Origin of the sequence: Streptomyces sp. MspMP-M5, assembly GCF_000373585.1 — a bacterium.
In the GTDB taxonomy this organism is placed as follows: domain Bacteria; phylum Actinomycetota; class Actinomycetes; order Streptomycetales; family Streptomycetaceae; genus Streptomyces.
Map to the genome: position 1 here is coordinate 1 of NZ_KB891909.1, position 56,791 is coordinate 56,791.

The window sequence follows — 56,791 nt, forward strand, 5'->3', positions numbered from 1 at the left end:
GCGCATCGACGCGGCCCTGGCCCGGCTCACCGCCCGCCCCTTTCCCTCCCCCACCCGGCCCCCCGCCCGTTAGATTTCCCGGTATGGCCCTCCGCGCCGTCCTCTGGGACATCGACGACACCCTCTTCGACTACACCGGGTCCGACCGCACCGGCGTCCTGCGGCACCTGCGGGCCGAGGGACTGCTGGCCGCGTACGGCGGCGAGGCGGCGGCGCTGGCCCGCTGGCGGGCTGCGATGGAGACCGAGTTCGCCCGCTTCCTCGCCGGCGAGCTGGGGTTCCTGGAACACCGCAGGGCCCGCGCCCGCACCTTCCTGGGCACCCCGCTGAGCGACGCCGAGGCCGACGCCTGGTTCGCCCGCTACATCGCCCACTACGAGGCGTCCTGGCAGCTCTTCCCCGACTCCCTTCCGGCCCTGGAGGCGCTGGCCCCCCTCGTGCGCCAGGCGGTGCTCTCGAACTCCTCCACCGCCAACCAGGAGCGCAAGCTCACCGTCCTGGGCATCCGGAAGCGCTTCGAGGCGGTGCTCTGCGCCGACGGCCTGGGCCACGCCAAGCCCGCCCCCGAGGCGTTCCGGGAAGCCTGCGCGACGCTCGGCCTGCCGCCGGCCGAAGTCCTCTACGTCGGCGACCGGCTCGACGTCGACGGCCTGGGCGCCCGGGACGCCGGACTCGCGGCCGTGTGGCTGGACCGCACGGGCACCGGTGAGCAGCCCCCTGAGGGGGTGCACCGGATCGGCGGGCTGGCCGAGCTTCCCGAGCTGGTGCGCCGCGTTATCGGTTTTGGAGCACCCTCCACGATCAGGTAATGTTCTTCCTGCGCCGCCCGAGAGGGCCGAAAGGCCCGGACCGGAAAGCGCAGATCAAGGAGAAGCCCCCCACCGGGGGTTGCGCTTTGATGGCCTATGGTGTAATTGGCAGCACGACTGATTCTGGTTCAGTTAGTCTTGGTTCGAGTCCAGGTAGGCCAGCTCGCAGAGCTCATCTGCAAGGCCCCCGTTGTGTAGCGGCCTAGCACGCCGCCCTCTCAAGGCGGTAGCGCCGGTTCGAATCCGGTCGGGGGTACAGATCCTTCCCGGGGAGGCAGTCTGGGTCGCACCCACTGCCACTCACGCAGGATCGCTAGGGCCCCCGTTGTGTAGCGGCCTAGCACGCCGCCCTCTCAAGGCGGTAGCGCCGGTTCGAATCCGGTCGGGGGTACTGGTCTACACCACCATGGCCTATGGTGTAATTGGCAGCACGACTGATTCTGGTTCAGTTAGTCTTGGTTCGAGTCCAGGTAGGCCAGCTCGCAGACGCTAAGGAAACACAGCATCTGCAACGCCCCCGTTGTGTAGCGGCCTAGCACGCCGCCCTCTCAAGGCGGTAGCGCCGGTTCGAATCCGGTCGGGGGTACATCGAGGAAGGCCCTCCGCATCATGCGGGGGGCCTTTCTGCTGTCCCCGGATTCCGGTACCCCGGCTGCTCCGTAGCTTCGCACGGCATCCAACGGCCCCGTGCGGCAGGGGAGTTGGGTCTGCTGCCGGGACGGCGGCCCGTGCGGGGCGGGCAGTTGGGCGTGCGGATGCCGGCGTCGGCGAGGACTTCGTACGGGGCATCGGGAACGCGCGACGGCCGGCCGCCGCGGGGGAGCGGAGGCCGGCCGTCGGGGGCCAGGCGGGCGCCCTAGCCGCCGTTGCGGCGCAGGCCCTCGGAGAGGCGGGCGGCGGCGTCGATGACCGCCTGGGCGTGCATCCGGCCCGGGTGGCGGGTCAGGCGCTCGATCGGGCCGGAGACCGACACGGCGGCCACCACGCGGTTGGAGGGGCCGCGGACGGGCGCGGAGACGGAGGCCACGCCGGGCTCCCGCTCGCCGATCGACTGGGCCCAGCCGCGGCGCCGTACGCCGGAGAGCGCGGTGGCGGTGAAGCGGGCGCCCTGGAGGCCGCGGTGCAGCCGCTCCGGCTCTTCCCAGGCCATCAGGATCTGGGCGGACGAACCGGCCTTCATCGTCAGCGTGGAGCCCACCGGGACGGTGTCCCGCAGTCCGGACAGCCGCTCCGCCGCCGCCACGCAGATCCGCATGTCGCCCTGCCGGCGATAGAGCTGGGCGCTCTCGCCGGTCACGTCGCGCAGATGCGTGAGCACCGGCCCGGCCGTGGCCAGGAGGCGGTCCTCGCCGGCCGCCGCGGCCAGCTCGGAGAGCCGCGGGCCCAGGATGAACCGGCCCTGCATGTCCCTCGCCACCATCCGGTGGTGTTCCAGTGCCACGGCCAACCGGTGGGCCGTGGGTCGTGCGAGCCCGGTCGCCGCGACCAGCCCGGCGAGGGTGGCCGGACCGGACTCCAGAGCGCTCAGAACCAGAGCCGCCTTGTCGAGAACGCCGACGCCGCTAGAGTTGTCCATGCAACGATACTCGCGTCTCACAGTGTGAAACGCAAGTTCAATTTTCCAGGGAAGTCGTCACTCTGTAGATGCGGCCCTCGACCAGGGTCCGGCGTCAGGCCCGCCAGGGGACACGGGTGGGCATCGCGCACAGACGAGCAAGGCCGGCACTGCGGCCGGCCGGAGGGAAAGCGATGGGACGGACACTTGCGGAGAAGGTCTGGGAGGACCATGTCGTCCGGCGCGCGGACGGCGAGCCCGACCTCCTCTTCATCGATCTGCACCTGCTGCACGAGGTCACCAGCCCGCAGGCGTTCGACGGCCTCCGCAAGGCCGGCCGCCGGGTGCGCCGGACGGACCTGACCATCGCCACCGAGGACCACAACACCCCGACCCTCGACATCGACAAGCCCATCGCCGACCCGGTCTCGCGCACCCAGCTGGAGACCCTGCGCAAGAACTGCGCGGAGTTCGGCGTCCGGCTGCACCCGCTGGGCGACGTCGAGCAGGGTGTCGTCCACGTCGTGGGACCGCAGTTGGGACTGACCCAGCCCGGCACCACCGTGGTCTGCGGTGACAGCCACACCTCCACCCACGGCGCGTTCGGCGCGCTGGCGTTCGGCATCGGCACCAGCCAGGTCGAGCACGTCCTGGCGACCCAGACGCTGCCGATGGCGCCGTTCAAGACCATGGCGATCACGGTGGACGGCGAGCTGCCCGACGGCGTCACCGCCAAGGACCTGATCCTGGCGATCATCGCCAGGATCGGCACCGGCGGCGGCCAGGGCTATGTCATCGAGTACCGCGGCCCGGCCATCGAGAAGCTGTCGATGGAAGCCCGGATGACCATCTGCAACATGTCGATCGAGGCGGGTGCACGGGCCGGCATGATCGCCCCCGACCGCACCACCTTCGACTACCTCCAGGGCCGCGACCACGCGCCCCAGGGCGCCGACTGGGACGCCGCCGTCGCGTACTGGAAGACGCTGCGCACCGACGACGACGCGGTCTTCGACGCCGAGGTCGTCATCGACGCCGCGGAGCTGGCGCCGTTCGTCACCTGGGGCACCAACCCCGGCCAGGGCGCGCCGCTTTCGGCAAGCGTCCCCGACCCGGCTTCGTACGAGGACCCCTCGGAGCGGCTGGCCGCCGAAAAGGCCCTGGAATACATGGGGTTGACGGCGGGTCAGCCGCTGCGCGAGATCTCCGTGGACACCGTCTTCGTAGGTTCGTGCACCAACGGCCGCATCGAGGACCTGCGCTCGGCCGCCTCGATCCTTCAGGGCCGCAAGGTGGCCGACGGGGTGCGGATGCTCGTCGTCCCCGGTTCGGTGCGGGTCGCACTGCAGGCCGTCGAGGAGGGGCTGGACAAGGTCTTCACCGGCGCCGGCGCCGAATGGCGGCACGCGGGCTGCTCGATGTGCCTGGGCATGAACCCCGACCAGCTGGCGCCCGGCGAGCGCTCCGCGTCCACCTCCAACCGCAACTTCGAAGGCCGGCAGGGCAAAGGCGGCCGCACCCACCTGGTCTCGCCCCAGGTCGCCGCCGCAACGGCGGTTCTCGGCCATCTGGCCTCACCGGCCGACCTGGCCGACCAGTCCGACGTCGCCACGCCCGCGGGAGTCTGAACCATGGAAGCTTTCACCACGCACACCGGCCGGGCCGTTCCGCTGCGCCGCAGCAACGTCGACACCGACCAGATCATCCCCGCCCACTGGCTGAAGAAGGTCACCCGCGACGGCTTCGAGGACGGGCTCTTCGAGGCGTGGCGCAAGGACCCGGAGTTCGTCCTCAACCAGGAGGCGTACAAGGGCGCCACGGTGCTGGTCGCCGGCCCCGACTTCGGCACCGGCTCCTCGCGCGAGCACGCCGTCTGGGCGCTGCAGAACTACGGCTTCAAGGCGGTCGTCTCCTCGCGGTTCGCGGACATCTTCCGCGGCAACTCCCTCAAGAACGGCCTGCTGACGGTGGTCCTGCCGCAGGAGACCGTGGACCGGCTGCAGAAGCTGGTGGAGTCCGACCCGACCGCCGAGGTGACGGTCGACCTGGTCGCGCGCGAGGTCCGCGCCGAGGGCGTCACCGCCGCCTTCGAGCTGGACGAGAACGCCCGTTGGCGGCTGCTGGAGGGTCTGGACGACATCAGCCTCACCCTTCGGGAGGAGTCCGCCATCGCCGCGTACGAGGCGAACAGGCCGTCGTTCAAACCGCGTACCATCGAGGTCTGACCTCGGGTTTTATGGCTCAAAGCCTTATTGCGTACGATGCGCCCCCTGTGCAGTTGGCAGGGGGCGCATCGGCGTGTGGAGGCCGGTGTTGAGGCCCCGTGAAGCGACAACTCGCCGCAGATGGCACAATTAGCGCATGGAACGCGACGAGCAACTCGAGCTCTACGGTTTCGTCGCCGACCGACTCAAGGACGCACACGCAAGAGTGCGGACACTGCAAGTCCCGGAGGGCGTACGGATGGCGCTGACCCGGAAGCTGCTCGTCATCACGGCCGCGGCTAAACACGATCTTGCGGACGCGGCAAGGCGTCTGGAGTGGTTCATGCACGACCTTGACGAAGGTCGTTATCCCGAAGATGTGCATGCCGACGGAAGTCCGTGAAGGTCGAGTCCGTTGCGGCACAAGGGTGATTAGCCCGTTTCGTGTTTGATTTGCGGTATATATCTGCCTAACGTGCGAAAAAGCTTGGAAACTTTCGTTCCAGCAATGTCTCCGAAGGGGAAGACGTGAACAAGGCGCAGCTCGTAGAAGCCATTGCCGACAAGCTCGGTGGCCGCCAGAACGCCGCGGACGCGGTGGACGCCGTACTGGACGCAGTCGTCCGTGCAGTTGTCGCCGGCGACCGCGTTTCGGTCACCGGATTCGGCTCGTTCGAGAAGGTGGACCGCCCGGCCCGTTACGCGCGCAACCCGCAGACGGGCGAGCGCGTGCGGGTCAAGAAGACCTCGGTGCCCCGTTTCCGCGCCGGTCAGGGCTTCAAGGACCTGGTGAGCGGCTCGAAGAAGCTCCCCAAGGGCGGTGAGGTCGCCGTCAAGAAGGCACCCAAGGGCAGCCTGACCGGCGGTGCCGCCATCAAGAAGGCCGCGGCGAAGAAGGCTGTCGCCAAGAAGGCCGCCGCCAAGAAGGCGGCGCCGGCGAAGAAGGCGGCGGCGAAGAAGGCGACCGCGGCGAAGAAGGCGACCGCGAAGAAGACCACGGCGAAGAAGGCGGCGCCCGCGAAGAAGGCAACCGCGGCCAAGAAGGCAACCGCGGCGAAGAAGACCACCGCGAAGAAGACCACGGCGAAGAAGACCGCGCCCGCGAAGAAGACCACGGCGAAGAAGGCTCCCGCCAAGAAGACCACGGCGCGCAAGACCACCGCCAAGAAGACCACCGCCCGCAAGCGGTAGTTCCACGGCGGCGACGCAACGCCAGGCGCCGGGCCGGTCTCCCTCCGGGGAGCCCGGCCCGCGGTGCGTGGCCCACCGGACTCACTCATCTACGCTGGCCCCATGCAGGCCACCGCGTACACCTACGACGAGACGACCCGCTCGGGCAGCGTGCTGCTGGACGACGGGACCCCGCTGCCCTTCGATGCGGCGGCCTTCGACGCCGGCGGCCTGCTTCTGCTGCGGCCCGGTCAGCGGGTCCGCATCGAGGTCACCGGTGAGGGTGACGCCCGGCGGATCGCCCTCGTCACGCTCCAGACGCTCTGACCTGGGACGCCGCCCCGGCCCGAGCACCCGGCAGGCCCGCGGCCCCGTACACCCCGGAGCGGCCGGAGACGGGCACGGCATCCGCCCACGCCGCCCAGCCCGGCACGCGCGGGGCCTGCCGCGCGGTGTGCGGGCCCACCCCCAGCGCCAGCGCGGCCCGCAGATCCTCCCCGGTGTCCACGTCCCGGCGCACCGACGGCACGTCCGGCACGGTGATCTCGTGCGCCCCGGACGCCAGGTGGCGAGCCCGGGAGGGGCCCCCGAAAGCCGGGTCCAATTCCGTGCCGGAAGTCGCGGACAGAAGTGTTGTCCCGATATCCGCCGCATCCGCGAGAAATGCCCGCGGAAATAGCGCCGCGGAATGAAGCACAGCCGCCAGCTCGGCCGGGCGGAGCGCCGGCAGATCGGCGTTCAGCGCGGCCACCGGTGCGCCGGGCCGCCGGGCCCTCACCACGGCCGCGCCATGAGCCAGTGCGGCATTCAGCCCGTTGGCCGGAGCGTCCGGCACGATGCGCGCCCCCAGCGCCGCCAAGTGCTCCCCGGCCACCGGATCGTCCGTGACAACCGCCACATCGCACACGTCCGCGCAGGCCAGCGCGGCCGCCACGGTGTCCAGTGCGAATGCCAGCGCCAGCTTCGGCCGGAACTCCTCGCCGGCGGCCCCGGACAGCCTGCTCTTGGCCCGCACCAGCGGTTTCAGCGGGACTACGAGGCTCCAGGCCACATCCGCTCCGTCTCTTCGCATCGGGTTCATTCTCACCTGCCGCCGGAACCTTTCCGGAGTGGCGGGGTTACGGTGTTCTCGACATAGCGGGTACGCGGGGCGACACTTGTGCGGCTGCCGGCTCGCAGCAGCTTCGCAGGTCCCACAAGGAGGGTGTCCCAGTGTCCCGCCGCAGAATCGGCTTCTGGTACCGCTTGGCCGCGGTCATCTGCAAACCGCCGCTCTTGGTTCTGTTCAAGCGGGACTGGCACGGAATGGAGCACATTCCGGTCGACGGCGGTTTTATTACCGCGGTCAACCACAACTCGTATCTTGATCCGCTCTCCTATGCGCACTATCAGTACAACACCGGGCGGGTCCCCCGATTCCTCGCCAAGGCCGGACTCTTCAAGAGCGGCTTTGTCGGCATGGTGATGCGCGGTACGGGGCAGATCCCGGTCTACCGGGAAACCACCGACGCCGCCACCGCGTTCCGGGCCGCCGTGCACGCCATCGAGAAGGGCGAATGCGTCGCCTTCTACCCCGAGGGCACCCTCACCCGCGACCCCGCGATGTGGCCCATGCAGGGCAAGACCGGCGCCGCCCGCGTCGCGCTGCTGACCAAGGCACCCGTCATCCCCGTCGCCCAGTGGGGCGCCAACGAGGCGATGCCGCCCTACGCCAAGGAGAAGAAGTTCCGGCTCCTCCCGCGCAAGACCCTGCGGGTCAAGGCCGGTCCGCCGGTCGACCTCAGCGAGTTCCACGGCAAGGAGCCCACCGCAGAGGTGCTGCGCGCCGTCACCGACAAGATCATGGCCGCCGTCACGGCGGAACTGGCCGTGCTGCGTGGCGAGGCCGCGCCGGCCGAACCCTTCGACTACCGCAAGGAGATCGCCCGGGAACGGCGGGCCGCCCGCGAGGCAGCCCGGGCGGCCAAGACCGCGGAGGCGGCGGCCGGCACCGACGGCACCGCACGGGAACCGGCCGGGTCCACCGCGCCGGCCGCCCCCGCCCAGCAGGCCCGAAGCAACCGGCAGGCACAGGAGGATGAAGGCAAGTGACGCGCTGCGCCGTCTTCGGCACGGGGTCCTGGGGCACCGCATTCGCGATGGTGCTCGCCGACGCGGGCTGCGAGGTGACCCTGTGGGGGCGCAGAGCGGCCCTCGTCGACGCCGTCAACACCGGCCGCACCAACCCGGACTACCTCCCGGGCGTCGAACTGCCCGAGGGCGTACGGGCCACCACCGACCCGGCCGAGGCCGCCCGCGGGGCCGACTTCACCGTGCTCGCCGTGCCGTCCCAGACGCTGCGCGCCAACCTCGCCGAGTGGGCACCCCTGCTGCCCTCCGACACGGTCCTGGTCTCCCTGATGAAGGGCGTCGAACTGGGCACCGCCAAGCGCATGAGCGAGGTCATCGAGGAGGTCGCCAAGGTCCCCGCGGACCGCGTCGCGGTGCTGACCGGCCCCAACCTCGCCAAGGAGGTCGCCGCCCGGCAGCCCGCCGCCGCCGTGGTGGCCTGCGCCGACGAGTCCGTCGCCCAGCGCCTCCAGGCCGCCTGCCACACCGCGTACTTCCGCCCGTACACCAACACCGACGTGGTGGGCTGCGAACTGGGCGGCGCGGTCAAGAACGTCATCGCGCTCGCGGTCGGCATCGCCACCGGCATGGGCCTGGGCGACAACGCCAAGGCGTCCCTGATCACCCGCGGACTGGCCGAGACCACCCGGCTCGGCCTGGCCATGGGCGCCGACGCGCACACCTTCGCGGGCCTGGCCGGCATGGGCGACCTCGTCGCCACCTGCTCCTCGCCGCTCTCGCGCAACAACACCTTCGGCACCAACCTCGGCCGGGGCATGTCGCTGGCGGAGACCATCGCGGTCACCAAGCAGACCGCCGAGGGCGTCAAGTCCTGCGAGTCCGTACGGGAGCTGGCCCGCCGGCACGGCGTCGACATGCCGCTCACCGAGACCGTGGTGGAGATCGTCCACGAGGGCAAGCCGCCGCTGGTGGCCCTCAAGGAGCTGATGTCCCGCACCGCCAAGCCGGAACGGCACTGACCGCGACGGGGCAGCACGGCACCGCGCCGCCACGCCCCCGACCGGCTGCCGCCGCGCCGACACAACCCCTACCAGCAGGTACCCTCAAGCCGATATGAGCAGCGAGACCTCCACCCACAAGCCCCGCGTCGCCGTCGTGTTCGGCGGCCGCAGCTCCGAGCACGCCATCTCCGTGGTCACCGCCGGAGCCGTGCTGGCCGCCATCGACCGCGACAAGTACGACGTGCTGCCCATCGGCATCACGACCGACGGCCGCTGGGCGCTGACCGCCGACGACCCCGGGCGGATGGCGATCACGGACCGGAAGCTGCCCAGCGTGGCCGAGCTGACCGAGGGCGCCGAGGGCGCCGTGGTGCTCTCCGCCGACCCCACCAGCCGCGAGGTCGTCTACACCGAGCCCGGCGCGGTCCCCAAGGCGCTCGGCGAGGTCGACGTCGTCTTCCCCGTGCTGCACGGCCCGTACGGCGAGGACGGCACGCTGCAGGGCCTGCTGGAGCTGTCCGGGGTGCCCTACGTCGGCTCGGGCGTGCTCGCCTCGGCCGTCGGCCAGGACAAGGACTACATGAAGCGGGTGTTCGCCTCCTTCGGGCTGCCGGTCGGCCCCTACGAGGTCATCCGCCCGCGCGAGTGGGAGACGGACCCCTCCGCCGCGCGCCGGAAGATCGTGGACTTCGCCGGCGAGCACGGCTGGCCGCTGTTCGTGAAGCCCGCCCGGGCCGGCTCGTCCATGGGCATCAGCAAGGTCGACGACCTGTCCGGGCTGGACGAGGCCGTCGAGGAGGCCCGGCGCCACGACCCGAAGATCATCGTGGAGTCGCTGCTGCACGGCCGCGAGATCGAGTGCGGGGTGCTGGAGTTCGAGGACGGGCCGCGGGCCAGCGTGCCGGCCGAGATCCCGCCGGTCACCGCGCACGACTTCTACGACTTCGAGGCCAAGTACATCGACTCCGCCGCCGGCATCGTGCCGGCGCCGTTGACCGAGGAGCAGACCGCCGAGGTCCAGGCGCTGGCGGTCGCGGCCTTCGAGGCGGCGTCCTGCGAGGGCCTGGTCCGCGCGGACTTCTTCCTGCAGGACGACGGCGAGTTCGTGATCAACGAGATCAACACGCTGCCCGGTTTCACGCCCATCTCGATGTACCCGCGGATGTGGCAGGAAAGCGGCGTGAGCTACCCCGAACTCATCGACCGGCTCCTCCAGGCGGCCCTGACCCGCTCTACGGGCCTGCGCTGAGGACGTCTGCGCTTCAGGATGGGGCGAGGCTGAAAGCGGGCCGAGGCTGAGAGCGGGGCCGCGTTGCCGACGGCCGCGCTGCGCGGGGCCCTTGGGGGGCGGGCGAACGGATCCCCTAGGGGACGCGAGCGCCCCCTGCGGGGCCCAACGCGGCCGGGCGGGGCGGTATTCCGCTGTGCGGCGGGGTGGAACGTCGGGGCCGGGCGGCCCCCACCCCGGTCCCCGCCTAAACCCCCGCCGGAATGTCCTTCCGCACCGCAGCCGCAAGATCCGGCAGCACGTTGACCTCCGGGGCGTACTTGCCCGGCACGGTCACCTCGACGTGGACCTTCCGCAGCACCGTCGTGAAGCGGTAGCCGTCGTCCTGCTTCTCGAAGAGCCACTGGACGCCGTCGACTTCCGCCGAGTCGGTGTCGGGGTTGTAATGTTCACTCCCGTGCCTGAGCACCTCCGGCTTCGGCACCCCGCAGCGCAGCTCCACGGCAGGATCGCCCCATATGGCAGTGAAGTCCGAGACCGGCTCGGCGGTACCCCGTCGCAGTCCGTCCACGGTCCGCGGCAGGTCCTCCTGGAGCGCCCGGCAGTTCCGCGCGGCCTCACCGGTGGGGGAGGGCGGTGCCACCTCCGGCCCGGACGAGCAGCCCGCGGCCGCGGACACCGCGACGAGCAGGGGCAGTGCGGCCAGGTACCGATGTCTCGCGCGTCTCACCCGGCCGAGCATACGGGGGAGCTAGAGATGGACCACCGGGCAGGTGAGCGTCCGCGTGATGCCTTCCACTTGCTGGACCTTCGCGACCACCATGCGACCCAGCTCGTCGACGGTGTCCGCCTGCGCGCGCACGATGACGTCGTAGGGTCCGGTCACGTCCTCGGCCGTCAGCACGCCGGGGATCTTCGCGATCACCTCGGCCACCGCCGAGGCCCTGCCGACCTCGGTCTGGATCAGGATGTAAGCCTGTACCACGGAACCTCCAGGGCGGCTACGAGGATCATGTGGGAAGAAGGGACGCCACGGTACCGCGTCACCGAGCGGAGCGGGGAGACCCGCGCGGTGAACTGGGCCGGTGCGGCGCAGTCGTCAGCCACGTACGGACCGTCCGTACACATCGGAAGGGCAACAGCATGAAGGGCACCGTGGGCGAGCTGGGGGAGTTCGGGCTTATCAGAGAGCTCACCTCCCGGCTCACCTCCACTCCCGCCGTACGGATCGGGCCGGGGGACGACGCCGCGGTGGTCACCGCGCCGGACCGCAGGGTCGTCGCCAGTACCGACATTCTCCTCGAAGGACGGCACTTCCGCCGCGACTGGTCCACCGCCTACGACGTCGGCCGCAAGGCCGCAGCCCAGAACCTCGCCGACATCGCGGCGATGGGCGCGGTGCCCACCGCGATCCTGCTCGGCCTGGTCGTCCCCGCCGAACTCCCCGCGACCTGGGCGACCGAGCTGATGGACGGGCTGCGCGACGAGTGCCAGGTGGCCGGCGCCGCGGTGGTCGGCGGGGACGTCGTCCGCGGCGACACCATCACCATCGCCATCACCGCCCTCGGCGACCTGCGCAACCAGGAGCCGGTGACCCGGGCCGGCGCCCAGCCCGGCGACGTGGTCGCGGTGACCGGCTGGCTCGGCTGGTCCGCGGCCGGCCACGCGGTGCTCACCCGCGGCTTCCGGTCCCCGCGCGCCTTCGTGGAGGCGCACCGCCGGCCCGAACCGCCCTACCACGCGGGCCCGGCCGCGGCCGCGCTCGGCGCCACCGCCATGACCGACATCAGCGACGGGCTCGTCGCCGACCTCGGGCACATCGCCGAGGCCAGCAAGGTCCGCATCGACCTGCGGTCCGCCAACATCGACATCCCCTCGCAGATGTCCGACATCGGCACCGCGGTCGGCGTGGACCCGATGCAGTGGGTGCTCAACGGCGGCGAGGACCACGCGATCGTGGCGACCTTCCCGCCCGACGTGAAGCTGCCCGCCCGCTGGAAGGTGATCGGCGAGGTCCTCAACCCCTCGGCGCTGCCCCAGGTGACCGTCGACGGCGCCCCCTGGGCCAAGGCCGGCTGGGACCACTTCGGGGACAACGGGGACACCGAGTAGTCCCCGGAGGGCTGCCGGGTAGATTCGCCGGCATGCACATACCTCCCCGCGTCCTGACCGTCGCCGGCTCCGACTCCGGCGGCGGTGCGGGCATCCAGGCCGACCTGAAGACGATGCTGGCGCTGGGCACCCACGGCATGAGCGTGCTCACCGCCGTCACCGCGCAGAACTCCCTCGGCGTCCAGGGCGCGTGGGAGCTGCCCGCCGAGGCGGTGCGCGGCCAGTTCCGCAGCGTCGTCGACGACATCGGCGTCCAGGCGGTGAAGACCGGGATGCTGTCGTCGGCCGAGCTCGTCGGCACCGTCGCGGAGCTGCTCGCCGGGCTCTCCGTCCCGGTCGTCGTCGACCCCGTCGGCGTCTCCAAACACGGTGACGCGCTGCTGGCCGCGTCGGCGCTGGACGCCGTCCGCGGCACGCTGCTGCCGGCCGCGACGGTCGCCACCCCCAACCTCGACGAGGTGGCGCAGCTCACCGGCATACGGGTGCGGACTGCGGACGGGATGCGTCGGGCCGCCGGGGCGATCCTGGCGTTCGGGCCGCGCTGGGCGCTGATCAAGGGCGGCCATCTGCCGGCCGGCGCCCCGGACGCCGCCGGAGAGGCCGTCGACCTGCTCACGGACGGCAGCGAGGAGCACTGGCTGCGTGCCCCGCGCCACGACAACCGGCACACCCACGGCACCGGCTGCACCCTCGCCAGCGCCCTGGCCGCCCGGCTCGCGCACGGCGACACCGTCCCGCAGGCCGCCGCGGCCGCGAAGGAGTACGTCAGCGGCGCGATCGCGGCCGGCTTCCGGCTGGGCGCGGGCATCGGACCGGTCGACCACGGGTGGCGGCTGCGCACGGAGCACTGACCGCGGCGCCCCACGACGCAACGGCAGAAGCCGGTCCACCTACGAGGTGGACCGGCTTCACAAGCAACCGGCGGGGCTGCGCTTACGGCTAAGGCGTCAGCGCGAGACCTTGCCGGCCTTGATGCACGAGGTGCAGGCGTTCAGCTTCTTCGGCGTGCGCCCGATCACTGCACGCACCGTCTGGATGTTGGGGTTCCAACGACGGTTGGTGCGGCGATGCGAGTGCGAGACACTCTTGCCGAAGCCCGGCCCCTTGCCGCAGACGTCGCAGTTGGCAGCCACGGGTCACTCCAAAGACTTCAGATGCACTTACGGAAAACCGGTCGGGTCGAGTGCATAGCCGTGCCGACGCCGACAGGAGAGGAATGGCCCGATTTTCATCGGGCAACCGGAGCAGCATACAACGGCCGCTCCCGCAGGACGAAACTACCACGCACCCTCCGGCCCCCGCCCCGGCCGCCCCGGCGGACGCGACTACTGTGCGGGTGCATCCCGCGACCCTCAGGAGGACGACGTGCCCTACCCGCTCGACGCCGCCGCCGTCCGCACCTGGTGCGGGCTGGCACTGGAGGCGCTCGGCCGGGAGCGCGAGCGGATCGACGCGATCAACGTCTATCCGGTCGCCGACGGCGACACCGGCACCAACCTCTACCTGACGCTGGAGTCGGCCGCCCGCGCGGTCGAGGCCGCCTTCGACGGCCATGGCTCGGCCGGCACCGCGCCCGGCCTCGGCGACGCCGTGGGCGCCATGGCGCACGGCGCCCTCATCGGGGCGCGCGGCAACTCCGGCACCATCCTGGCGCAGCTGCTGCGCGGCATGGCCCAGGTGCTGGCGTCCGCCCCGGCCGGCGGCGAGGCGGGCGCGGACGCCCTGCGCAGGGCGCTGCGGCGGGCCGCGACGGCCGCCTACGAGGCGGTGGCACACCCCGTGGAGGGCACCGTGCTGACCGTGGCGACGGCCGCCGCCGGCGCCGCCGAGCAGGCCGCCGGCGAGACCGCCGAGGTCGCCCGGGCCGCCCACCGGGGCGCCGCGGAGGCGCTGCGGGCCACCCCGGGGCAGCTCGCGGTGCTGGGGGCGGCGGGTGTGGTGGACGCGGGCGGCTGCGGGCTGGTGGCCCTGCTGGGCGCGCTCGCCGACGCGCTGTCCGGGGAGGCCGGCGCCGTCCCCGTCGCCATACGGGCCGACGGGCCGCTGCCGGAGCCGGCCGGCTGCACGGCGGCGGGCCCGGACGTGGCGGGCTGCGCCGATCCGCACGCCGGCGGCCCCGCCTTCGAGGTGATCTACCTGCTGGAGGCCGGGGACGCCGAGGTGGCCCGGCTACGGGCCCGGCTGGACCGGCTCGGCGACTCGCTGGTGGTGGTCGGCGGGGACGGCCTGTGGCACGTCCATGTCCACGTCGACGACGCCGGGGCCGCGGTGGAGGCCGGAATCGAGGCCGGCCGGCCGTACCGGATCCGGATCACCCACTTCGGCGCGGGCGGCCGGGCCAAGGAACCCGCGCTGGCGGCCCGGGCCGTGGTCGCGGTGGTGCCGGGTGCGGGCCTCGCCGGGCTGTGCGCGCAGGCCGGCGCGACCCCGGTGACCGTACGCCCGGGGGAGCCGCCGGCCAGCGGCGAACTGGTCCAGGCGATCCGGCAGGCCCACGCCCGGGAGGTGATGCTGCTGCCCAACGACCCGGAGCTGCGGCACACTGCCGCGGCCGCCGCCGAGCAGGCCCGCACCGAGGGCGTACGGGTCGCTGTGATCCCCACCCGCTCCGCCGTCCAGGGCCTGGCGGCGCTGGCGGTCCACGAGCCGGGGCGCAGCTTCGACGAGGACGTGGTCGCGATGACCGCGGCGGCCGGCGCCACCCGCTACGCCGAACTGGCCGTCGCCGAGCACCGCTCCTGGACGATGGCCGGGGTCTGCCAGGCCGGCGACGTGCTCGGCCTGATCGACGGGGACGTCGCGGTGATCGGGCCCGACCTCGTCCGCACCGCGACGACGGTGCTGGACCGGATGCTCTCCGCGGGCGGCGAAATGGTCACCCTCGTCCTCGGCGCGGACGTCCCCGATTCCCTCGCCGAACGGCTGGAGCGGCACGTCCGGGAACGCCATCTCGCGGTGGACACCGTCGTCTACGAGGGCGGCGAATACGCGGCGCCGCTGCTGATCGGCGTGGAATAGCGCGCCGCGCCGCGGATTTCGCGACGTCCGCCGGAATACCCGCCGGATACCGTCCGCATACCGCCCCGCATACCGCCTCCGCCAGGAATTCCCGGCCGCAGAAAGCGGCGGTGGTGGCCGGTTGTCAGTGGCGTGGTGTGCAATGGAACGCGTGGCAGCGCTCGACGAACCCCTGAAGAAAATCCTCGGCGGCACCACCGCGAAGGTCCTGGCCGAGCACCTCGGCCTGGAAACGGTCGGCGATCTGCTGCACCACTATCCGCGGCGCTATGCCGAGCGCGGTGAGCTGACCCGGCTGTCCGACCTGCCGCTGGACGAACACGTCACGGTCGTCGCCCGGGTCGCCGACGCCCGCGTGATGAAGTTCAACCAGGGCCGCGGCCAGCGGCTGGAGGTGACGCTCACCGACGGCAGCGGCCGCCTCCAGCTGGTCTTCTTCGGCAAGGGCATCCACAAGCCGCACAAGGACCTGCTGCCCGGGCGGCGCGCGATGTTCGCGGGCAAGGTCTCGGTCTTCAACCGCAAGCTCCAACTCGCCCACCCCGAATACGAACTCCTCGACGGCGACGCCGACAGCGGGGCCGTCGACGCCTTCGCCAACCAGCTCATGCCGATCTATCCGGCGTGCCAGCAGATGGCCTCCTGGAAGATCGCCAAGGCCGTCGACGCGGTCCTGCCCAGCGCCCCGGACGCCGTCGACCCGCTGCCCCCGGGGCTGCGCGAGGGCCGCGGCCTGGTCCCGCTCACCGAGGCGCTGCTGAAGATCCACCGCCCCGCCACCAAGGCCGACGTCGCCGACGCCCGCGCCCGGCTGAAGTGGGACGAGGCGTTCGTCCTCCAGGTCGCGCTCGCCCGCCGCCGCTTCGCCGACGCCCAACTCCCCGCCGTGGCGAGGACGTTGACGCCGGGCGGCATCCTCGACGCGTTCGACGCGCGGCTGCCCTTCACCCTCACCGAGGGCCAGACCAAGGTCAGCCGGGAGATCTTCGACGACCTCGCCACGGAGCACCCGATGCACCGCCTCCTCCAGGGCGAGGTCGGCTCCGGCAAGGCCCAGCCGCTGGACGCCCTGGTGCTCACCCCGCGCGGCTTCCGCCCCATGGGCGAGATGGCGGTGGGCACCGAGGTGGTGGTGCCCAGCGGCGCGACCGCCCTGGTGGACGGGGTGTTCCCGCAGGGCGAGCGGGAGGTGTGGCGGCTGGTGCTCTCCGACGGCAGCACCGTCGAGTGCGACGACGAGCACCTGTGGATCGTCTCCTCCGGCGCCACCGGCGAGCAGGTGCTGACCACCCGCGCGCTGCGGTCCGCCCTGCTGGACGACGACGGCCGGCCCCGCTGGTCCATCCCCCCGGCCACCCCGGTGGACCTCGACGACGGCGGCCCGCGCCCCCTGGAGGCGTACGCGCTGGGGCGGACGCTGGGCGCGGGCGGCACCGGCCCGGCCGGCCGCACCGTCCCCGACGCCTACCGCAACGCCCCCGCCAAGGACCGCCGGGCGCTGCTGGCGGGCCTGCTGGCGACCGGCGGCGAACCCGAGGACGGCGGCACGCTCTTCCGCGCGGCGCCGGAGCCGCTGGCCGCCGACCTCGCCTGGCTGGCGCGCTCCTTGGCGGGTACGGCCCGCACCACCCCCGCACCGGACGGCGCCCTCGACGTCCACGTGGCGCTCCCCGAGGGCGACGGACCCGCTCTCCGGCGCACCGTCCTGGCCGTCGAGCACGTCGGCCGCCGGCCCGTGCAGTGCATCAGCGTGGCGCACCCCTCCCACGCCTATGTGACCGACCACTTCACGGTCACCCACAACACCATGGTCGCGCTGCGCGCCATGCTCGGCGTGGTGGACAGCGGCGGCCAGGCCGCGCTGCTCGCGCCCACCGAGGTGCTGGCCCAGCAGCACCACCGCTCCGTCACGGAGATGATGGGCGACCTCGCCGAGGGCGGGATGCTGGGCGGCGCGGAGCGGGGCACCAAGGTGGTGCTGCTGACCGGCTCGATGGGAGCCGCCGCCCGCCGCGGGGCCCTGCTCGACCTGGTCACGGGCGAGGCCGGCATCGTCATCGGGACGCACGCCCTGATCGAGGACGTGGTGCAGTTCCACGACCTCGGCCTGGTCGTCGTCGACGAACAGCACCGCTTCGGCGTCGAGCAGCGCGACGCCCTCCGCTCCAAGGGCAGGCAGCCCCCGCACCTGCTGGTGATGACCGCCACCCCGATCCCGCGCACGGTCGCCATGACGGTCTTCGGCGATCTGGAGACCTCCGTCCTGGATCAGTTGCCCGCCGGCCGCTCGCCGATCGCCAGCCATGTGGTGCCCGCCAAGGACAAGCCGCACTTCCTCGCCCGCGCCTGGGAGCGGGTCCGCGAGGAGGTGGCCGCCGGCCACCAGGCGTATGTGGTCTGCCCCCGGATCGGCGACGACGAGGAGGCCCCCGCGCCCAAGGGCAGGAAGACCAAGGACACCAAAGAGGCCAAGGACGCCGCGGCACAGCCGAGTTCACCGGAGGACCTGGCCGAGAAGCGACCCCCGCTCGCGGTCCTCGACGTCGCCGAGCAGCTGCGGAAGGGCCCGCTCGCCGGCCTGCGGGTGGCGGTGCTGCACGGCCGGATGGCCCCGGACGACAAGGACGAGGTGATGCGCCGGTTCGCCGCCGGCGAGCTGGACGTACTGGTGGCCACCACCGTCATCGAGGTCGGGGTCAACGTCCCCAACGCCACCGTCATGGTGATCATGGACGCGGACCGCTTCGGCGTCTCCCAGCTCCACCAGCTCCGCGGCCGGGTCGGCCGCGGCTCGGCGCCCGGCCTGTGCCTGCTGGTCAGCGAGATGCCCGAGGCCAGCCCGGCCCGCGCCCGGCTCGCCGCGGTCGCCGCCACCCTCGACGGCTTCGAACTCTCCCGCATCGACCTCGAACAGCGCCGCGAGGGCGACGTCCTCGGCCAGGCCCAGTCCGGCGTCCGCTCCTCGCTGCGGATGCTCGCCGTCATCGAGGACGAGGAGGTGATCGCGGCGGCCCGCGAGGAGGCCACCGCCCTGGTCGCCGCCGACCCCGAGCTGACCGGCTGCCCCGAGCTGCGCACGGCACTGTCCGCCCTGCTGGACGACGAACGGGAGCAGTATCTGGACAAGGGCTGAGCCCCCCCGCGCGGCAGCCGCGCCGCACCCCGTGAGAACGATCACGGCCGGGCGGTGCCGGGGGCGGGCCCGCCCCATGGGGGACGGACATATCGTGGGAGAGCGGAGCCCGCCGGGGCGTCCGCCCCTCTTCCGGGACGCGCTCAAACGTAAGGACGGGCCCATGACCCGCGTGATCGCCGGTGCGGCCGGCGGCCGCCGCCTCGCCGTACCGCCGGGCAACGGCACCCGCCCCACCTCCGACCGGGCGCGCGAGGGCATGTTCTCCACCTGGGAGTCGCTCGACGGCCCGCTGACCGGCGCCCGGGTCCTCGACCTCTACGGCGGCTCCGGCGCGGTCGGCCTGGAGGCGCTCTCCCGTGGCGCCGCGCACGTCCTGCTGGTCGAGGCCGACTCCCGCGCCCTGCGCACCATCCGGGAGAACGTCAAGACGGTCGGCCTGCCCGGCGCCGAGGTCCGGGCCGGCAAGGCCGAGCAGACCGCCGCGTCCCCGGCCCCCGGCGAGCCGTACGACATCGTCTTCCTGGACCCGCCCTACGCCGTCGGCGACGCCGAACTCCGCGAGATCCTGCTCACACTCCGTGGTCAGGGGTGGCTTGCCGAGGAGGCACTCGTCACCGTGGAGCGGAGTACCCGGGGCGGTGCGTTCGCCTGGCCGGACGGATTCGAAGCGATCAGGGCCCGTCGCTACGGCGAGGGGACGCTTTGGTACGGTCGCGCCGCTTCGGTGTCCGCCGAACCGACGTCAGCAACCGTGTCATGACCGGACCGGAGAGCAAGGAGACGAAGTTGCGCCGCGCCGTCTGTCCGGGGTCCTTCGACCCCATCACCAACGGGCACCTGGACATCATCGCCCGAGCCTCCAGGCTGTACGACGTCGTCCACGTCGCCGTCATGATCAACCAGTCCAAGAAGGGCCTGTTCACGGTCGAGGAGCGGATCGACCTGATCCGCCGGGCCACCGCCGAGTACGGCAACGTCGAGGTCGAGTCCTTCCACGGCCTGCTCGTCGACTTCTGCAAGCAGCGCGACATCCCCGCCATCGTCAAGGGCCTGCGCGCGGTCAGCGACTTCGACTACGAACTCCAGATGGCCCAGATGAACAACGGCCTCTCCGGGGTGGAGACGCTCTTCGTGCCCACCAACCCCACCTACAGCTTCCTCTCCTCCAGCCTGGTCAAGGAGGTCGCGGCCTGGGGCGGCGACGTCTCCCACCTGGTCCCGCCGTTCGTCCTGGAGGCGCTGACCGAACGGCTCCGCAACAAGCCGTGACCCGGCATCCGGTGCGGTGGGACCGGCACTGAACTGACGGTTCGTCAGCAGGTGTCGGGACGGGGGCTCCTGGCCGTACAGTCGTCCCGATCCGTCTTCCGATCCTGCAGAGAGTGGCGAGTCCAAGGTGGACGTCCAGAAGAAGCTCGACGACATCGTCGCAGCCGTCGGCAGCGCCCGGTCCGTACCCATGTCGGCCTCGTGCGTGGTCAATCGCGCCGAGCTGCTCGCCAAGCTGGAGGACGTGCGCAGCGCGCTGCCCGGTTCCCTCGCCGAGGCGCAGGAACTCCTCGGCGGGCGCGAGCAGATGGTGGAGCAGGCGCGCGCCGAGGCCGAGCGGATCATCGAGTCCGCGCACTCCCAGCGCGGTTCGCTGGTCTCGGACACCGAGGTCGCCCGCCGGGCCCAGGACGAGGCGGACCGGATCCTGGCCGAGGCGCGCCGGGAGGCCGAGGAGATCCGCGCCCAGGCCGACGACTACGTCGACAGCAAGCTCGCCAACTTCGAGGTCGTGCTCACCAAGACCATCGGCGCCGTCGACCGCGGCCGCGAGAAGCTGCTCGGCCGCGGCCCCGGCCTCGACGAGCAGGGCTACGAGGACGTCGAGGCCCCCGAGCGCAGCGCCGACCCGGAGACCCTCCGGCAGCGCGCCGACGCCTACGTGGACACCAAGTTCGGCGCCTTCCAGGCCGTCCTGACCAAGACCCTGGAGGCCGTCGGCCGCGGCCGCGACAAGCTCCAGGGCGCCCGCCCGATCGACGAGCTCGGCACCCACCTCGCCGCCCAGGACGACCCGCAGACCGCCGCCCCGCCGCAGGCCGACGCGGACTACCTCGCCGGCCTGGCGGGCGTCGCCCCGGTCCAGGAGGCCCCGCCGGCCGCGCCCCACGACCTGACCCAGGGCCCGCAGCCCGGCTACTACGACGGCCAGGCCGCCGCCTACCAGCAGCCGGACGGCTACCCCTACCAGCAGCACCCCGAGCAGGTCCCCTACACCCAGCACCAGGACCCCTACGGCTACGACTGGCAGCAGCAGGCCGCCCAGCTCCCCCAGCAGGGCTACGACCCCGGCGTCGGCTACGACCCGCAGCAGCTGCCCCCGCAGCCCCAGCACGCCCCCCAGGCCCCCGGTACCCAACCCGCCGCCCTGGACGAGACCAGCCTCTTCGACACCAGCCTGATCAACCTCGACCAGCTGCGCCAGTACGAGGAAGGGCGCCACTAGTCGTTCTCGCCCTCTACTGGCGAGCACGGGCCCGGCGAGCACCGGACCGATGGCCAGGTGGCCGGCGGACGACCGGGCGGATTGGGCCTAACGGGGGCCGTCCAGTATCCTGGCTCTTCGGTCGCGTGCATGTCCGCGATCACTGCTGCCCGCACGCCGGATTCCGGCCGTGGACGGCTGATACCGCAGTACAGAAAGCAGGAAAGTCTTGGGCCCCCGCCTCGACCACCGTTCCCCGCTCGTGTACGACACACGCGAGCTGGGTCGTCGTCCCGGCACGCTCAAGCGGCTCTCCCGCTCCGTCGAGGCCCCCGCGGACCTCGGCAACGAGGTCATCGGAGTGCCCGAGGGCGCGCCCGTTGAACTCGACCTCCGCCTGGAAGCGGTCATGGACGGGGTGCTTGTCACAGGTACCGCCCGTGCGACCGTGACGGGGGAGTGCGTAAGGTGTCTGGAGCCGCTGGAGCAAGTGCTCGAAGCGGACTTCCAGGAGCTGTTCGCCTACCCCGACGCCGACGCCCGGACCACCGAGTCCGGCGACGACGCCGAGGACGAGGAGGACACGCTCCACATCGAGGACGACCTGGTCGACCTTGAACCCGTGCTGCGGGACGCGGTGGTGCTGGCACTGCCGCTGCAGCCGGTGTGCCGGGAGGACTGCCCGGGCCTGTGCTCCGAGTGCGGAGCGCGGCTGGCGGACGACCCGGACCACCACCACGACGCCGTCGACATGCGTTGGGCGGCACTGAAGGAACTCGTCGGGTCCGACCAGGACGACGAGATGGACAATGAACCCCGCCGCGACGGCGGGGATGAACCTCAGGAGAAGTAGCCGTGGCTGTTCCGAAGCGGAAGATGTCGCGCAGCAACACGCGCCACCGCCGGTCGCAGTGGAAGGCTGCGGTCCCCACCCTGGTTGCGTGCGAGCGTTGCCAGGAGCCGAAGCAGCAGCACATCGCGTGCCCGAGCTGCGGCACCTACAACAAGCGCCAGGTCATCGCGGTCTGAGCGGCTGGTGACAGGCACTGTGTCTAGCCCGAAGAAGGCAGAGGACAGCCCTTCGTCACTGCGCAGGTGCGGCGACGAAACGGCACCGGCGGACACGGCCTCGTCCCTCTCGCTTCTGGAAGGGCGGCTCGGGTACACACTTGAGTCCGCCCTTCTGGTGCGTGCGCTGACGCATCGCTCGTACGCCTACGAGAACGGCGGTCTGCCCACCAACGAGCGGCTCGAATTCCTCGGGGATTCGGTCCTCGGCCTGGTGGTCACGGACACGCTGTACCGCATCCACCCCGACCTGCCAGAAGGCCAGCTGGCCAAGCTGCGGGCCGCGGTGGTCAACTCGCGGGCGCTCGCCGAGGTGGGCCGCGGCCTCGACCTCGGCGCCTTCATCCGCCTCGGCCGGGGCGAAGAGGGCACGGGCGGCCGGGACAAGGCCAGCATCCTCGCCGACACCCTCGAAGCGGTGATCGGCGCGGTCTATCTCGACCAGGGCCTCGACGCGGCCGGCGAGCTGGTGCACCGGCTCTTCGACCCGCTCATCGAGAAGTCCTCCAGCCTGGGCGCCGGCCTCGACTGGAAGACCAGTCTCCAGGAGCTCACCGCGACCGAGGGGCTCGGCGTTCCCGAGTATCTGGTCACCGAGACCGGCCCCGACCACGAGAAGACTTTCACTGCTGCCGCCCGCGTCGGTGGTGTCTCGTACGGCACCGGCACCGGCCGCAGCAAGAAGGAAGCCGAGCAGCAGGCGGCCGAGTCCGCGTGGCGCGCGATCCGCGCCGCGGCGGACGAGGCGGCCGGGAAGACGCCGGACGGCGACGACCCGACGCGGGCTTCCGGCGACTCCGCGTCGCCGACACACTGAATCCCCGCTTCTGACCCCTTCCGGGCGGCCCCGCCGCCGTCCCGGGCGGGGTCAGAGGCTTTTCCGGAGCCCCGGCTCCCGCCCCGTTCCTCCCCGTTCTCCCTTCTCGCCCGTCCCCGTTCGTTTCCGTCAGGAGCGCCCGTGCCCGAGCTTCCCGAGGTCGAGGTCGTCCGCCGTGGACTGGAACGCTGGGTCAGCGGCCGGACCATCGAGGCGGTCGAGGTCCGCCACCCGCGCGCCATCCGCCGGCACACCGCCGGCGCCGCGGACTTCGCCGCCCGGCTCACCGGGCTGCGCGTCGGCCCGGCCCGCCGCCGCGGCAAGTACCTCTGGCTCCCGGTGACCGGCGGCGGCCCGGCCTCCCAGAGCGCCGCCGAGGGCATCGCCCCCGTCGTCACCCCGTCCGTCACCCACGGCCTGGCGATCCTCGCCCACCTCGGCATGAGCGGCCAGCTGCTGGTCCAGCCGCAGGACACCCCCGACGAGAAGCACCTGCGGATCCGGATCCGCTTCACGGACACCGGCGCTCCGCCCGAGGCGTCCGGTACCGAGCTGCGCTTCGTCGACCAGCGCACCTTCGGCGGCCTCTCGCTGCACGACACCGTGCCCGGCGACCCCGACCTGCTCCCCGACGTGATCGCGCACATCGCCCGGGACCCGCTCGACCCGGCCTTCGACGACGCCGCCTTCCACGACGCGCTGCGCCGCCGCCGGACGACGATCAAACGCGCGCTCCTCGACCAGACCCTGATCAGCGGCGTCGGCAACATCTACGCCGACGAGGCGCTGTGGCGCTCCCGGCTCCACTACGACCGGCCCACCGCCACCTTCACCCGGCCCCGCACCGCCGAGCTGCTCGGCCATGTCCGGGACGTGATGACCGCCGCGCTGGCCGTCGGCGGCACCAGCTTCGACAGCCTCTACGTCAACGTCAACGGCGAGTCCGGCTACTTCGAGCGCTCCCTGGACGCCTACGGCCGCGAGGACGAGCCCTGCCGCCGCTGTGGTACGCCGATCCGTCGCCGCCCCTGGATGAACCGGTCCAGCTACTTCTGCCCGCGCTGCCAGCGCCCGCCACGGCCGCGCTGAACGGACCCGGGCGGTCAGGGCCGGCGGGCACCCGCCTCAGAAGCCGAACTCCTGGGCCCACCACGGGCCGCCCGGACCGAAGTGGGCGCCGACCCCGAGGGACTTGTACTCGCAGTTGAGGATGTTGGCGCGGTGCCCCGGGCTGTTCATCCACGAGTCCATCACGGAGTGCGCGTCGGCCTGGCCCCGGGCGAGGTTCTCCCCGCCCAGGTTCGCTATGCCCTGGGCACGGGCCCGGTCCCAGGGCGTGTGGCCGTCCGGATCGGTGTGGCCGAAGAACCCGCGCCGGGCCATGTCGTCGCTGAACCGCTCGGCCAGACCGGTCAGTTCGTCGCCGGCGGTTACCGGCGCGCAGCCCGCCTCGGCCCGCGCCTGGTTGACCAGCGAGACCACCTCGGCCTCGGCCGCCGCCTCGGTGCCGCCGCCGGTGACCGGGGCGGCGGTCGGGGACACCGAGGGCCGGGGCGTGGCGGTCGCGGTGCCGCCGGTGGGCGACGCGGACGGTCGCCCGCCGGGCACCCGGGTCGGGGTCGCGACGGGCCGGGACGCCGACGGGGAGGCGCCGGGCGAGGCGGGGGAGGTCGGGGAGCCGGTCCGTCCCGCGCCCCGCGAGGCGGCGTTGCCGTCGTCCCCGCCGCTCCCGCCGGTTCCGCCGCTCCGTACACCCCCGCCGTCGCGCCCGGCCACGTCCGAGGGCCCGTTCACCGGCGCCGAGAAGCTCTCCTGCGGCTGGGCGTCCGGCAGTGCGCCGGCCCGCACCCGGCCGGCGCCGTCGTCGCTCGCCACGAACCGCCCGCCGCCCGGGACGAGTCCGGACGCCACCGCCACCGCGCCCATCGCCACCGCGGCCGAGGCGCCGAGCAGACCGGTGCGCACCGGCGCGCTCCGGCGGGCCGCGCGGTGCCCCCGGTGTCCCGCTGGCGCGACCGCACCTGTCGGACCGTCAACCTGCCCCGTACGAGGGCGTTCCGGATCGTGGGGAGCAGAGCGTCGATGGCGGCCCATCCGCAGAACTTCCTTCCCCCGGCGCAAGCACCGGCTCCACTGGAGCGGCTTCTGCCGCGCAGGTTTCCTCGGATGCCTCACCCGAAAGGGTGAGTCCTCGCTGTCGGGGGACTGTACGCCATGACGCACGGGGCGGATGTGCTTGCTGAGCAATTGGCCGGTTAACGTGCACACATGGACGAGGACGTGCGGATGACCGCGTGGGTACGCGGGCGGGTCCAGGAAGTTGGGTTCCGCTGGTTCACCCGAGCGAACGCCTTGCGCATCGGCGGGCTCACCGGCTTCGCGGTCAATCTGGGCGACGGGCGCGTCCAGGTCGTCGCCGAGGGACCGAAGGACCGCTGCGAGGATCTGCTGGAGTGGCTCCGCACCGGGGACACGCCCGGGCACGTCGACGGCGTCACTGAGATCTGGGCCACGCCGCGGGGCGGCTACGACGGCTTCGAGATCCGCTGACCGGCCCGGGACAAGCCGCCCGGACGGCTCCACCGGGCCCTTTCGCCGGTGCGCCTTCGTGAGCTGCTTACGGGAGATAAGCCCTGGTGGTTGCCAACTCGGCCGACCCGTGCAAGGCTGCCGCTGTACGGATGATCTCCACGCCCCGTGGGCCCTTTCTGGAGAGTGGACGCCATGCCCTGGCGGCCGCGCACTCTCAGGCGCCCGAGGATACGGGGCGTGATCGTGTTGACCCCCCATCCGTTTGGTGAGACTCTGGAATCCCCGCGCACCTTAGCTGTTTGGCATTGAGTACACCTGGAGAATGACAAGCACCGCGGGTGCGAATCCCTCACGACCCACACCGCTTCGGTCGGTCACTCATTGTGGAGGACCATCCATCATGGCAAAGGCGCTTCTCGGTTACGTCGGCGGCTCCGACCCCCGAGTCCTCGCCGAGATGCGACGGCTTCAGCAGCGCGTCCAGGATCTCGAATCCGAGCTCCTTCGGATGCAGGCCGAGAACGACATGCTCTCCGCTGCCGCGCGTCGCGACGATTCGGTGCTCGACCTCGACGTACCCCAGGCGGAGCCCGCGCTCACCTGACCCAGCCCAGGGTCGGGCGGGCTGCGCGCCAGCCGCTTGAGGCACCGCACGCCTCAAGATCTGAACACTTCAAGATCTGCACCGCAGGATCTGCAAGGGACGCTTCGGCGTCCCTTCGTCGTTCCCCGCTTTTCCGTCCTCGGTGGTTCCCCGGCCCGCCGTGTGCCGTTGCCGCGCCGGACACCATGGCGGTCTCCGGTCACTTCCGTCTCGGGGAGTCTCCCCAGCCCCTCGGTGTCGTCCTTACCGCATGATGTGCCCCTCCCCCTACCCGGTGAAACCGGCGGCATGCACGGCCCGGTGAACGGGAGGGGAACGGCGGCCGGTGCCTTGGGGACGTAGCGGCCGTGCGGGCGCCCGGAATGTTGCGGAAGGGGCGCCCGGGAGCGGCCGGTAGAGTTCAAAGGCGTGCACCTGAAGAGTCTGACCCTGCGAGGCTTCAAGTCCTTCGCCTCCGCCACGACGCTCCGGTTCGAACCGGGCATCACCTGCGTCGTGGGCCCCAACGGTTCCGGCAAGTCCAATGTCGTGGACGCACTGTCGTGGGTCATGGGGGAGCAGGGCGCCAAGTCGCTGCGCGGCGGCAAGATGGAGGACGTCATCTTCGCCGGGACGACCGGGCGGCCGCCGCTCGGCCGCGCGGAGGTCTCGCTGACGATCGACAACTCCGACGGGGCGCTGCCCATCGAGTACGCCGAAGTCACCCTGACCCGGATCATGTTCCGCAACGGCGGCAGCGAGTACCAGATCAACGGCGACACCTGCCGGCTGCTGGACATCCAGGAGCTGCTCTCCGACTCCGGCATCGGCCGCGAGATGCATGTGATCGTCGGTCAGGGCCAGCTCGACTCCGTTCTGCACGCCGATCCGATGGGCCGCCGGGCGTTCATCGAGGAGGCGGCCGGCGTCCTCAAGCACCGCAAGCGCAAGGAGAAGGCGCTGCGGAAGCTGGACGCGATGAAGGCCAACCTCGCCCGCGTCCAGGACCTCACCGACGAGCTGCGGCGGCAGCTGAAGCCGCTGGGCCGGCAGGCCGCGGTCGCCCGGCGCGCCGCCGTCATCCAGGCCGATCTGCGGGACGCCCGGCTGCGGCTGCTCGCCGACGACCTCGTCACGCTGCGCCGGGCGCTGGCCGCGGAGATCGCCGACGAGGCGGCGCTGAAGGCGCGCAAGGAGGCCGTGGAGGAGCGGCTGCGCACCGCCCGGCGGCAGGAGGCGGCGCTGGAGGCGGAGGTGCAGGCCCTCGCCCCGCGGCTGCAGCGGGCCCAGCAGACCTGGTACGCGCTGTCCCAGCTCGCCGAGCGGGTGCGCGGCACGGTCTCGCTGGCCGAGGCCCGGGTGCGCAGCGCCGCGGCGGCCCCGCCGGAGGAGCGGCGCGGCCGGGACCCCGAGGACCTGGAGCGGGAGGCCGCCCGGATCCGTGAGCAGGAGGCGGAGTTGAGCGCCGCGCTGGAAGCGGCCGCCCGGGCCCTGGACGACACCGTCGAGCACCGGGCCGCGCTGGAGCGGCAGTTGGCGGACGAGGAGCGGCGGCTGCGGGACGTCGCCCGGGCGCTGTCCGACCGGCGCGAGGGGCTGGCCCGGCTGAGCGGGCAGGTCACCGCCGCCCGCGGCCGGGCCGCGTCGGCGCAGGCGGAGATCGGCCGGCTGGCCGAGGCCCGGGACGGCGCCCGGAGCCGGGCGGTCGCGGCCCAGGAGGAGTACGAGCAGCTCAAGGCCGAGGTCGACGGGCTGGACGCGGACGACGAGGAGATCACCGGGCGGTACGAGGCGGCGCGGCGGGAGCTGGCGGAGGCCGAGTCCGCGCTGTCCGCGGCGCGGGAGGCGCTGACCGCGGCGGAGCGGGAGCGGGCCGCGACCGCCGCCCGGCACGACGCGCTGGCCCTCGGGCTGCGCCGCAAGGACGGCACCGGTGCGCTGCTGGCCGCCGCGGACCGGATCGGCGGGGTGCTCGGGCCGGCGGCCGAACTGCTGACCGTCACGCCGGGCTTCGAGGTCCCGGTGGCGGCCGCGCTGGGCGCCGCCGCCGACGCGGTCGCGGTCACCGACCCGGCCGCCGCGGCGGAGGCGCTGCGGCTGCTGCGCAAGGAGGACGCCGGGCGGGCCGCGATGGTGCTGGGCGGCAGCCGGCCGGCCCGGGTGCCGGCGCCGGCCCGCGCCCTGGAGGCCGAGGAGGCCGTGGCGGTGGCGGCCGCGGCGGAGGGCACCGAGCGGACCGGCGGCGAGACGGCCGCGGGGAGCGGTGGGGCCGGGGGGCCGGGGACGCCCGGCGGGCCCGTGCCCGCCCATGAACTCGTCCACGGTCCAAGGGAGTTGACCGCCTCGGTGGCCCGGCTGCTGCGCGAGGTGGTGGTCGTCGGGACGCTGGCGGAGGCCGAGGAGCTGGTGGCGGCGCGGCCGGAGCTGACCGCCGTCACCGCGGACGGCGATCTGCTGGGGGCGCACTTCGCCCAGGGCGGCTCGGCGGGGGCGCCGAGTCTGCTGGAGGTCCAGGCGTCCGTCGACGAGGCGGCGGCCGAGCTCACGGACCTGGCGGCCCGCTGCGATGCGCTGACCGAGGCCCGGCGGGCGGCCGAGGAGCGGCGTACCGAGTGCGCGGCGCTGGTCGAGGAGCTGGACGCCCGGCGGCGCGCGGCGGACCGGGAGAAGTCCGAGGTCGCCGGGGACCTCGGGCGGCTCGCCGGGCAGGCGCGGGCCGCCGCGGGGGAGGCGGAACGATCCGCCGCGGCCGCCGCCCGGGCCGAGGAGGCGCTGGCGCGGGCCACCGAGGAGGCCGAGGAACTGGCCGCCCGGCTCGCCGCGGCCGAGGAGGACCCGGGCGCGGACGACGAGGAGCCCGACACCTCCGTCCGCGACCGGCTGGCCGCCGACGGCGCCAACGCCCGGCAGACCGAGATGGAGGCCCGGCTCCAGGCGCGGACGCACGAGGAGCGGGTCAAGGCGCTGGCCGGGCGGGCGGATTCGCTGGACCGCGCGGCCCGGGCGGAGCGCGAGGCCCGCGACCGGGCCGAGCGGCGGCGGGCCCGGCTGCGCCACGAGGCGGCGGTGGCCGGTGCGGTGGCCTCGGGCGCGCGGCAGCTGCTGGCGCACATCGAGGTGTCGGTGGTGCGGGCCGAGGAGGAGCGGGCCGCCGCGGAACGCGCCAAGGACGAGCGGGAGCGGGCGCTGGCGGCCGAGCGCGAGCAGGGCCGGGAGCTGGTGGCCGAGCTGGACAAGCTGACCGACTCGGTGCACCGCGGCGAGGTGCTGGGGGCGGAGAAGCGGCTGCGCATCGAGCAGTTGGAGGGCCGGGCGCTGGAGGAGCTGGGCGTCGAACCGGCCGCACTGGTCGCGGAGTACGGCCCCGACCAGCCCGTCCCCCCGTCGCCTCCGGCCGAGGGCGAGGAACTCCCCGACGCCCCTGACCATCCGCGGAACCAGCCCGTGCCCTACGACCGGGCCGCCCAGGAGAAGCGCCTCAAGGCAGCCGAGCGGGCGTACCAGCAGCTCGGGAAGGTGAACCCGCTCGCGCTGGAGGAGTTCGCGGCCCTGGAGGAGCGGCACCAGTTCCTCAGCGAGCAGCTTGAAGACTTGAAGAAGACCCGGGCCGACCTGCTGCGGGTGGTCAAGGAGGTCGACGAGCGGGTCGAGCAGGTCTTCACCGAGGCGTACCACGACACCGCGCGGGAGTTCGAGGGCGTCTTCGCGCGGCTCTTCCCGGGCGGCGAGGGCCGGCTGGTGCTGACCGACCCGGACGACATGCTGGCCACCGGGGTGGACGTGGAGGCGCGCCCGCCGGGCAAGAAGGTCAAGCGGCTCTCCCTGCTGTCCGGCGGCGAGCGGTCGCTGACCGCGGTGGCGCTGCTGGTGTCGATCTTCAAGGCGCGGCCCAGCCCGTTCTATGTGATGGACGAGGTCGAGGCGGCGCTGGACGACACCAATCTGCAGCGGCTGATCCGGATCATGGAGGAGCTGCAGGAGAGCTCCCAGCTGATCGTGATCACGCACCAGAAGCGGACGATGGAGGTCGCCGACGCGCTCTACGGCGTGTCGATGCAGGGCGACGGGGTCTCGAAGGTGATCAGCCAGCGGCTGCGCTGAGCCGGCCCGGCGGGCCCGCCGGCGGTGTCCGCCGTACCGCCCTTTCTTCACTCCCCGAAGATCAATTCAGAACTTGAATGAAGCATGCGGCAGTCGGGTGAGGAATACGTCGGCTTCGAGGTATTGACTTCGAAACTTAAAGGCATAGTCTCTGCAACGTCGCTTTTACCTTCAAGTGGTGGGTACCCCCGACGTGTGCACCACTTGTAGGGCCAGCCCCCTACGCCCGGCAGCGCAGCCGGGCCACTGGAGTTCACGTTGACCAGCACCGCGCAGCCGACGGTCCCGGAAGGCCGCAAGGCCCAGCCGGACCACCTCGGCCATGTCATCTTCATCACCGCGGCTGCCGCGATGGGCGGCTTTCTCTTCGGCTATGACAGCTCCGTCATCAACGGTGCCGTCGAGGCGATCCGTGGCCGCTACGAGGTCGGGTCCGCCGTCCTCGCGCAGGTCATCGCCATCGCCCTGATCGGCTGTGCGGTCGGCGCCGCCACCGCCGGCCGGATCGCCGACCGGATCGGCCGGATCCGGGTCATGCAGATCGCCGCGGTGCTCTTCACCATCAGTGCCATCGGCTCCGCGCTGCCGTTCGCCCTGTGGGACCTGGCGATGTGGCGCGTGCTGGGCGGCATCGCGATCGGTATGGCCTCCGTCATCGGCCCGGCCTACATCGCCGAGGTCTCCCCGCCCGCCTACCGCGGCCGGCTCGGCTCCTTCCAGCAGGCCGCGATCGTCATCGGCATCGCCGTCTCCCAGCTCGTCAACTGGGGCATCCTCAACCTCGCCGACGGCCAGCAGCGCGGCAAGATCGGCGGCATCGAAGCCTGGCAGTGGATGCTCGGCGTGATGGTCATCCCCGCCGTCCTCTACGGTCTGCTCTCCTTCGCGATCCCCGAGTCGCCGCGCTTCCTGATCTCCGTCGGCCGGATCGACCGCGCCAAGGAGGTGCTCGGCGAGGTCGAGGGCCGGGCCGTGGACCTCGACGCCCGGGTCACCGAGATCCAGGACGCCATGCGCCGCGAGCACAAGTCGACCTTCCGGGACCTGCTCGGCGGCAAGGGCGGCTTCCTGCCGATCGTCTGGGTCGGCATCGGTCTCTCCGTCTTCCAGCAGCTGGTCGGCATCAACGTCGCCTTCTACTACTCCTCGACGCTGTGGCAGTCGGTCGGCATCAACCCGGAGAGCTCGTTCTTCTACAGCTTCACCACCTCGATCATCAACATCATCGGCACCGTGATCGCGATGATCTTCGTGGACCGGATCGGGCGCCGTCCGCTGGCGCTGATCGGCTCGGCCGGTATGGCCGTCGCGCTCGCCCTGGAGGCGTGGGCCTTCTCCGCCAAGACCGCGGCCGGCACTCTGCCGTCCACCGAGGGCACCGTGGCCCTGATCGCCGCGCACGGCTTCGTCCTCTTCTTCGCGCTCTCCTGGGGCGTCGTCGTCTGGGTCTTCCTCGGCGAGATGTTCCCCAACAAGATCCGTGCCGCCGCGCTCGGCGTCGCCGCCTCCGCGCAGTGGATCGCCAACTGGGCGATCACGGCCAGCTTCCCGAGCCTCTCGGACTGGAACCTGTCCGGCACCTACGTGATCTACATGGTCTTCGCTCTGCTCTCGATCCCCTTCGTGCTGAAGTACGTCAAGGAGACCAAGGGCAAGGCGTTGGAGGAGATGGGCTAACCTCCCCGCCAGTCCACTCCTCAGTTCTCGCTGCTGCCCCGGCTCACCCGAGCCGGGGCAGCGGTGGTTTCCGCGCCCGGCACACCGGACGGCCCCGGCCCTGGTCCGTCGGACACCGCCCGGCAGGCGGGACTTCGGACTCACTCATCTAGCACAGGAGCGGGCTGCCGTCGGGTATCTCCACCCAGCGGCGGGGCCGGCCGGTCACCGGCCGGGCGTCCGTCACGCGCAGGCCCGCCGCCGCGGAGGCGTACGCCAACTCCCTTGCGCCGTAGGTGTCCTGTGGCCGGGACCAGCTCCAGAAGCGGTAGAGCCAGTGCCCCTCGGGCTCGTCCCCGAACGGCGGGAGGCCGATCTCCTCGGTCAGCTCGGTGCGGCCGTCCCGGGAGAGCGTGCCGAAGGTGCCGCCGGCGGGATGGAAATACACGCCGTACGCGGCGGTGGCCGAGGAGAGGGCGTCCAGTACCCGGTCGGTGTTCAGCAGATACGAGAACGGCTGGATGAGGACACAGCCGCCCGGCACTCCCGTCACCCCGATCCGGCGGTGGTCCGGCCCCGCGCCGTCGTACGGATCGCCGTCGTATGCATCGGCGTCGTACGGCCCCGAGGCGGCCGGAGCCGGAGCCGCCCCGGCGTCGGGTTCGAGGGCCGGGCAGTCGCGGGGGTCGCGGCCCAGCCGCCGGACGGCCTCCGCCTCGTCGACGCCGGGCACGAACGCCACCGAGGTCCCGTCGGTGTGTGCCCCGCGGAACACCGCCACCCGCGCGTCCGCGTCCTGCTGGGCGGCGCGCTCCGCGGGCGTCAGCGGCACCGCGCCCGGCAGCGCGGCGAACAGCGGGGCCAGGGCGGTGGTCAGCGCCAGCCGGCCGGGGGAGCGGCCGCCGAGCTGCGGACTCCAGGCATCGGCGCCGGCCCGCAGCAGCAGCGCGGCGTTCTCCTCCGCGCCGTGGCAGACGGCGTGCCACAGCGGGGTGCAGCCCGCCGCGTCCGCCGCGTCCGCCGGCGCGCCCCAGTCGAGGAGTGCGGCGACGGCCTCGGGGGCGCCCTGGGCGGCGGCCCGATGCAGAGGGCTCTCCTCGGGGCTCGGTGCGAGGGCGGCGGGACCGGCGCCGTGAGCCGGCCGGGCCGGCACCAGGGAGGTGTCCCGCCAGGGGGACGGGGCCGGCAATCGCCCGTCGCCGCGGGCCGGCTCCGGGGCGGGCGGGGCCCACGGGCGCGGCTCGGGCTCGGCCGGCCGGGCCGGGATCTCCGCCGGCCCCGGGCCGAGGCCGAGGAACCCCCGCGACTCCTCGCCCGCCGCCCGCGGGGCCGGCGGCGCGGCCTCCGGCCAGATCTCCAGCGCCTCGCCGGCCGCCGCCCGCAGCGGCCCGGCGTCGAAGACGGTGACCGTCTCGGGCACCTGCTCGTCAGGCCACTCGACCACCAACCGGGTGGTGCCGGCGGGCTGCAACTGCGAGAGGTGCAGCTCCAGTTCGTAGTGGAACGCGCCGCCGGTGCCGCCGCGCAGCCGGAACGTCGGGTGGGGCGGCCCGGACGACGGCCAGGGCGGACCGTCGAGCGTGGTGACCTTCCGTCCGTCGGCCAGCAGCAGACCACAGCGCAGCGCCCCGTCACCCGGCCGCCCGTACGGCGAGGTGCGGCCGCCGGGCCGGATCCGCCGCAGGAAGACCGACAGCCGCATCGTCACCGACCGCGGCCAGACCTCCCAGCCGGTGAGCAGGATCCGCACGTCCGGTCCGGCGCCGGCCTCGGCGACCTGCGCGAGGCGCGCCGGGACGAACCACTGGGACGGCGCGAACTCCTCGTCCCCCGCGGGCGCGTACGGGCTCAACTCCAGGGTTTCGTCAGGGGGTTCGGGCGGGGGAGGGGAAGCGGGCAGACCGTCGAAGAAGCTCATGCCCCGATCGTGACACCCGCCACTGACAGTCGGCCCGCGCCGCGGCCGCCGCCCCGCCGCCCCGCCGGCTCAGCCCGTCAGCCGCGGCAGCACCTGCTCCGCGAACAGCTTCAGCGACCGCCAGCCCTCCTCGACCGGCATCCCGCCGCACAGCGGATGCAGGATCAACGCGCCCCGGGCGCCGTCCTCTTGGGCCAGCGCGACGCAGTCGTCCGGCGTGAGGATCCGGTACACGCCCTCCTCGCGCAGCGCCTCGGCGTCCCGCGCGGCGGAGCGCACCGCGGAGTGCGTCCCGGCCGCCTGCCAGGCCGCGTACCGCTGCGCCTCGTACAGCAGATGCCCGCCGTGCTCGGCCCAGCTCCGGTCCGGGTCCTCGGAGAGGTGCAGCAGGCAGGTGCGCCGCGGCGGTTGCAGCACCCAGCCCTCGGTCCCGGCGGCGGCGCACTGCTCGTGGTAGTAGCGCTCCAGCTCCGGCAGGTGGGCGCTGGGGAAGAGCGGCAGCCCCAGCCGGGCGGCGCGCCGGGCCGCGGGCCGCGAGGAGCCCCCGACGAGCAGCGCCGGATGCGGCCGGGTGTACGGGCGCGGGGTGACCCGGACGGTGCGTCCCCGGTAGCGGAACGGTTCGCCGGTCCAGGCGTCCAGGAGCGCCTGGAGCACCTCGTCCTGGAGGGCGCCGCGGTCCCGCCACTCCTTGCCGTGTGCCGCGTACTCCTCGGGCCGGTAGCCGAGGCCGGCGACAGTGATCAGCCGGCCGGCGCCTATCAGGTCGAGCACGGCGAGGTCCTCGGCCAGCCGCAGCGGGTCGTGCAGCGGGGTGATCATGGCGGAGACGGTGACGCCGATCCGGCGGGTGCTGCCGAGGACCGCGCCCGCGAAGGCGAGCGGGGAGGGCATCCAGCCGTTGTCGGTGGCGTGGTGCTCCTCGGTCTGGATCATGCCCAGGCCGTGGTCGTCGGCGTACCGGGCCATCTCGACGGCGGCCCGGTAGCGGGCGGAGAGTTCCGCCGGCCCGCCCGGTGGGCCCGCGAGGTTGAAACGCAGGACCGTGGTGGGTGCGGTGTGACCGGCGGACATGACGGGGTCCCCTTCGCCTGAGCAGGTGGCGAAGGGGACCGTAACTGACGATACGTCAGCCCGCCAGGGGCACGGTCGGGAACCGGCCGCGGGTCAGCCGGCCTCGACGGCCTGCCGCGCGTCGTCGGCCGCCGGCGCCGGGGTCTCGTTCTCCGGGGCCGCGGGCAGGACCGCGAAGACCACCGCGGCGATCAGGATGGTGGCCGCCCAGCCCAGGCCGTTCTCGCCGATCCAGGTGCCGGCCAGCGGACCCGCGAACCACTGCACCTTGGTGAAGCACAGCCCCGCGGCCAGCGCGACCGCCCAGGCCGTCAGGGCCTGCCAGCAGAAACCGCCCTTGTACCAGTAGCGGCTGGTCCGGCCGATCGTCATCAGGCTCTCCGCGTCGTAGCGGACGGCCTTCTTGCGGCGGCGCACCATGTCGATGCCGTAGACGCCGATCCAGGCGGAGAACGAGACGCCCAGCAGGGTCAGGAAGGCGATGAACTGGCCGACGAAGTCCTTGGCCACCAGCATCATGAACAGCCCGCCGATCAGGCTGATCGCGGCGTTGATGCTGACCGCCAGGGCGCGCGGCAGCTTGACGCCCATGGTCTGTGCGGTGAAGCCCGCGGAGTACATCGACAGGCTGTTGATCAGCATCATGCCGATCAGCGCGGTGATCAGGTACGGGATAGCGATGGCCGACGGCAGCACCTGGCCGAGGAACGACATCGGGTCGGTGTTCTGGTTGGCCAGCTCCGGGTTGGAGACGGCCATCACGCCGCCCATGACCACCATCGGGACGAGCACCAGGGCGGCACCCGAGACGGTGGTGCCGACGATCTTCCGGCCGGAGGCGGAGTGCGGCAGGTAGCGCGCGAAGTCCGGGCCGGTGGGCACCCAGCTGAGGCCGCCGGCCGCGATGGTGCCGACGCCCGCGATCATCATCGCGCCGCTGCCCGGCGACTTGGCGAAGATCGCACCCCACGGCATCTCGACGATCAGGTAGATCAGGACGACGACGCTGATGAGGCTGAAGAGGTACGTGGAGTACTTGTTGCAGAGGTTGAGCGCCTTGCGGCCCATCCCGCTGACCAGGAAGGTGCAGGCCACGAACCCCAACAGGGTCACCACGACCAGGAAGTTGTTGGTCCGGATGCCGAAGACCAGGCGGAGCACGGTCAGCATCGCGTAGGCGCCGCTGACCGCGTTGATCGTCTCCCAGCCGAAGCGGGCGACCCACAGGATCGCGCCCGGGAAGTAGTTGCCGCGCACGCCGAAGGCGGCCCGGGAGAGCATCGCGCCCGGCGCGCCGCCCCACTTCCCGGAGACCGAGAGCAGGCCGACGATCCCGAACGAGATGGTCGAGGCGATCGCGGCGACGACCAGGACCTGCCAGAAGTTCAGGCCGTTGTTGATCACCAGGGAGGCGCCCATGGTGAGCAGCAGCACGCTGATGTTGGCCGCCACCCAGGTCGGGAAGAGTTCGCGGACCCGCCCTCGGCGCTCGTGGTCGGGAACCGGCTCGATTCCGCGCGTTTCGACGGCGCCGTCGACTTCCGGGGTGGACGTGGGTGCGGACGTAGTGCTGGTGCCCATGGGTGCAGCTGTCTCCGTGCGGGGGTCTGGGGAGCACCCCCGGGGGAGGAGGTGCAGGCAGCGGCTGTGGTGCCTGGCCAGAAAGTGGTTGCCAGGACTCTACGCGCGTTGCGCGGCCGCTCACCATCGTACTTTGATCCAACTTCGGACGGTCCGCCCCCTTGGACTCCCTGACGATGACACGAAATCCCCGGTCCTGTCGATGAATCCAGTCACACCCCCCTGATCAGGACATACACGACGCTATCGACGGCCGTGAAGGCAACCAGAGGTGCCTCTTCCGCGTTTTCGCCGCCCTCCGGAGCCCCGTGGCAGGCCCGTCGGAGAGACGCATGTCTCGTTTGAGCGCCGTCCGCCGGCCGCCGCGCGGCGGGATCTCGACGGCCCGGGCATGACGCGCCGGATTTGGTGCAAGGTGATCGGGATGAACGACAGCGACCACGCGCAGGAGGCCGATGTGCCCGGCAAGACGTGCCAGTGGTGCCAGGGCACCGGCTATGTGTCCCAGGCCCTGGCCTACGCCCCCGGCGTCGACCCGTTCCGGGGCCCCCACGAGACCGTCCAGCGGGCCGGCGAGTGCCGGCACTGCCGGGGATCGGGGGCGTACGACTCCCACCGCGACCCCACACTGGAGCGCTGGCGGACGGAGCAGCACCGGGAGTCCTGAGGCGGAGCACCCAGGGGCCCCGGGGACCCGGCGCGCCGCACAGGGGCCCGGCGCGGGCCCCCGGGCGCGTGCGGCCGTCCCCCGCGGGCCGTGGCTGATACTGGAGGGGTTATGGAAACCGTCATCCTTGCTGTAGTCATCGCCGTGGTCGTGCTCGGCGCGATCAGCGGGCTCGTCGTCAGCGGCCGCAGAAAGAAGCAGCTGCCGCCGCCCCCGCCGGCCGCTCCCCAGCCCTCCGTCACCGCGCCCCCCGCCGAACCGCACGTCGGCGAGGAGGCCGAGACCCCCAGCGACGAAGAACGTCGCACCATCGAAGAAGTCGAGCTGCCCACCGCCGAGGCCCCCGCGGCCGAGGCCGAGGCACCCGTCGCCGAGCCGGCGGCGCCCGCGGCGCCCGCCGTCGAGGTCCCCGAGCCGACCGCCGGCCGCCTGGTCCGGCTGCGCGCCCGGCTCGCCCGCTCCCAGAACACCCTCGGCAAGGGCCTGCTGACCCTGCTGTCCCGCGAGCACCTCGACGAGGACACCTGGGAGGAGATCGAGGACACCCTCCTCACCGCCGACGTCGGCGTCGCCCCCACCCAGGAACTGGTCGAGCGGCTCCGCGAGCGGGTCAAGGTCCTGGGCACCCGCACCCCCGAGGACCTGCGTCAGCTGCTCCGCGAGGAGCTGCTCGCCCTCATCGGCACCGACGCCGACCGCACCGTGCACACCGCCAACGGCATCGGCAACGGCGGCGACGAGATCCCCGGCGTCGTGATGGTCGTCGGCGTCAACGGCACCGGCAAGACCACCACCACCGGCAAGCTCGCCCGCGTCCTGGTGGCCGACGGCAGGTCCGTGGTGCTCGGCGCCGCCGACACCTTCCGCGCCGCCGCCGCCGACCAGCTCCAGACCTGGGGCGAGCGGGTCGGCGCCCGCACCGTCCGCGGCCCCGAGGGCGGCGACCCGGCGTCCATCGCCTTCGACGCCGTCAAGGAGGGCATCGCCGAGTCCGCCGATGTCGTCCTGATCGACACCGCGGGCCGGCTGCACACCAAGACCGGCCTGATGGACGAGCTGGGCAAGGTCAAGCGGGTCGTCGAGAAGCACGGCCCGGTCGGCGAGGTGCTGCTCGTCCTCGACGCCACCACCGGCCAGAACGGCCTGGTGCAGGCGCGGGTCTTCGCCGAGGTCGTGGACATCACCGGTGTGGTGCTCACCAAGCTCGACGGCACCGCCAAGGGCGGCATCATCATCGCCGTCCAGCGCGAACTGGGCGTGCCGGTCAAGCTGGTCGGCCTGGGCGAGGGCCCGGACGACCTGGCGCCGTTCGAGCCCGAGGCGTTCGTGGACGCACTGATCAACTGAGCCGGCCGGCTGGCCGGTCCGGCGGCACGGCGTGACGGCGGCGGCCCCCGGTATCCGTATTGCGCGGATACCGGGGGCCGCCGCCGTTCCCGTAGGGTGACGGGCCCGCGAGGGCCGGTACCCCGGCGGGCGGCGCGGCGCGGCGTCCCGGCTCAGCACACCGCCGGCCGGGCCGCGGCGGAGCCCGCCCGGCCGCCCGCCGACCGGTGGCACACATACGCCAGTGCCCCCAGCAGCAGCCGGGCCTGCGGCGGCCGGCCCGCGGTGTCCAGCGTCGGCGGGCGCAGCCAGCGCATCGGCCCGTGCCCGCCCACGTCGGACGGCGGCGCGGTGACGTGGTCACCGGGGCCCAGCGGACGCAGATCCAGATCCGCGTCGTCCCAGCCCATGCGGTAGAGGAGGTCGGGGAGCGCGGCGGCCGCCCCCGGGGCGACGAAGAACAGCGCGCGCCCCGTCGGCGCGGCGGCCACCGGCCCCAGCGGCAGCCCCATCCGCTCCAGCCGCACCACCGCCGCCCGGCCCGCGCCCTCCGGTACGTCGAGGACGTCGAAGGTCCGGCCCACCGGGAGCAGCACCGCCGCGCCCGGCGTCTCCGCCCAGGCCGCCACCGCCCTCTCCAGCGTCGCCCCGGCCGCCAACTCCCGGCCGAAGGAGAGCGGATGGGCCCCCGGGGCCGGGCAGTCCGCGGCCCCGCACGAGCACTCCGTCCGGCCGCCGGCCCGCACCGCACGGGCTCCCGGGACGACGTCCCACCCCCACAGGCCCGTGTACTCCGCCACCGCGGTGCCCTCGGCCGAGCGGGTGCGGCGGCGCGACCCGGGACGGAGGTCCCGGAGGGCGCCGATCGTGAAACCCATGCCCCCTCCAACGGGTGGTGCGTACGAGTGGTGACGAGTCGGGGAGTTGACGAGGAGACGGTTCTTCACTCTGGTGTTCACGCTCCGTCGGCGGGTCGCGATGCCGGTGGTGTGCCGTCGTGCGCCGGGTGGTGCGGTGCGGCGCGCACGCCCTGGTGTGCTCCGTTCCGCCCAGCCCCGCACGACCTGTGTCAAGTCAATCGCGAGAGGCCACCGGGGAGTTCTGTCGAAGGGGTGGCGAATGGTGGCGTTTCCGCAATCGACCTCCCGGCGGGCGTGATCGTAGGATTACTTTCGGTGCACGATCCCGAAGGGGCATCCTTCGCACGGGTATGCCCGTGGCAAGTCGTGCGAAGGCCGCGGCCGAGGTGTGGCCGGAATCCGCGGTCGGGTAGATGTACCGCGGAACGGACGCCGCAACAGGCGGCATCCTGTGGGGGGTTCGCGGCGAAGCGCTATCGGAAGGGGGGCATCCCTGTGGGCGGCACGGACGGCACCGCCGGCTCCACCAGCACGGACGGCACCGACGCCGTCAAACGTCCCAACGCGCAGTTGGGCTCGTGGTTCATGCGCAGCGGCTGGTCCAAGGGCGAGCTGGCACGGCAGGTCAACCGCCGGGCGCGCCAGATGGGCGCCCACCACATCAGCACCGACACCTCCCGGGTGCGCCGCTGGCTGGACGGCGAGCAGCCCCGCGAGCCCATCCCGCGGATCCTCTCCGAACTCTTCTCCGAACGCTTCGGCTGCGTGGTCGGCGTCGAGGAGCTGGGACTGCGCCCGGCGCACCGGTCCCCGTCCGTCTCCGGCGTGGACCTCCCGTGGGCCGGGCCCCAAACCGTCGACCTCATCAGCGAGTTCACCCGCAGCGACCTGATGCTGGCCCGCCGCGGCTTCCTCGGGACCTCCCTCGCACTGGCCGCCGGCCCCACCCTCATCGAGCCGATGCAGCGCTGGCTGGTGCCGGTGCCCGCCGCCCCGGGCGAGGCCCCCGCCCAGCCCGAGCGGGCCCGCCGCCCGGCCCGCCTCTCCCGCCCCGAGCTGGAGCTGCTGGAGGCCACCACCGCGATGTTCCGGCAGTGGGACGCCCAGTGCGGCGGCGGCCTGCGCCGCAAGGCGGTGGTCGGCCAGCTCCACGAGGTCACCGACCTCCTCCAGGAACCCCAGGCGCCGCAGGTCGCCCGGCGGCTGTTCAAGGTCGCCGCCGAACTCGCCGAACTCGCCGGCTGGATGAGCTACGACATCGGCCTCCAGCCGACCGCCCAGAAGTACTTCGTGCTCGCGCTGCACGCCGCCAAGGAGGCCGGCGACCGCCCCCTGGGCTCGTACGTCCTCTCCAGCATGAGCCGGCAGATGATCCACCTCGGTCGGCCCGACGACGCGCTGGAGCTGATCCACCTCGCCCAGTACGGCAGCCGGGAGACCGCCACCCCCCGCACCCAGGCCATGCTGTATGCGATGGAGGCCCGCGCCTACGCCGGCATGGGCCAGCCCAGCAAGGTCAAGCGCGCGGTCCGGATGGCCGAGGACACCTTCTCCGACATCACCCCCGGCGAGGCCGATCCGGACTGGATCCGCTTCTTCTCCGAGGCCGAGCTCAACGCCGAGAACGCCCACTCCTACCGCGACCTCGCCTATGTGGCCGGCCGCAGCCCCACCTACGCCTCGCTCGCGGAACCGGTCATGCAGCGCGCCGTCGAACTCTTCGCCAAGGACCCCGAGCACCAGCGCTCCTACGCGCTCAACCTCATCGGCATGGCCACCGTCCACCTGCTCCAGAAGGAGCCCGAGGCGTGCGCCGCGATGGCCCAGCAGGCGATACCGTTCGCCCGCCAGGTCCGCTCCGAACGGGTCAACACCCGGCTGCGCAAAACGGTGGACACCGCGGTCCGGGAGTTCGGCACCGTCGCCGAGGTGATCCGGCTCGGCGACGAGCTCTCCCGCCAGCTCCCGGAGACCGCCGCCGCGGGCTGACGGACCGCCCGCCGGCGGCCTCGGAGTTCACCGGGGCGTAACACGCAGGCCCACTTCGTCACCCCGGTGAAACACCCGCAAGGTTTGGCCGAAACGGCGCCGCGACACCCTCATCGCGAAGCCGGCCCACCCCACACCCGCACGGGCCGCATCGACGACGAGGAGACGCCGATGCCCCCAGGCATCCTTACGCTCGCAGACGGCCTCGCGGAGAAAGCCACGCTCAGCCCCGCCAACACCGGGTTCATGCTCATCTGCTCGGCCCTGGTGATGCTGATGACCCCCGGCCTGGCCTTCTTCTACGGCGGCATGGTCCGGGTCAAGAGCGTCCTGAACATGCTGATGATGAGCTTCATCAGCCTGGGCATCGTCACCGTCCTGTGGGTGCTCTACGGCTTCGGGCTCGCCTTCGGCAACGACACCGGCGGCGTCATCGGCTGGAACGACGACTTCGCGGGTTTCGGCCACATCGGCCTCACCCAGCTCTGGGGCACCACCACCATCCCCGTCTACGTCTTCGCCGTCTTCCAGCTGATGTTCGCGGTGATCACCCCCGCGCTGATCAGCGGCGCCCTCGCCGACCGGGTGAAGTTCACCGCCTGGGCGCTGTTCGCCGCGCTGTGGGTGACCGTCGTCTACTTCCCCGTTGCCCACTGGGTGTGGGCCGACGGCGGCTGGCTCTTCAAGCTCGGCGTGATCGACTTCGCCGGCGGCACCGCCGTCCACATCAACGCCGGTGCCGCCGCGCTCGCCGTGATCCTCGTCGTCGGCAGGCGCATCGGCTTCAAGAAGGACCCGATGCGGCCGCACAGCCTGCCGCTGGTGATGCTCGGCGCCGGCCTGCTGTGGTTCGGCTGGTTCGGCTTCAACGCCGGCTCCTGGCTCAACAACGACGACGGCGTCGCCGCGGTCGCCTTCGTCAACACCCAGGTCGCCACCGCCGCCGCGATGCTCGGCTGGCTCGCCTACGAGAAGCTCCGGCACGGCTCGTTCACCACCCTCGGCGCCGCCTCCGGCGCGGTCGCCGGACTCGTCGCCATCACCCCCGCCTGCGGCGCGGTCAGCCCGCTCGGCGCCATCGCGGTCGGCGTGATCGCCGGCGTGCTGTGCGCCATGGCCGTCGGCCTCAAGTACCGGTTCGGCTACGACGACTCCCTGGACGTCGTCGGCGTCCACCTCGTCGGCGGCATCGTCGGCTCGCTGCTGATCGGGCTGTTCGCCACCGGCGGCGTACAGAGCGACGCCAAGGGCCTCTTCTACGGGGGCGGCTTCGGCCAGCTCGGCAAACAGGCCGTCGGCGTGGTGTGCGTCCTGCTGTACTCCTTCGTCGTCTCCTACGTCCTTGCCAAGGCCATCGACCTGGTGATGGGCTTCCGGGTCGGCGAGGACGAGGAGATCAGCGGCGTCGACCAGGCCGCACACGCCGAGACCGCGTACGACTTCGCCGGCGCGGGCGGCGGCACGGCGGCCCGCAGGACCACGGCACTCGGCGAGACCCTGACCAGGAAGGTGGACGCGTGAAGCTCATCACGGCGGTAATCAAGCCGCACCGACTCGACGAGGTGAAGGACGCCCTGCGGGAGTTCGGCGTGCACGGCCTCACCGTCACCGAGGCCAGCGGCTACGGACGGCAGCGCGGGCACACCGAGGTGTACCGGGGCGCCGAGTACACCGTCGACCTCGTCCCCAAGATCCGGATCGAGGTGCTCGTCGAGGACGCCGACGCCGAGGAACTGGTGGAGGTGGTCGTCAAGGCCGCCCGCACCGGCAAGATCGGCGACGGGAAGGTGTGGAGCGTCCCCGTCGACGAAGCCGTACGGGTGCGCACCGGGGAGCGCGGACCCGACGCACTGTGAGCCGCCGGCCGGGGGCGGCGGGCGACGGCGGGAGCGCCGCGGGGACCAACACGACGGAGGAGAGCCCGAGTTGACCGACAGCGCCGACCACACCGCGTCCCCCGCGGCCCCAACGGGGGACGCGCCCGGCGGCTACCCCGCCGCCCGGCTGCGGCTCCTCCAGCAGGACACCGCCACCGGCCCCGACCGCCGCGCCGCCCTCGCCCGCCTCACCGACGACTGGCTCGCCGCCCTGCTGGCCCGGGCCGCCGGCCCCGGCACCCCCGGCACCGCACTGGTCGCCGTCGGCGGCTACGGCCGCGGCGAACTCTCCCCGCGCAGCGACCTCGACCTGCTCCTGCTGCACGACGGCCGCGCCACCACCGGCCACCTCGCCGCCCTCGCCGACCGCCTCTGGTACCCCGTCTGGGACCTCGGCCTGGACCTCGACCACGCCGTCCGCACCCCCGCCGAGGCCCGCCGCGCCGCCCGCGACGACCTCAAGGTGCAGCTCGGCTTGCTCGACGCCCGCCACCTCGCCGGCGACCCCGAACTGACCGCGGCGGTCCGCACCGCCGCCTACGCCGACTGGCGCGCGAGCGCCCCCCGGCGGCTGCCGGAACTCCGCGAACTCTGCCAGGAGCGCGCCGCCCGCCAGGGCGAACTCCAGTACCTCCTCGAACCCGACCTCAAGGAGGCCCGCGGCGGCCTGCGGGACGCCACCGCGCTGCGCGCCATCGCCGCCTCCTGGCTCGCCGACGCCCCCCGCGGTGGACTGGAGGCCGCCCGCACCCGGCTCCTGGACACCCGGGACGCCCTCCACCTCACCACCGGGCGCGCCACCGACCGGCTCTCCCTCCAGGAGCAGGACCAGGTCGCCGGCGCCCTCGGCCTGCTCGACGCCGACACCCTGCTCCGCCGGACCTACGAATCCGCCCGCACCATCGCCTACGCCGCCGACGTCACCTGGCGCGAGGTCGGCCGGGTGCTGCGCGCCCGGTCCGTCAAACCCGTGCTGCGCGGGCTGCTGCCCGGCCGCACCGCCGGCCGCGGCGAACGCTCCCCGCTCGCCGACGGCGTCGTCGAACTCGACGGCGAGGCGGTGCTGGCCCGCACCGCCCGCCCCGAACGGGACCCCGTCCTGCTGCTGCGCGCCGCGGCCGCCGCCGCCCAGGCCGGACTGCCGCTGGCCACCCACGCCATCCGCCGCTGCGCCGCCGCCGCGCCGCTCCCGGCGCCCTGGCCCGCCGAGGCCCGCGAGCAGCTGGTCACCCTCCTCGGCGCCGGCGCGCCCACCGTGCCCGTATGGGAGGCCCTGGAGGCCGAGGGCGTACTCGCCCGCCTGCTGCCCGACTGGGAACGCGTCCGCTGCCGCCCCCAGCGCAACCCCGTCCACACCTGGACCGTGGACCGCCACCTGGTCGAGACCGCGGTCCGCGCCGCCGCGCTGACCCGCCGGGTGCACCGGCCCGACCTGCTGCTGGTAGCCGCCCTGCTGCACGACATCGGCAAGGGCTGGCCCGGCGACCACGCGGTGGCCGGCGAGACCATCGCCCGCGACGTCGCCGCCCGGCTCGGCTTCGGCCCCGGCGACACCGCGGTGATCGCCGCCCTCGTCCGGCACCACCTCCTGCTCGTCGAGACCGCCACCCGGCGCGACCTGGACGACCCGGAGACCGTCGGCGCGGTGGCCGACGCCGTCGGCAGCACGGGCACCCTGGAACTCCTGCACGCCCTCACCGAGGCCGACGCGCTCGCCACCGGGCCGGCCGCCTGGAGCTCCTGGCGCGCCGGCCTCGTCGCCGCCCTCGTCCAGCGCGTCGCCGACCGGCTGGCCGGGGAGCCGGCGCCGGAGGCGCGCGGCACCGACGCCCCCACCGCCGAACAGGAGCGCCTGGCCGTCGAGGCCGGACGCACCGGCGGCCCCGTCCTGACCCTGCGCCCCCGCCCCGAGACCGGCCCGCCGGACACCGCCGAGCCCATCGAACCGACCGGCGCCGCGACGGACACCGACCCCGAACCGGTCGGCGTGGAACTCCTCATCGCCGTCCCCGACCAGCCCGGTGTCCTGCCCGCCGCGGCCGGCGTGCTGGCCGTGCACCGGCTCACCGTCCGCGCCGCCGACCTGCGCACCCTCGACCCGCTCGGCCACGGCCCGGTGCTGCTGCTGAGCTGGCGGGTGGCCGCCGAGTACGGCTCACTGCCCGAGGCCGGCCGGCTCCGCGCCGACCTCGTCCGCGCCCTGGACGGCTCCCTGGACGTCCCCGGCCGCCTCGCCGAACGCGAGCGCGCCTACGCCCGCCGCGCCCGCGCCGCCGCGGCCCCGCCGCCGCGCGTCACCGTCGCCGCCGGCAGCTCCCGCACCGCCACCGTCATCGAGGTCCGCGCCCAGGACGCGCACGGACTGCTGCACCGGATCGGCCGGGCCCTGGACGCGGCCGGCGTCGCCGTGCGCAGCGCCCACATCAGCACCCTGGGCGCCAACGCCGTGGACGCCTTCTACGTCACCGACCCCGACGGGCAACCGCTCCCCGACCCGGAGGCCCACAAGGTCGCCCGCACAGTGGAGGACGCCCTCCAGATCCCGCCCGCCCCGACCCCGGAAACCACCCCGACCGCCCCGTCTGCCCCGACCGCCTCGCCCTCCGCGAACGCCTGACGGCGGCCGCGGGAACACCCTCCGTCCCCCGGCGTTGTGGCCCGCAAGGGGCGCCCCCGCCCCCTACGGGATCCGTTCGCCCCCTCCCTACGGGGCCCGCCACCCCACCCCCACGCCCCCTCCGCAGATCCCGCTCCCCCCCCCCGGCCAAGGACCGGTTCGCTTGCGGGGCCGGATACCCTAGAACCCGACCGGACCCACGCCCCCGACCCCGAGGATCGACGACCGCCGTGTTCGATACGCTTTCCGACCGCTTGGCGAGTACTTTCAAAAACCTCCGGGGCAAGGGCCGCCTGAGCGAGGCGGACATCGACGCCACCGCGCGGGAGATCCGGATCGCCCTGCTGGAAGCGGACGTCGCCCTGCCGGTCGTCCGCTCCTTCATCAAGCAGGTCAAGGAGCGCGGCCTCGGCGCCGAGGTCTCCCAGGCCCTGAACCCCGCGCAGCAGGTCATCAAGATCGTCAACGAGGAGCTCATCGGCATCCTCGGTGGCGAGACCCGCCGCCTCCGCTTCGCCAAGCAGCCCCCGACGGTGATCATGCTCGCCGGCCTCCAGGGTGCCGGTAAGACCACCCTCGCCGGAAAGCTCGGCCGCTGGCTCAAGGCCCAGGGCCACTCGCCGCTGCTGGTCGCCTGCGACCTCCAGCGCCCCAACGCTGTCAACCAGCTCCAGGTCGTCTCCGAGCGCGCCGGCGTCGCCTTCTACGGCCCCGAGCCCGGCAACGGCGTCGGCGACCCGGTCCAGGTCGCCAAGGACTCCATCGAGTACGCCCGCTCCAAGCAGTACGACATCGTCGTCGTCGACACCGCCGGCCGCCTCGGCATCGACGCCGAGATGATGCAGCAGGCCGCCGACATCCGCGACGCGGTCTCCCCGGACGAGGTCCTCTTCGTCGTCGACGCGATGATCGGCCAGGACGCGGTCAACACCGCCGAGGCGTTCCGCGACGGCGTCGGCTTCGACGGCGTGGTGCTCTCCAAGCTGGACGGCGACGCCCGCGGTGGTGCCGCGCTCTCCATCGCGCACGTCACCGGCAAGCAGATCATGTTCGCCTCCAACGGCGAGAAGCTGGACGACTTCGACGCGTTCCACCCGGACCGCATGGCGTCCCGCATCCTCGGCATGGGCGACATGCTCTCGCTCATCGAGAAGGCTGAGCAGACCTTCAGCCAGCAAGAGGCCGAGAAGATGGCGGCCAAGCTGGCGAAGGGCCCCAAGGAGTTCACGCTCGACGACTTCCTGGCCCAGATGGAGCAGGTCCGGAAGATGGGCTCGATCTCCAAGCTCCTCGGCATGCTGCCCGGCATGGCGCAGATGAAGGAGCAGATCAACAACCTCGACGAGCGCGAGGTCGACCGCACGGCCGCCATCATCAAGTCGATGACCCCGGCCGAGCGCCAGGACCCGACGATCATCAACGGCTCGCGCCGGGCCCGTATCGCCCGGGGTTCCGGTGTCGACGTCAGCACCGTCAAGGGCCTCGTCGAGCGGTTCTTCGAGGCCCGCAAGATGATGTCCCGGATGGCGCAGGGCGGCGGTATGCCCGGTATGCCCGGCATCCCCGGGATGGGGGGCGGCGGCGCCCGGAAGAAGAAGCAGATCAAGCAGGCCAAGGGCAAGCGCAAGAGCGGCAACCCGATGAAGCGCAAGGCCGAGGAGGAGGCCGCGGCGGCGCGCCGCGAGGCCGGGGCCGGCAGCGCCTTCGGTCTGCCGCAGGACGGCCAGGACCCGCAGAACTTCGAACTCCCCGACGAGTTCAAGAAGTTCATGAACTAAAAACCGGCGCCCGCCCGGCACCGTACGCGAGCCCCCGGCCACCTCTTGCGTGGCCGGGGGCTCGCCCGTAGGCGCGCGGGGCGACGCTCCGGCCGGCGGGACGGTGCTCCGGCTAAGGGGTGCGCGCGATCAGATACCGGAAGACGTTCGCCATCCAGACCGTCCCGTCCGGCCGCTGGAACGGATGGAGCGCCTCGGCCAGCTCCTTCTCCACCTGCCGTGGCCCGGCCACCTCCAGCGCCCCCTCGAACAGTCCGGTCGACAGCATCCCGCGCACCGCGCTCGCCAGATCCGCGTACCCGAACGGGCAGGCCACCCGCCCCGAACCGTCGGGCCGCAGCCCCGCACGGGCCGCCAGCTCCTCCAGATCGTCCCGGCCGGCCGGCCGCCAGCCCGCGCCCAGGCGCTTCGCCGGGGCGACCAGCCGCTGCGCCACCCGCAGCACGCCGGCCGCCGCGCACCGCTCCACCGGGCCCCAGCCGCCCAGCACCACCGCACTGCCCCGCTCGGCCAGCGCGGTCGCGGCCGTCAGCGCACCGGTCAGCTCCTCGGTACCGCCGCAGCCCACCGGGTGGAACGCCGTGATCACGGTGAACCCCGCGTCCTCCGGCGCCGCGTCCGCCAGCCCGCCGCTCACCAGCCGGGTGACCTCCGGCATCCCGTCCGGGGTGAGCCGCTCGCGGGCCAGCTCCAGCCGGCTCTCGTCCGCGTCCACCCCGCTGACCTGCGCCCCGCGTGCCGCCGCGAGCAGCAGCGCCAGCCCGGAGCCGCAGCCCAGCCCGAGCAGCCGGGTGCCGGGCCCGATGCCCAGCCGGTCGTACGCCGCCTCGTAGAGGGGGACCAGCATCCGCTCCTGGATCTCCGCCCAGTCGCGGGCGCGGGTGCCGGCCGTCGGGGCCGGGCCGTCAGGGTGGACGGACGCGGTGTTCGGAATCTGGTGCCGCACGAGCGTGGGTGACATCGATAGCGCCCCTATTCGCCGAGAACCCGAAGCTGATCAGTACCGTCCGCCCCCGTGTTTCCGTGCGTTGTGCGCCCCCGCGATCCAGACAACTGCGCATCCGACCGGCCGTCCAGAGGGTGCGCCGGGGTTTGGCTCCCGCGCGCCCCTGTGTGCGCCGGCCGCCGCGCTCCCGCAGCGCCGTTCCAGGGTGCCCCGGGGAGTGCGGTCCCGCCACGGCAGCGGCACCGCGCGCCGCCGGCCGCCGCCGGAGCCCCCCGAACGGGTCCCGCTCCGGCTGCCCTACGGTGGAAGGGCGGGGCCGCTGCCCACGGCGGTTCGTACCGACGGTAACGTCGCCGACGGCCGGCGCCCCGACGTGCGGAGGTCTTACGCCATGTGGCGTACGCGGGGGTACGCGCCCTACGTACCGGCTTGCGGTCCAGGGGCACCTTCGCCGCAGATCGGCGCACCGCATACGTGCCGCGCCCCATGCCCAGAAACTGACCGGTACGTGCAAATTATTTGAGATGCCCCGGAATCGGAACACCGGGCGACTCCGGCTCGTTGTCACGACGTGAGCACGACACCGCCTGTTCTCGCCGCCGAGCTGGCGCTCGCGTGGGCCGACATTCAACGGCACCACCCCGAGCTGCCGGACCTGGCCGCGCCCGAGTCCCTGATCGGAGAGTCCTCGTCCGCCTGTGGCGCCGAGCTCTCCTTCGAACGGCTGCTCCACGAGGCAGTCCACGGCATCGCCGCCGCCCGCGGCATCCGCGACACCTCCCGGGCAGGCCGCTACCACAACCGCCGGTTCCTGGCGATCGCCGAGGAGCTGGGCCTGGACCACACCGACGAGCCGCACCCCAGCAGCGGCTTCTCACTGGTCACGCTCAACCCCGAGGCGAGACGGCGCTACCGGCCCACCATCGAGCGGCTCACCAGAGCCCTCAAGGCCCACAGCGCCGCCACCACCACCGACACCGCCCGCAGCTTCCGCGGGCCGGCCGCCCGGCACGGCTCCTCCGGGGGCGGCGTCCGCGTCAAGGCCGTTTGCGACTGCGGGCGCAACGTCCGCGTCGTCCCGTCCGTCCTGGCGCAGGCGCCGATCGTCTGCGGCGGCTGCGGCAAGCCCTTCCGGATCCCCGAGGTGGCCGCGGTCGGCTGACCCTCGGGCGTGTGGCACAATTGCCAGCTGTACTCGACAGTCGCACAGGACCCCTCTCTCCTCCGGCTGACGCGTCCATCGGGGCCCCGAGTACCGCAACCCCACGTGGCATCTCGTTGTGCCCCACCACGTCAAGACCAGGAGACACCACTCCAGTGGCAGTCAAGATCAAGCTGAAGCGTCTGGGCAAGATCCGCTCGCCTCACTACCGCATCGTCGTCGCCGACTCCCGCACCCGCCGGGACGGCCGCGCCATCGAGGAGATCGGCCTGTACCACCCGGTGCAGAACCCCTCCCGCATCGAGGTCGACTCGGAGCGCGCGCAGTACTGGCTGAGCGTCGGCGCCCAGCCGACCGAGCCCGTGCTGGCCATCCTCAAGGTCACCGGTGACTGGCAGAAGTTCAAGGGCCTGCCCGCCCCGGCGCCGATGAAGGTCGCCGAGCCGAAGGCCGACAAGCGCGCCCTCTTCGAGGCCGCCGCCAAGGCTTCCGGTGACGAGCCGAAGGGTGAGGCCATCACCCCGAAGGCGAAGAAGGCCGACAAGAAGGCGGACGAGGCCGCGGCCGAGTCCACCTCCGAGTCCACCGAGGACTGAGCGTGCTTGAGGAGGCCCTTGAGCACCTCGTCAAGGGCATCGTCGACAACCCCGACGACGTGCAGGTAGCCTCGCGCACCCTGCGCCGCGGGCGCGTGCTGGAGGTCCGGGTCCACCCCGACGACCTCGGCAAGGTGATCGGCCGCAACGGCCGTACCGCCCGCGCGCTGCGGACCGTCGTGGGCGCCATCGGCGGCCGGGGCATCCGCGTCGACCTCGTCGACGTCGACCAAGTTCGCTGATCCAAGTTGAACACCGGCTCGGGCCGGGGAGGGCCTTCGGGTCGTCCCCGGCCCGATCCGTATGTGACCGTGGAACCACGGCTACACCCGTCGGCTCCCCGGTCGCCGTCCCGTCTGATCCATCACCGTCACCATCAATTGAGGAACCACGACGTTCCCCAGCCACCTCCGCGAGAGCGGCGGCGGCTCAGCCGCAGAGAGGCGTACAAGTGCAGCTGGTAGTGGCCCGGATCGGCCGCGCCCACGGCATCAAGGGCGAGGTCACCGTCGAGGTGCGCACCGACGAACCGGAGCTCCGGCTCGGCCCGGGCGCCGTGCTCGCCACCGACCCGTCCGCCGTCGGGCCGCTGACCATCGCCGCCGGCCGGGTCCACAGCGGCCGGCTGCTGCTGCGCTTCGAGGGCGTCACGGACCGGACCGCCGCCGAGGCACTGCGCAACACCCTGCTGATCGCCGAGGTCGACCCCGAGGAACTCCCCGAGGACCCCGAGGAGTTCTACGACCACCAGCTGATCGACCTCGACGTCGTCACCCGCGACGGCACCGCCGTCGGCCGGATCACCGAGGTCTCCCACCTGCCCTACCAGGACCTGCTGATCGTCGCCCGCCCCGAGGGCGGCGAGGTCATGATCCCGTTCGTCGCCGAGATCGTCCCCGAGATCGACCTCGAGGAGCAGCGCGCGATCATCGACCCGCCGCCGGGACTCCTCGACGAGACCCAGGCCGAGATCGCCTCCGGCCGCGAGGACAGCTGATGCGGCTCGACGTCGTCACGATCTTCCCCGAGTACCTCGAACCGCTGAACGTCTCACTGGTCGGCAAGGCCCGCGCCCGCGGACAGCTCGACGTGCGCATCCACGACCTGCGGCAGTGGACCCACGACAAGCACCACACCGTCGACGACACCCCCTACGGCGGCGGCCCCGGCATGGTCATGAAGCCCGAGCCGTGGGGCGCGGCGCTCGACGACGTCCTGGCGTCCGGCGAGGGCGCCCCCGTCCTCGTCGTCCCCACCCCCAGCGGCGTCCCGTTCACCCAGCAGCTCGCCGTGGAGCTCTCCGCCAAGCCCTGGCTGGTCTTCACCCCGGCCCGCTACGAGGGCATCGACCGCCGCGTCATCGAGGAGTACGGCGACCGCCTGGACGTCCGCGAGGTCTCCATCGGCGACTACGTCCTGGCCGGTGGCGAGGCCCCGGTCCTCGTCATGGTCGAGGCCATCGCCCGGCTGCTGCCCGGCGTCCTCGGCAACGCCGCCTCCCACCAGGACGACTCCTTCGCCCCCGGGGCGATGGCCGACCTCCTGGAAGGCCCCGTCTACACCAAGCCCCCGGAGTGGCGCGGCCGCACCATCCCCGAGGTGCTGCTCAGCGGCCACCACGGCAAGATCGCCCGCTGGCGCCGCGACCAGGCGTTCCAGCGCACCGACCGCAACCGCCCCGACCTGATCGAGCGCGCCGACCCCGCCGCCTTCGACAAGAAGGACCGGGAAATCCTTTCCATCCTGGGATGGGCCCCCGGTGAGGACGGCCGATTTGGGCGGACGAGTCGGTCCGTGGAAGAATGAGCCGCTGCTGTCCGCGCCCGGCGTGCGCCCCTGCCACAGGGGGAACGACGCCCGCCCGGTGGCCCGGCAGCGCCTCAATCCTTTCGGTAATGATTCCGCTGATGACCTGTGGCATCAGCGAAGAAAGCAGCAGGTCATGAACCTTCTCGACTCCGTCGACTCCGCCGCACTGCGCAGCGACATCCCGGCCTTCCGCCCGGGTGACACCGTCAACGTCCACGTCCGCGTCATCGAGGGCAACCGCTCCCGCGTGCAGCAGTTCAAGGGCGTTGTCATCCGCCGCCAGGGCGCCGGCGTGCGCGAGACCTTCACGGTCCGCAAGGTCAGCTTCTCGGTCGGCGTCGAGCGCACCTTCCCCGTGCACACCCCGATCGTCGAGAAGATCGAGGTCGTCACCCGCGGTGACGTCCGCCGCGCCAAGCTGTACTACCTCCGTGAGCTGCGCGGCAAGGCCGCCAAGATCAAGGAGAAGCGCGAGAGCTGAGCCGCGCCGCACCGGGCGGCGGCAAGCCGCCCCGGTGCACCGCGAGGCCACGCTCGCGACCGGCGTCCGGGCCCGGCCGGATAGGCTCTGGGCCCCATGGACACCGACGCACAGCTCACGGAGCGCGACCCCGCTCCGGACCCCGACCAGGGGCCGGAGTCGCGGTCGCGCTCCGCGCGTTTCCGGACCCGGGTGGCGCGCCTGCGGTACCGGCCGGTCACCCTCCTCGCGCTGTGCCTGACCTTCCTGTTCCTGCTCAGCACCTTCGTGGCGCAGCCGTTCCTGATCCCCAGCACCTCCATGGAGAACACCCTGCGGGTCGGCGACCGGGTCCTGGTGAACAAGCTCGCCTACCGCTTCGGTGCCACCCCGCAGCGCGGCGACGTCGTCGTCTTCGACGGCACCGGATCGTTCGTTCACAGGGAGCAGGAGGAGAATCCCGTGACGGGACTGCTGCGCAAGGCAGGCGCGGCACTGGGCCTGGCCCGGTCCGACGACACCGACTACGTCAAGCGCGTCATCGGCGTCGGCGGGGACCATGTGACCTGCTGCGACAAACGGGGGCGGATCGACGTGAACGGTGAGCCGGTGACCGAGGGGTACCTCCATCCCGGGGACGCGCCCTCCGACGTCCCCTTCGACATCGTGGTGCCGCCGGGCCGGCTGTGGGTCATGGGCGACCACCGCTCCCGGTCCAGCGACTCCCGCGACCACCTCGGCGAGCCCGGCGGCGGCACCGTTCCCGTCGACAAGGTCATCGGCCGCGCCGGCCTGATCACCTGGCCGGTCGGCCGCTGGGGCTCCCTCGACAGCCCGGGGGCCCTGGCCCGTATACCGGCACCGGCAGGCCCCCATGGGTAACCGCGGGCGCCCCCGCCACGGGCGCGAGACCCCCGAGAGCGGCACGCGCGGGGGCACCGGCGGGACGGGGGAGGCCGACGGCGCGACCGGCGGCCGGGGGACCGGCGGGCGGGCCGAGCGCCGCCGCCAGGCCAAGCGCATCAAGCGCCGCAGACGCCGCTCCTACCTCAAGGAAATCCCGATCCTGATCGGTGTGGCGCTGGCCATCGCGCTGGTTCTGAAGACCTTCCTGGTGCAGGCGTTCGTCATCCCGTCCGGCTCCATGGAGCAGACCATCAAGATCGGCGACCGGGTGCTGGTCGACAAGCTCACCCCGTGGTTCGGCGCCACGCCGCACCGCGGCGACGTCGTCGTCTTCAAGGACCCCGGCGGCTGGCTCAAGGGCGAGCAGAAGCAGTCCACCGGCAGCCCCGGCCCGGTCAACGACTTCCTGACCTTCATCGGGCTGCTGCCGTCCGCCGACGAACAGGACCTGATCAAGCGCGTGGTCGCGGTCGGCGGCGACACCGTCCGCTGCTGCGACACCAAGGGCCGGGTCACCGTGAACGGCACGCCGCTCACCGAGCCCTACGTACACCCCGGAAACCCGCCGTCCCAGCTGAAGTTCACGGTGAACGTCCCCACCGGGCGGATCTTCGTGATGGGCGACCACCGCTCCGACTCGGCGGACTCCCGCTACCACCTGGAAGAGCCCTACGACGGCACGGTGTCCGTGGACAACGTCGTGGGCCGGGCCGTCGTCATCGCCTGGCCGTTCAGCCACTGGCGCTTCCTGGAGGAGCCCGACACCTTCGCCACCGTGCACGACGCGCCGGGTGCCAAGGCATCGGCCGCGGTGGGAACGCATAGGGTGTCATCCGAGAGTTTGGCCGTACTCCCGACCCCTGCGGAACTCCCGCTCGTTATGGGAGTGGTGGGCCTGCGCCGGTTGACGGGCAGGCGAGAGCGCGGAGTGAGGAGCAGATGTGGGGGACTTGGCGGTCGGCGCGCGGTCCGGAACCGAAGAGCCCGAAGAGCCCGCAGGACGCGGTGAGTCCGCGCGGCAGGCGGCGAGTTCCGCACATCGGCCACACGCACAGTCAGGCGGGTCCGCAGCGGCCCTGCCGCACACCGAGACATCGAAGCAGTCGGACGACGCAGCGGCCGACGAGGAGGCGACCGGCAGCGTGACCAAAGGCAAGAAGCCGCGTGCCTTCTGGAAGGAACTGCCGATCCTCATCGGCATCGCCCTGCTCCTCGCGCTGCTGATCAAGACGTTCCTGGTGCAGGCGTTCTCCATCCCGTCGGACTCCATGCAGGACACCCTCCAGCGCGGGGACCGGGTGCTGGTCGACAAGCTGACGCCGTGGTTCGGCTCCAAACCGCAGCGCGGCGAGGTCGTCGTCTTCCACGACCCGGGCGGCTGGCTCAACGAAACCCCCACTCCGCAGCCCAACCCCGTCCAGAAGGTGCTCAGCTTCATCGGCCTGATGCCCTCGGCCGAGGAGAAGGACCTGATCAAGCGGGTCATCGCGGTCGGCGGCGACACCGTCGAGTGCCAGGGCACCGGCCCGGTCAAGGTCAACGGCAAGGCGCTCAAGGAAGACTCCTACATCTACCCCGGCGCCACCCCGTGCGGCGACCGCCCCTTCGGCCCGATCAAGGTCCCCCAGGGCCGGATCTGGGTGATGGGCGACCACCGCGACGACTCCCTCGACTCTCGGTACCACCAGAACCTCAAGGGCAACGGCACGGTCTCCGAGGACGAGGTCGTCGGCCGCGCCTTCACCATCGCCTGGCCCATCAACCGCTGGTCGACCCTCCCCGTGCCGGACACCTTCGACCAGCCCGGGATCAACAAGGCGATGGCCGCGGCGCCCGCCGCGATGGGCCTGGCCGGCGCGGTCCCGATCGTGATCTGGCGTCGCCGGAGGCTGACCGCGGTGCGTAACCACGGGTAAGGTGCCGTCCCGGATCTTCGACGCGGGCCCGGCCCGCGGGGCGGGAGCACTGGGATGAGCGGTACGGAACGTACGACGGACGGCCGCGGCCGGACCACGGGCAGTGTGCTGTCCGGTCTGGCCGTGGCCGTCGGCTGTGTGCTCTTCCTCGGCGGCTTCGTCTGGGGGGCGCTGCTCTACCGCCCGTACACCGTGCCCACCGACTCCATGTCGCCCACCATCGCCGCGGGCGCCCGGGTCCTCGCCGAGAAGGTGAGCGGCTCCGAGATACGCCGCGGCGACATCGTCGTCTTCAAGGACACCACCTGGGGCGACCTGCCGATGGTCAAGCGGGTCGTCGGCGTCGGTGGAGACCGGGTCGCCTGCTGCACCAAGCAGGGCCTGCTGACCGTCAACGGAACCCCCGTCGAGGAGCCGTATCTCCGGACCGCCGGCCCCGCCTCGCCCATCGGCTTCAAGGCCGTCGTCCCCAATGGCCAGCTCTTCTTCCTCGGCGATCACCGCAACGACTCGCTCGACTCCCGGGTCCACCTCACCGACGGCGACAACGGCTCGGTGCCGCGCAGCGCCGTCGCCGCACGGGTCGACGCCCGCGCCTGGCCGCTCGGCAGCGTCGGCATGCTCCAGCGCCCCGAGAGCTTCGCCGCGCTCCCCGGCGGCACCTCCCAGCCGGGCCCGCTCCGGCCCATCGTCCTCGCCGTCGCCGCCGGCGCTGTGCTCATCCTTGGTGGTGCGGCATACGGGCCGATCGCGCGGAGGAAGGGACGCGGACGTGGGCGTGGGTGAGTCTGCGGGGGAGCCGGAGAGGCGGCAGGGGCCGGAGGTGTGCGGCGAGGCGCTCGCTGGTGGTGAGGCCGCTGCGACTGCTGAGGTCGTTGAGGCTGACATCGCTGATGGGGCTGACATCGCTTATCGGGCTGAGGGAGCCGACGAGCCCGGGGGCGGGGCCGTGCGCCAGGTTTCCCGGGTGGTACTGCTCGACCCCGAGGACCGCATTCTGCTGCTCCACGGCTTCGAACCGGACCGTCCGGCCGAGACCTGGTGGTTCACCCCCGGCGGCGGCCTGGAGGGCGGCGAGACCCGTGCGGAGGCGGCCCTCCGGGAACTCGCCGAGGAGACCGGGATCACCGGCGTCGCTCTCGGCCCGCTCCTGTGGAAGCGCCGCTGCGCCTTTCCCTTCGACGGGAGACGCTGGGAGCAGGACGAGTGGTACTACCTGGCACGCACCGACCGGACCGCCACCGACACCGCCGGCCACACGGACCTGGAACGCCGCAGCGTCTCCGGACTGAAGTGGTGGACCTCGGAGGAACTGTCGGCGTCGCATGAGACGGTGTATCCGACCAGACTCGCCGAGCTGCTGCGCACGCTGCTCGACGAAGGGCCCCCGAGTGCGCCGGTGCTCCTGGAGACCGAAAGGGCCTGACGCACAATAGGGGGACGCACGGCTGAAGGGGATCTGCCATGAGCGCCGAGGACCTCGAAAAGTACGAGACCGAGATGGAGCTGAAGCTCTACCGGGAGTACCGAGACGTCGTCGGGCTGTTCAAATACGTGATCGAAACCGAGCGTCGCTTCTACCTCACCAACGACTACGAGATGCAGGTGCACTCGGTCCAGGGTGAAGTGTTCTTCGAGGTCTCGATGGCCGACGCCTGGGTCTGGGACATGTATCGCCCGGCCAGGTTCGTCAAGCAGGTGCGGGTGCTCACATTCAAGGATGTGAACATCGAGGAGCTGAACAAGAGCGATCTGGATCTTCCGGGGAGCTGAGAC

General features: G+C 72.7%; 54 protein-coding genes and 5 tRNA genes. 48 read left to right on the forward strand and 11 right to left on the reverse strand.

Going from position 1 to position 56,791, the window contains the following annotated elements:
- The first annotated feature begins 83 nt into the window (after positions 1-83).
- From B073_RS0126610 to B073_RS0126640, 6 genes are all read left to right on the forward strand, one after another.
- On the forward strand, positions 84-809 hold the full coding sequence (locus B073_RS0126610; RefSeq protein WP_018541139.1) for an HAD family hydrolase: 726 nt from the start codon (positions 84-86) through the stop codon (positions 807-809).
- Positions 810-899: 90 nt separating this feature from the next.
- Positions 900-971: transfer RNA gene (locus B073_RS0126615), tRNA-Gln, on the forward strand.
- Positions 972-992: 21 nt separating this feature from the next.
- Positions 993-1,065, forward strand: a tRNA-Glu gene (locus tag B073_RS0126620).
- 62 nt (positions 1,066-1,127) lie between these two features.
- Positions 1,128-1,200 (forward strand) — tRNA-Glu (locus B073_RS0126625).
- A gap of 16 nt (positions 1,201-1,216) precedes the next feature.
- A tRNA-Gln gene (locus B073_RS0126630) sits at positions 1,217-1,288 on the forward strand.
- A 34-nt stretch (positions 1,289-1,322) separates the two neighbouring features.
- Positions 1,323-1,395: transfer RNA gene (locus B073_RS0126640), tRNA-Glu, on the forward strand.
- 270 nt (positions 1,396-1,665) lie between these two features.
- Here the strand turns inward: B073_RS0126640 and ndgR are convergent.
- Entirely contained in the window at positions 1,666-2,385 is a 720-nt protein-coding gene (gene ndgR, locus B073_RS0126645) for an IclR family transcriptional regulator NdgR (RefSeq protein ID WP_018541140.1), read from the reverse strand.
- A 173-nt stretch (positions 2,386-2,558) separates the two neighbouring features.
- Between ndgR and leuC the strand changes: the two genes are divergently transcribed.
- The 5 genes from leuC (at position 2,559) to B073_RS0126670 (ending at position 6,065) form a co-directional block, all read left to right on the forward strand.
- Entirely contained in the window at positions 2,559-3,992 is a 1,434-nt protein-coding gene (gene leuC, locus B073_RS0126650) for a 3-isopropylmalate dehydratase large subunit (RefSeq protein WP_018541141.1), read from the forward strand.
- Positions 3,993-3,995: 3 nt separating this feature from the next.
- Positions 3,996-4,589, forward strand: coding sequence for a 3-isopropylmalate dehydratase small subunit (leuD, locus tag B073_RS0126655; protein ID WP_018541142.1), 594 nt, complete (start codon positions 3,996-3,998; stop codon positions 4,587-4,589).
- A gap of 136 nt (positions 4,590-4,725) precedes the next feature.
- Complete coding sequence (locus tag B073_RS0126660) at positions 4,726-4,971, forward strand: hypothetical protein (protein WP_018541143.1); 246 nt, start codon at positions 4,726-4,728, stop codon at positions 4,969-4,971.
- A 125-nt stretch (positions 4,972-5,096) separates the two neighbouring features.
- The gene (locus tag B073_RS0126665) at positions 5,097-5,759 is read left to right on the forward strand and encodes an HU family DNA-binding protein (protein WP_018541144.1); all 663 of its coding nucleotides are present in this window, start codon (positions 5,097-5,099) and stop codon (positions 5,757-5,759) included.
- Between the two features lie 102 nt (positions 5,760-5,861).
- Complete coding sequence (locus tag B073_RS0126670) at positions 5,862-6,065, forward strand: hypothetical protein (RefSeq protein ID WP_018541145.1); 204 nt, start codon at positions 5,862-5,864, stop codon at positions 6,063-6,065.
- Here the strand turns inward: B073_RS0126670 and cofC are convergent.
- The gene (gene cofC / locus B073_RS41250) at positions 6,046-6,810 is read right to left on the reverse strand and encodes a 2-phospho-L-lactate guanylyltransferase (RefSeq protein WP_078508197.1); all 765 of its coding nucleotides are present in this window, start codon (positions 6,808-6,810) and stop codon (positions 6,046-6,048) included. The genes B073_RS0126670 and cofC overlap by 20 nt on opposite strands.
- A gap of 140 nt (positions 6,811-6,950) precedes the next feature.
- Here cofC and B073_RS0126680 point away from each other — a divergent pair, with 140 nt between their 5' ends.
- The 3 genes from B073_RS0126680 (at position 6,951) to B073_RS0126690 (ending at position 10,058) form a co-directional block, all read left to right on the forward strand.
- Positions 6,951-7,829 carry a lysophospholipid acyltransferase family protein gene (locus B073_RS0126680; protein WP_018541147.1) on the forward strand — a complete coding sequence of 293 codons (879 nt, stop codon included), beginning with the start codon at positions 6,951-6,953 and terminating at the stop codon, positions 7,827-7,829.
- Positions 7,826-8,827 (forward strand): NAD(P)H-dependent glycerol-3-phosphate dehydrogenase, encoded by a 1,002-nt coding sequence (locus B073_RS0126685; RefSeq protein ID WP_018541148.1) that lies wholly within the window; start codon positions 7,826-7,828, stop codon positions 8,825-8,827. Before B073_RS0126680 ends, B073_RS0126685 begins: the two co-directional genes overlap by 4 nt.
- A 94-nt stretch (positions 8,828-8,921) precedes the next feature.
- On the forward strand, positions 8,922-10,058 hold the full coding sequence (locus B073_RS0126690; protein ID WP_018541149.1) for a D-alanine--D-alanine ligase family protein: 1,137 nt from the start codon (positions 8,922-8,924) through the stop codon (positions 10,056-10,058).
- 226 nt (positions 10,059-10,284) lie between these two features.
- Here the strand turns inward: B073_RS0126690 and B073_RS0126695 are convergent, their stop codons facing one another.
- A complete protein-coding gene (locus B073_RS0126695) occupies positions 10,285-10,779 on the reverse strand; it encodes a DUF3515 domain-containing protein (RefSeq protein ID WP_018541150.1) in 495 nt (164 codons plus the stop codon).
- A gap of 9 nt (positions 10,780-10,788) precedes the next feature.
- Positions 10,789-11,022: an Lrp/AsnC family transcriptional regulator gene (locus tag B073_RS0126700; protein WP_018541151.1), complete on the reverse strand. Its 234-nt coding sequence runs from the start codon at positions 11,020-11,022 to the stop codon at positions 10,789-10,791.
- Positions 11,023-11,180: 158 nt separating this feature from the next.
- Between B073_RS0126700 and B073_RS0126705 the strand changes: the two genes are divergently transcribed.
- On the forward strand, positions 11,181-12,149 hold the full coding sequence (locus B073_RS0126705; RefSeq protein WP_018541152.1) for a thiamine-phosphate kinase: 969 nt from the start codon (positions 11,181-11,183) through the stop codon (positions 12,147-12,149).
- A gap of 32 nt (positions 12,150-12,181) precedes the next feature.
- Entirely contained in the window at positions 12,182-13,000 is an 819-nt protein-coding gene (thiD, locus tag B073_RS0126710) for a bifunctional hydroxymethylpyrimidine kinase/phosphomethylpyrimidine kinase (protein ID WP_018541153.1), read from the forward strand.
- Between the two features lie 96 nt (positions 13,001-13,096).
- On the opposite strand, the gene rpmB is transcribed toward thiD, so the two are convergent.
- Entirely contained in the window at positions 13,097-13,282 is a 186-nt protein-coding gene (gene rpmB / locus B073_RS0126715; protein ID WP_006602870.1) for a 50S ribosomal protein L28, read from the reverse strand.
- Positions 13,283-13,514: 232 nt separating this feature from the next.
- Between rpmB and B073_RS0126720 the strand changes: the two genes are divergently transcribed.
- The 9 genes from B073_RS0126720 to mutM all read left to right on the forward strand — a co-directional run bounded on the left by B073_RS0126720 (position 13,515) and on the right by mutM (position 23,750).
- A complete protein-coding gene (locus tag B073_RS0126720) occupies positions 13,515-15,167 on the forward strand; it encodes a DAK2 domain-containing protein (protein ID WP_018541154.1) in 1,653 nt (550 codons plus the stop codon).
- A 142-nt stretch (positions 15,168-15,309) separates the two neighbouring features.
- Positions 15,310-18,300 (forward strand): helicase-related protein, encoded by a 2,991-nt coding sequence (locus B073_RS0126725; RefSeq protein WP_018541155.1) that lies wholly within the window; start codon positions 15,310-15,312, stop codon positions 18,298-18,300.
- A 163-nt stretch (positions 18,301-18,463) separates the two neighbouring features.
- Positions 18,464-19,063 (forward strand): 16S rRNA (guanine(966)-N(2))-methyltransferase RsmD, encoded by a 600-nt coding sequence (rsmD, locus tag B073_RS0126730; protein ID WP_018541156.1) that lies wholly within the window; start codon positions 18,464-18,466, stop codon positions 19,061-19,063.
- 26 nt (positions 19,064-19,089) lie between these two features.
- Positions 19,090-19,572 carry a pantetheine-phosphate adenylyltransferase gene (gene coaD, locus B073_RS0126735; protein WP_199788203.1) on the forward strand — a complete coding sequence of 161 codons (483 nt, stop codon included), beginning with the start codon at positions 19,090-19,092 and terminating at the stop codon, positions 19,570-19,572.
- A gap of 127 nt (positions 19,573-19,699) precedes the next feature.
- Positions 19,700-20,797: an ATP synthase F0 subunit B gene (locus tag B073_RS0126740; RefSeq protein ID WP_018541158.1), complete on the forward strand. Its 1,098-nt coding sequence runs from the start codon at positions 19,700-19,702 to the stop codon at positions 20,795-20,797.
- A gap of 241 nt (positions 20,798-21,038) precedes the next feature.
- Complete coding sequence (locus B073_RS0126745) at positions 21,039-21,629, forward strand: YceD family protein (RefSeq protein WP_234025173.1); 591 nt, start codon at positions 21,039-21,041, stop codon at positions 21,627-21,629.
- 2 nt (positions 21,630-21,631) lie between these two features.
- Positions 21,632-21,805, forward strand: coding sequence for a 50S ribosomal protein L32 (rpmF, locus tag B073_RS0126750; protein WP_016578620.1), 174 nt, complete (start codon positions 21,632-21,634; stop codon positions 21,803-21,805).
- 7 nt (positions 21,806-21,812) lie between these two features.
- Positions 21,813-22,661, forward strand: coding sequence for a ribonuclease III (gene rnc, locus B073_RS0126755; protein ID WP_037812850.1), 849 nt, complete (start codon positions 21,813-21,815; stop codon positions 22,659-22,661).
- A 141-nt stretch (positions 22,662-22,802) separates the two neighbouring features.
- The gene (gene mutM / locus B073_RS0126760) at positions 22,803-23,750 is read left to right on the forward strand and encodes a bifunctional DNA-formamidopyrimidine glycosylase/DNA-(apurinic or apyrimidinic site) lyase (RefSeq protein WP_018541162.1); all 948 of its coding nucleotides are present in this window, start codon (positions 22,803-22,805) and stop codon (positions 23,748-23,750) included.
- 36 nt (positions 23,751-23,786) lie between these two features.
- Here the strand turns inward: mutM and B073_RS0126765 are convergent, their stop codons facing one another.
- Positions 23,787-24,755 (reverse strand): CAP domain-containing protein, encoded by a 969-nt coding sequence (locus B073_RS0126765; RefSeq protein WP_026247759.1) that lies wholly within the window; start codon positions 24,753-24,755, stop codon positions 23,787-23,789.
- A gap of 174 nt (positions 24,756-24,929) precedes the next feature.
- On the opposite strand from B073_RS0126765, the gene B073_RS0126770 reads away from it, so the two are divergent.
- From B073_RS0126770 to B073_RS0126785, 4 genes are all read left to right on the forward strand, one after another.
- On the forward strand, positions 24,930-25,211 hold the full coding sequence (locus tag B073_RS0126770; protein WP_018541164.1) for an acylphosphatase: 282 nt from the start codon (positions 24,930-24,932) through the stop codon (positions 25,209-25,211).
- Between the two features lie 382 nt (positions 25,212-25,593).
- Positions 25,594-25,797: a hypothetical protein gene (locus tag B073_RS0126775; RefSeq protein ID WP_018541165.1), complete on the forward strand. Its 204-nt coding sequence runs from the start codon at positions 25,594-25,596 to the stop codon at positions 25,795-25,797.
- Positions 25,798-26,205: 408 nt separating this feature from the next.
- Complete coding sequence (locus B073_RS0126780) at positions 26,206-29,877, forward strand: chromosome segregation SMC family protein (RefSeq protein WP_018541166.1); 3,672 nt, start codon at positions 26,206-26,208, stop codon at positions 29,875-29,877.
- Positions 29,878-30,135: 258 nt separating this feature from the next.
- Entirely contained in the window at positions 30,136-31,554 is a 1,419-nt protein-coding gene (locus B073_RS0126785; protein WP_018541167.1) for a sugar porter family MFS transporter, read from the forward strand.
- A gap of 148 nt (positions 31,555-31,702) precedes the next feature.
- On the opposite strand, the gene B073_RS0126790 is transcribed toward B073_RS0126785, so the two are convergent.
- The 3 genes from B073_RS0126790 to B073_RS0126800 all read right to left on the reverse strand — a co-directional run bounded on the left by B073_RS0126790 (position 31,703) and on the right by B073_RS0126800 (position 36,106).
- On the reverse strand, positions 31,703-33,451 hold the full coding sequence (locus tag B073_RS0126790) for an ankyrin repeat domain-containing protein (protein ID WP_018541168.1): 1,749 nt from the start codon (positions 33,449-33,451) through the stop codon (positions 31,703-31,705).
- 69 nt (positions 33,452-33,520) lie between these two features.
- Positions 33,521-34,525 carry an LLM class flavin-dependent oxidoreductase gene (locus B073_RS0126795; RefSeq protein ID WP_018541169.1) on the reverse strand — a complete coding sequence of 335 codons (1,005 nt, stop codon included), beginning with the start codon at positions 34,523-34,525 and terminating at the stop codon, positions 33,521-33,523.
- Positions 34,526-34,618: 93 nt separating this feature from the next.
- Positions 34,619-36,106, reverse strand: coding sequence for a purine-cytosine permease family protein (locus B073_RS0126800; RefSeq protein ID WP_018541170.1), 1,488 nt, complete (start codon positions 36,104-36,106; stop codon positions 34,619-34,621).
- A gap of 424 nt (positions 36,107-36,530) precedes the next feature.
- On the opposite strand from B073_RS0126800, the gene B073_RS0126805 reads away from it, so the two are divergent.
- Both B073_RS0126805 and ftsY read left to right on the forward strand, forming a co-directional pair.
- Positions 36,531-36,773 (forward strand): hypothetical protein, encoded by a 243-nt coding sequence (locus B073_RS0126805; RefSeq protein ID WP_018541171.1) that lies wholly within the window; start codon positions 36,531-36,533, stop codon positions 36,771-36,773.
- Positions 36,774-36,884: 111 nt separating this feature from the next.
- On the forward strand, positions 36,885-38,120 hold the full coding sequence (ftsY, locus tag B073_RS0126810; RefSeq protein WP_018541172.1) for a signal recognition particle-docking protein FtsY: 1,236 nt from the start codon (positions 36,885-36,887) through the stop codon (positions 38,118-38,120).
- Between the two features lie 152 nt (positions 38,121-38,272).
- Here the strand turns inward: ftsY and B073_RS0126815 are convergent, their stop codons facing one another.
- Positions 38,273-38,977: a bifunctional DNA primase/polymerase gene (locus B073_RS0126815; RefSeq protein ID WP_018541173.1), complete on the reverse strand. Its 705-nt coding sequence runs from the start codon at positions 38,975-38,977 to the stop codon at positions 38,273-38,275.
- A gap of 477 nt (positions 38,978-39,454) precedes the next feature.
- Between B073_RS0126815 and B073_RS0126820 the strand changes: the two genes are divergently transcribed.
- The 5 genes from B073_RS0126820 to ffh all read left to right on the forward strand — a co-directional run bounded on the left by B073_RS0126820 (position 39,455) and on the right by ffh (position 47,220).
- Positions 39,455-40,948, forward strand: coding sequence for a hypothetical protein (locus B073_RS0126820; protein ID WP_018541174.1), 1,494 nt, complete (start codon positions 39,455-39,457; stop codon positions 40,946-40,948).
- Between the two features lie 171 nt (positions 40,949-41,119).
- Positions 41,120-42,469 (forward strand): ammonium transporter, encoded by a 1,350-nt coding sequence (locus B073_RS0126825; protein ID WP_018541175.1) that lies wholly within the window; start codon positions 41,120-41,122, stop codon positions 42,467-42,469.
- Positions 42,466-42,804: a P-II family nitrogen regulator gene (locus tag B073_RS0126830; RefSeq protein WP_018541176.1), complete on the forward strand. Its 339-nt coding sequence runs from the start codon at positions 42,466-42,468 to the stop codon at positions 42,802-42,804. The genes B073_RS0126825 and B073_RS0126830 overlap by 4 nt, the downstream gene beginning before the upstream one ends.
- Positions 42,805-42,874: 70 nt before the next feature.
- A complete protein-coding gene (locus tag B073_RS0126835) occupies positions 42,875-45,442 on the forward strand; it encodes a [protein-PII] uridylyltransferase (protein WP_018541177.1) in 2,568 nt (855 codons plus the stop codon).
- 230 nt (positions 45,443-45,672) lie between these two features.
- Positions 45,673-47,220, forward strand: coding sequence for a signal recognition particle protein (ffh, locus tag B073_RS0126840; protein WP_018541178.1), 1,548 nt, complete (start codon positions 45,673-45,675; stop codon positions 47,218-47,220).
- Between the two features lie 112 nt (positions 47,221-47,332).
- Here ffh and B073_RS0126845 read toward each other — a convergent pair whose 3' ends face one another.
- Positions 47,333-48,181: a methyltransferase domain-containing protein gene (locus B073_RS0126845; RefSeq protein WP_018541179.1), complete on the reverse strand. Its 849-nt coding sequence runs from the start codon at positions 48,179-48,181 to the stop codon at positions 47,333-47,335.
- Between the two features lie 556 nt (positions 48,182-48,737).
- Between B073_RS0126845 and B073_RS0126850 the strand changes: the two genes are divergently transcribed.
- The 12 genes from B073_RS0126850 (at position 48,738) to B073_RS0126905 (ending at position 56,788) form a co-directional block, all read left to right on the forward strand.
- On the forward strand, positions 48,738-49,328 hold the full coding sequence (locus B073_RS0126850) for a hypothetical protein (RefSeq protein ID WP_018541180.1): 591 nt from the start codon (positions 48,738-48,740) through the stop codon (positions 49,326-49,328).
- 155 nt (positions 49,329-49,483) lie between these two features.
- Positions 49,484-49,924, forward strand: a complete 441-nt coding sequence (gene rpsP / locus B073_RS0126855; protein WP_018541181.1) for a 30S ribosomal protein S16 — start codon at positions 49,484-49,486, stop codon at positions 49,922-49,924.
- A 2-nt stretch (positions 49,925-49,926) separates the two neighbouring features.
- Positions 49,927-50,166, forward strand: a complete 240-nt coding sequence (locus B073_RS0126860) for an RNA-binding protein (RefSeq protein WP_003980229.1) — start codon at positions 49,927-49,929, stop codon at positions 50,164-50,166.
- 209 nt (positions 50,167-50,375) lie between these two features.
- Positions 50,376-50,921, forward strand: a complete 546-nt coding sequence (rimM, locus tag B073_RS0126865; RefSeq protein WP_018541182.1) for a ribosome maturation factor RimM — start codon at positions 50,376-50,378, stop codon at positions 50,919-50,921.
- Positions 50,921-51,730, forward strand: a complete 810-nt coding sequence (gene trmD, locus B073_RS0126870) for a tRNA (guanosine(37)-N1)-methyltransferase TrmD (protein ID WP_018541183.1) — start codon at positions 50,921-50,923, stop codon at positions 51,728-51,730. Before rimM ends, trmD begins: the two co-directional genes overlap by 1 nt.
- A 136-nt stretch (positions 51,731-51,866) precedes the next feature.
- Complete coding sequence (gene rplS / locus B073_RS0126875; protein WP_018541184.1) at positions 51,867-52,214, forward strand: 50S ribosomal protein L19; 348 nt, start codon at positions 51,867-51,869, stop codon at positions 52,212-52,214.
- 96 nt (positions 52,215-52,310) lie between these two features.
- Entirely contained in the window at positions 52,311-53,075 is a 765-nt protein-coding gene (gene lepB, locus B073_RS0126880; protein ID WP_018541185.1) for a signal peptidase I, read from the forward strand.
- A complete protein-coding gene (gene lepB / locus B073_RS0126885) occupies positions 53,068-54,108 on the forward strand; it encodes a signal peptidase I (RefSeq protein WP_018541186.1) in 1,041 nt (346 codons plus the stop codon). The genes lepB (B073_RS0126880) and lepB (B073_RS0126885) overlap by 8 nt, the downstream gene beginning before the upstream one ends.
- Positions 54,041-55,015, forward strand: a complete 975-nt coding sequence (lepB, locus tag B073_RS0126890) for a signal peptidase I (protein ID WP_018541187.1) — start codon at positions 54,041-54,043, stop codon at positions 55,013-55,015. Before lepB (B073_RS0126885) ends, lepB (B073_RS0126890) begins: the two co-directional genes overlap by 68 nt.
- Positions 55,016-55,069: 54 nt before the next feature.
- Positions 55,070-55,801: a signal peptidase I gene (gene lepB, locus B073_RS0126895; RefSeq protein WP_018541188.1), complete on the forward strand. Its 732-nt coding sequence runs from the start codon at positions 55,070-55,072 to the stop codon at positions 55,799-55,801.
- 163 nt (positions 55,802-55,964) lie between these two features.
- Entirely contained in the window at positions 55,965-56,441 is a 477-nt protein-coding gene (locus tag B073_RS0126900) for an NUDIX hydrolase (RefSeq protein WP_324608805.1), read from the forward strand.
- A 38-nt stretch (positions 56,442-56,479) separates the two neighbouring features.
- Positions 56,480-56,788, forward strand: coding sequence for a DUF2469 domain-containing protein (locus B073_RS0126905; protein ID WP_003980220.1), 309 nt, complete (start codon positions 56,480-56,482; stop codon positions 56,786-56,788).
- Positions 56,789-56,791: the final 3 nt, after the last annotated feature.

Bases quoted from the DNA above. Each gene is read 5' to 3' on its own strand.
- B073_RS0126610 (WP_018541139.1), top strand. From the start codon at position 84: ATGGCCCTCCGCGCCGTCCTCTGGGACATCGACGACACCCTCTTCGAC.
- ndgR (WP_018541140.1), bottom strand. From the start codon at position 2,385: ATGGACAACTCTAGCGGCGTCGGCGTTCTCGACAAGGCGGCTCTGGTT.
- leuC (WP_018541141.1), top strand. From the start codon at position 2,559: ATGGGACGGACACTTGCGGAGAAGGTCTGGGAGGACCATGTCGTCCGG.
- leuD (WP_018541142.1), top strand. From the start codon at position 3,996: ATGGAAGCTTTCACCACGCACACCGGCCGGGCCGTTCCGCTGCGCCGC.
- B073_RS0126660 (WP_018541143.1), top strand. From the start codon at position 4,726: ATGGAACGCGACGAGCAACTCGAGCTCTACGGTTTCGTCGCCGACCGA.
- B073_RS0126670 (WP_018541145.1), top strand. From the start codon at position 5,862: ATGCAGGCCACCGCGTACACCTACGACGAGACGACCCGCTCGGGCAGC.
- cofC (WP_078508197.1), bottom strand. From the start codon at position 6,810: ATGCGAAGAGACGGAGCGGATGTGGCCTGGAGCCTCGTAGTCCCGCTG.
- B073_RS0126690 (WP_018541149.1), top strand. From the start codon at position 8,922: ATGAGCAGCGAGACCTCCACCCACAAGCCCCGCGTCGCCGTCGTGTTC.
- B073_RS0126695 (WP_018541150.1), bottom strand. From the start codon at position 10,779: ATGCTCGGCCGGGTGAGACGCGCGAGACATCGGTACCTGGCCGCACTG.
- B073_RS0126705 (WP_018541152.1), top strand. From the start codon at position 11,181: ATGAAGGGCACCGTGGGCGAGCTGGGGGAGTTCGGGCTTATCAGAGAG.
- thiD (WP_018541153.1), top strand. From the start codon at position 12,182: ATGCACATACCTCCCCGCGTCCTGACCGTCGCCGGCTCCGACTCCGGC.
- B073_RS0126725 (WP_018541155.1), top strand. From the start codon at position 15,310: ATGGAACGCGTGGCAGCGCTCGACGAACCCCTGAAGAAAATCCTCGGC.
- rsmD (WP_018541156.1), top strand. From the start codon at position 18,464: ATGACCCGCGTGATCGCCGGTGCGGCCGGCGGCCGCCGCCTCGCCGTA.
- B073_RS0126765 (WP_026247759.1), bottom strand. From the start codon at position 24,755: ATGGGCCGCCATCGACGCTCTGCTCCCCACGATCCGGAACGCCCTCGT.
- B073_RS0126770 (WP_018541164.1), top strand. From the start codon at position 24,930: ATGGACGAGGACGTGCGGATGACCGCGTGGGTACGCGGGCGGGTCCAG.
- B073_RS0126775 (WP_018541165.1), top strand. From the start codon at position 25,594: ATGGCAAAGGCGCTTCTCGGTTACGTCGGCGGCTCCGACCCCCGAGTC.
- B073_RS0126790 (WP_018541168.1), bottom strand. From the start codon at position 33,451: ATGAGCTTCTTCGACGGTCTGCCCGCTTCCCCTCCCCCGCCCGAACCC.
- B073_RS0126795 (WP_018541169.1), bottom strand. From the start codon at position 34,525: ATGTCCGCCGGTCACACCGCACCCACCACGGTCCTGCGTTTCAACCTC.
- B073_RS0126800 (WP_018541170.1), bottom strand. From the start codon at position 36,106: ATGGGCACCAGCACTACGTCCGCACCCACGTCCACCCCGGAAGTCGAC.
- B073_RS0126805 (WP_018541171.1), top strand. From the start codon at position 36,531: ATGAACGACAGCGACCACGCGCAGGAGGCCGATGTGCCCGGCAAGACG.
- ftsY (WP_018541172.1), top strand. From the start codon at position 36,885: ATGGAAACCGTCATCCTTGCTGTAGTCATCGCCGTGGTCGTGCTCGGC.
- B073_RS0126815 (WP_018541173.1), bottom strand. From the start codon at position 38,977: ATGGGTTTCACGATCGGCGCCCTCCGGGACCTCCGTCCCGGGTCGCGC.
- B073_RS0126825 (WP_018541175.1), top strand. From the start codon at position 41,120: ATGCCCCCAGGCATCCTTACGCTCGCAGACGGCCTCGCGGAGAAAGCC.
- B073_RS0126845 (WP_018541179.1), bottom strand. From the start codon at position 48,181: ATGTCACCCACGCTCGTGCGGCACCAGATTCCGAACACCGCGTCCGTC.
- trmD (WP_018541183.1), top strand. From the start codon at position 50,921: ATGCGGCTCGACGTCGTCACGATCTTCCCCGAGTACCTCGAACCGCTG.
- rplS (WP_018541184.1), top strand. From the start codon at position 51,867: ATGAACCTTCTCGACTCCGTCGACTCCGCCGCACTGCGCAGCGACATC.
- lepB (WP_018541185.1), top strand. From the start codon at position 52,311: ATGGACACCGACGCACAGCTCACGGAGCGCGACCCCGCTCCGGACCCC.
- lepB (WP_018541186.1), top strand. From the start codon at position 53,068: ATGGGTAACCGCGGGCGCCCCCGCCACGGGCGCGAGACCCCCGAGAGC.
- lepB (WP_018541188.1), top strand. From the start codon at position 55,070: ATGAGCGGTACGGAACGTACGACGGACGGCCGCGGCCGGACCACGGGC.
- B073_RS0126905 (WP_003980220.1), top strand. From the start codon at position 56,480: ATGAGCGCCGAGGACCTCGAAAAGTACGAGACCGAGATGGAGCTGAAG.